At 39.2% G+C, this 57,671-nt stretch carries 55 protein-coding genes, 2 pseudogenes and 1 other annotated feature (2 of these 58 cut by a window edge); of the genes and pseudogenes, 11 read left to right on the top strand and 46 right to left on the bottom strand.

Features of this window, described 5'->3' with window-relative positions; translation table 11 throughout:
* The 5 genes in view from DOK79_RS09440 to opp3b are tightly spaced (at most 13 nt apart) and all read right to left on the bottom strand, a layout consistent with a single transcriptional unit that may run on beyond the window.
* Positions 1-503, bottom strand: the 5' portion of a protein-coding gene (locus tag DOK79_RS09440) for an RNA-guided endonuclease TnpB family protein (RefSeq protein WP_206853367.1). Its footprint begins 505 nt before the window's first position; only the first 503 of its 1,008 coding nucleotides appear in the window; its start codon is at positions 501-503; its stop codon lies beyond the left edge, outside the window.
* 13 nt (positions 504-516) lie between these two features.
* The gene (locus tag DOK79_RS09435) at positions 517-1,470 is read right to left on the bottom strand and encodes an ABC transporter ATP-binding protein (RefSeq protein ID WP_206853369.1); all 954 of its coding nucleotides are present in this window, start codon (positions 1,468-1,470) and stop codon (positions 517-519) included.
* Complete coding sequence (locus DOK79_RS09430; protein WP_206853371.1) at positions 1,445-2,527, bottom strand: ABC transporter ATP-binding protein; 1,083 nt, start codon at positions 2,525-2,527, stop codon at positions 1,445-1,447. The genes DOK79_RS09435 and DOK79_RS09430 overlap by 26 nt, the downstream gene beginning before the upstream one ends.
* A 5-nt stretch (positions 2,528-2,532) precedes the next feature.
* Positions 2,533-3,576 carry an ABC transporter permease gene (locus DOK79_RS09425; protein ID WP_206853373.1) on the bottom strand — a complete coding sequence of 348 codons (1,044 nt, stop codon included), beginning with the start codon at positions 3,574-3,576 and terminating at the stop codon, positions 2,533-2,535.
* The gene (gene opp3b, locus DOK79_RS09420; protein ID WP_019722500.1) at positions 3,577-4,518 is read right to left on the bottom strand and encodes an oligopeptide ABC transporter permease; all 942 of its coding nucleotides are present in this window, start codon (positions 4,516-4,518) and stop codon (positions 3,577-3,579) included. It lies immediately after the preceding gene.
* Positions 4,519-4,598: 80 nt separating this feature from the next.
* On the opposite strand from opp3b, the gene DOK79_RS09415 reads away from it, so the two are divergent.
* Positions 4,599-4,943 (top strand): DUF3899 domain-containing protein, encoded by a 345-nt coding sequence (locus tag DOK79_RS09415; RefSeq protein ID WP_206853375.1) that lies wholly within the window; start codon positions 4,599-4,601, stop codon positions 4,941-4,943.
* Positions 4,944-5,036: 93 nt separating this feature from the next.
* Here DOK79_RS09415 and DOK79_RS09410 read toward each other — a convergent pair whose 3' ends face one another.
* A complete protein-coding gene (locus DOK79_RS09410; protein ID WP_206853376.1) occupies positions 5,037-6,704 on the bottom strand; it encodes a peptide ABC transporter substrate-binding protein in 1,668 nt (555 codons plus the stop codon).
* Between the two features lie 439 nt (positions 6,705-7,143).
* On the opposite strand from DOK79_RS09410, the gene DOK79_RS09405 reads away from it, so the two are divergent.
* Positions 7,144-8,439 carry an ISL3 family transposase gene (locus DOK79_RS09405; RefSeq protein WP_207115953.1) on the top strand — a complete coding sequence of 432 codons (1,296 nt, stop codon included), beginning with the start codon at positions 7,144-7,146 and terminating at the stop codon, positions 8,437-8,439.
* A 123-nt stretch (positions 8,440-8,562) separates the two neighbouring features.
* Here the strand turns inward: DOK79_RS09405 and aac(6') are convergent, their stop codons facing one another.
* From aac(6') to DOK79_RS09360, 10 genes and pseudogenes are all read right to left on the bottom strand, one after another.
* A complete protein-coding gene (aac(6'), locus tag DOK79_RS09400) occupies positions 8,563-9,105 on the bottom strand; it encodes an aminoglycoside N-acetyltransferase AAC(6')-Ii (protein ID WP_206857046.1) in 543 nt (180 codons plus the stop codon).
* 85 nt (positions 9,106-9,190) lie between these two features.
* Positions 9,191-10,264, bottom strand: coding sequence for a 23S rRNA (adenine(2503)-C(2))-methyltransferase RlmN (gene rlmN / locus DOK79_RS09395; protein ID WP_206857045.1), 1,074 nt, complete (start codon positions 10,262-10,264; stop codon positions 9,191-9,193).
* A gap of 120 nt (positions 10,265-10,384) precedes the next feature.
* Complete coding sequence (locus tag DOK79_RS09390) at positions 10,385-10,798, bottom strand: hypothetical protein (RefSeq protein WP_206857043.1); 414 nt, start codon at positions 10,796-10,798, stop codon at positions 10,385-10,387.
* 16 nt (positions 10,799-10,814) lie between these two features.
* The gene (locus DOK79_RS09385; RefSeq protein WP_206857053.1) at positions 10,815-11,189 is read right to left on the bottom strand and encodes a ribonuclease G; all 375 of its coding nucleotides are present in this window, start codon (positions 11,187-11,189) and stop codon (positions 10,815-10,817) included.
* 623 nt (positions 11,190-11,812) lie between these two features.
* Positions 11,813-13,330: pseudogene (locus DOK79_RS15505) on the bottom strand (DNA translocase FtsK); the annotation flags it as partial.
* 74 nt (positions 13,331-13,404) lie between these two features.
* Positions 13,405-14,254 (bottom strand): annotated as a pseudogene (locus DOK79_RS15500) (cell division protein FtsK); the annotation flags it as partial.
* Positions 14,255-14,428: 174 nt separating this feature from the next.
* Entirely contained in the window at positions 14,429-15,871 is a 1,443-nt protein-coding gene (locus DOK79_RS09375; RefSeq protein ID WP_206857039.1) for a glycoside hydrolase family 1 protein, read from the bottom strand.
* A gap of 208 nt (positions 15,872-16,079) precedes the next feature.
* Entirely contained in the window at positions 16,080-16,892 is an 813-nt protein-coding gene (locus DOK79_RS09370) for an amino acid ABC transporter substrate-binding protein (RefSeq protein ID WP_206857037.1), read from the bottom strand.
* Between the two features lie 18 nt (positions 16,893-16,910).
* A complete protein-coding gene (locus DOK79_RS09365; RefSeq protein WP_206857036.1) occupies positions 16,911-17,546 on the bottom strand; it encodes an amino acid ABC transporter ATP-binding protein in 636 nt (211 codons plus the stop codon).
* A gap of 20 nt (positions 17,547-17,566) precedes the next feature.
* Positions 17,567-18,208, bottom strand: a complete 642-nt coding sequence (locus tag DOK79_RS09360) for an amino acid ABC transporter permease (RefSeq protein ID WP_206857035.1) — start codon at positions 18,206-18,208, stop codon at positions 17,567-17,569.
* A 90-nt stretch (positions 18,209-18,298) separates the two neighbouring features.
* Positions 18,299-18,529 (bottom strand) — a binding site (T-box leader).
* Between the two features lie 92 nt (positions 18,530-18,621).
* Between DOK79_RS09360 and DOK79_RS09355 the strand changes: the two genes are divergently transcribed.
* A complete protein-coding gene (locus DOK79_RS09355; protein ID WP_206857034.1) occupies positions 18,622-19,107 on the top strand; it encodes a prolyl-tRNA synthetase associated domain-containing protein in 486 nt (161 codons plus the stop codon).
* Position 19,108: 1 nt separating this feature from the next.
* On the opposite strand, the gene DOK79_RS09350 is transcribed toward DOK79_RS09355, so the two are convergent.
* The 3 genes from DOK79_RS09350 to DOK79_RS09340 form a co-directional block, all read right to left on the bottom strand.
* Complete coding sequence (locus DOK79_RS09350; protein ID WP_206857033.1) at positions 19,109-21,184, bottom strand: DNA topoisomerase III; 2,076 nt, start codon at positions 21,182-21,184, stop codon at positions 19,109-19,111.
* Positions 21,117-21,494 carry a DUF1033 family protein gene (locus DOK79_RS09345; protein WP_206857032.1) on the bottom strand — a complete coding sequence of 126 codons (378 nt, stop codon included), beginning with the start codon at positions 21,492-21,494 and terminating at the stop codon, positions 21,117-21,119. Before DOK79_RS09345 ends, DOK79_RS09350 begins: the two co-directional genes overlap by 68 nt.
* 124 nt (positions 21,495-21,618) lie before the next feature.
* Positions 21,619-22,185: a TetR/AcrR family transcriptional regulator gene (locus DOK79_RS09340; RefSeq protein WP_206857031.1), complete on the bottom strand. Its 567-nt coding sequence runs from the start codon at positions 22,183-22,185 to the stop codon at positions 21,619-21,621.
* Positions 22,186-22,331: 146 nt separating this feature from the next.
* On the opposite strand from DOK79_RS09340, the gene DOK79_RS09335 reads away from it, so the two are divergent.
* Positions 22,332-23,597, top strand: coding sequence for a multidrug efflux MFS transporter (locus DOK79_RS09335; protein ID WP_206857030.1), 1,266 nt, complete (start codon positions 22,332-22,334; stop codon positions 23,595-23,597).
* Between the two features lie 163 nt (positions 23,598-23,760).
* Here the strand turns inward: DOK79_RS09335 and mnmA are convergent, their stop codons facing one another.
* From mnmA to DOK79_RS09305, 6 genes are all read right to left on the bottom strand, one after another.
* Entirely contained in the window at positions 23,761-24,882 is a 1,122-nt protein-coding gene (gene mnmA, locus DOK79_RS09330; RefSeq protein ID WP_206857029.1) for a tRNA 2-thiouridine(34) synthase MnmA, read from the bottom strand.
* Between the two features lie 199 nt (positions 24,883-25,081).
* The gene (locus tag DOK79_RS09325) at positions 25,082-25,705 is read right to left on the bottom strand and encodes a hypothetical protein (RefSeq protein WP_206857027.1); all 624 of its coding nucleotides are present in this window, start codon (positions 25,703-25,705) and stop codon (positions 25,082-25,084) included.
* 93 nt (positions 25,706-25,798) lie between these two features.
* Positions 25,799-26,086 (bottom strand): hypothetical protein, encoded by a 288-nt coding sequence (locus DOK79_RS09320; RefSeq protein ID WP_206857026.1) that lies wholly within the window; start codon positions 26,084-26,086, stop codon positions 25,799-25,801.
* Positions 26,087-27,364: 1,278 nt separating this feature from the next.
* Entirely contained in the window at positions 27,365-27,631 is a 267-nt protein-coding gene (locus DOK79_RS09315) for a hypothetical protein (RefSeq protein WP_206857025.1), read from the bottom strand.
* A gap of 463 nt (positions 27,632-28,094) precedes the next feature.
* The gene (locus DOK79_RS09310) at positions 28,095-28,706 is read right to left on the bottom strand and encodes a metallophosphoesterase (protein ID WP_206857023.1); all 612 of its coding nucleotides are present in this window, start codon (positions 28,704-28,706) and stop codon (positions 28,095-28,097) included.
* Positions 28,707-28,790: 84 nt separating this feature from the next.
* A complete protein-coding gene (locus DOK79_RS09305; protein WP_206857020.1) occupies positions 28,791-30,023 on the bottom strand; it encodes an MFS transporter in 1,233 nt (410 codons plus the stop codon).
* Positions 30,024-30,157: 134 nt separating this feature from the next.
* Between DOK79_RS09305 and DOK79_RS09300 the strand changes: the two genes are divergently transcribed.
* The gene (locus DOK79_RS09300) at positions 30,158-30,937 is read left to right on the top strand and encodes a hypothetical protein (RefSeq protein ID WP_206857018.1); all 780 of its coding nucleotides are present in this window, start codon (positions 30,158-30,160) and stop codon (positions 30,935-30,937) included.
* A 137-nt stretch (positions 30,938-31,074) separates the two neighbouring features.
* Here the strand turns inward: DOK79_RS09300 and DOK79_RS09295 are convergent, their stop codons facing one another.
* From DOK79_RS09295 to DOK79_RS09275, 5 genes are all read right to left on the bottom strand, one after another.
* On the bottom strand, positions 31,075-31,422 hold the full coding sequence (locus DOK79_RS09295) for a DUF1831 domain-containing protein (RefSeq protein WP_206857016.1): 348 nt from the start codon (positions 31,420-31,422) through the stop codon (positions 31,075-31,077).
* Positions 31,423-31,497: 75 nt separating this feature from the next.
* A complete protein-coding gene (locus DOK79_RS09290) occupies positions 31,498-32,628 on the bottom strand; it encodes a cysteine desulfurase family protein (RefSeq protein ID WP_339091858.1) in 1,131 nt (376 codons plus the stop codon).
* A 168-nt stretch (positions 32,629-32,796) separates the two neighbouring features.
* Positions 32,797-33,777, bottom strand: a complete 981-nt coding sequence (locus DOK79_RS09285; RefSeq protein ID WP_206857014.1) for a ribose-phosphate diphosphokinase — start codon at positions 33,775-33,777, stop codon at positions 32,797-32,799.
* A gap of 77 nt (positions 33,778-33,854) precedes the next feature.
* Entirely contained in the window at positions 33,855-34,721 is an 867-nt protein-coding gene (locus DOK79_RS09280) for a dihydrolipoamide dehydrogenase (RefSeq protein ID WP_242543303.1), read from the bottom strand.
* 182 nt (positions 34,722-34,903) lie between these two features.
* Positions 34,904-36,139, bottom strand: a complete 1,236-nt coding sequence (locus tag DOK79_RS09275; RefSeq protein ID WP_242543302.1) for an RNA-guided endonuclease InsQ/TnpB family protein — start codon at positions 36,137-36,139, stop codon at positions 34,904-34,906.
* A gap of 332 nt (positions 36,140-36,471) precedes the next feature.
* Here DOK79_RS09275 and DOK79_RS09270 point away from each other — a divergent pair, with 332 nt between their 5' ends.
* Complete coding sequence (locus DOK79_RS09270) at positions 36,472-38,379, top strand: M13 family metallopeptidase (RefSeq protein ID WP_206857013.1); 1,908 nt, start codon at positions 36,472-36,474, stop codon at positions 38,377-38,379.
* A gap of 104 nt (positions 38,380-38,483) precedes the next feature.
* Here the strand turns inward: DOK79_RS09270 and DOK79_RS09265 are convergent, their stop codons facing one another.
* Genes DOK79_RS09265 through DOK79_RS09250 form a run of 4 tightly spaced genes read right to left on the bottom strand, consistent with a single transcriptional unit; the run spans position 38,484 to position 40,618 of the window.
* Positions 38,484-39,035, bottom strand: a complete 552-nt coding sequence (locus DOK79_RS09265) for a cysteine hydrolase family protein (RefSeq protein ID WP_206857012.1) — start codon at positions 39,033-39,035, stop codon at positions 38,484-38,486.
* Positions 39,036-39,047: 12 nt separating this feature from the next.
* A complete protein-coding gene (locus tag DOK79_RS09260; protein ID WP_206857010.1) occupies positions 39,048-39,740 on the bottom strand; it encodes a 5'-methylthioadenosine/adenosylhomocysteine nucleosidase in 693 nt (230 codons plus the stop codon).
* Between the two features lie 17 nt (positions 39,741-39,757).
* A complete protein-coding gene (macP, locus tag DOK79_RS09255; RefSeq protein WP_206857008.1) occupies positions 39,758-40,042 on the bottom strand; it encodes a cell wall synthase accessory phosphoprotein MacP in 285 nt (94 codons plus the stop codon).
* 12 nt (positions 40,043-40,054) lie between these two features.
* Positions 40,055-40,618, bottom strand: a complete 564-nt coding sequence (locus DOK79_RS09250) for an NUDIX hydrolase (protein ID WP_206857003.1) — start codon at positions 40,616-40,618, stop codon at positions 40,055-40,057.
* A gap of 217 nt (positions 40,619-40,835) precedes the next feature.
* Here DOK79_RS09250 and DOK79_RS09245 point away from each other — a divergent pair, with 217 nt between their 5' ends.
* Both DOK79_RS09245 and DOK79_RS09240 read left to right on the top strand, forming a co-directional pair.
* Complete coding sequence (locus DOK79_RS09245) at positions 40,836-41,492, top strand: 5-bromo-4-chloroindolyl phosphate hydrolysis family protein (RefSeq protein WP_206857002.1); 657 nt, start codon at positions 40,836-40,838, stop codon at positions 41,490-41,492.
* Between the two features lie 89 nt (positions 41,493-41,581).
* Positions 41,582-42,781: a toxic anion resistance protein gene (locus DOK79_RS09240; RefSeq protein WP_206857001.1), complete on the top strand. Its 1,200-nt coding sequence runs from the start codon at positions 41,582-41,584 to the stop codon at positions 42,779-42,781.
* Between the two features lie 51 nt (positions 42,782-42,832).
* Here the strand turns inward: DOK79_RS09240 and DOK79_RS09235 are convergent, their stop codons facing one another.
* The 4 genes from DOK79_RS09235 to sapR form a co-directional block, all read right to left on the bottom strand.
* Entirely contained in the window at positions 42,833-44,212 is a 1,380-nt protein-coding gene (locus DOK79_RS09235; protein ID WP_206856999.1) for an APC family permease, read from the bottom strand.
* A gap of 42 nt (positions 44,213-44,254) precedes the next feature.
* Complete coding sequence (locus DOK79_RS09230) at positions 44,255-45,121, bottom strand: GRP family sugar transporter (RefSeq protein ID WP_206856997.1); 867 nt, start codon at positions 45,119-45,121, stop codon at positions 44,255-44,257.
* Between the two features lie 348 nt (positions 45,122-45,469).
* Positions 45,470-46,495, bottom strand: coding sequence for a two-component system sensor histidine kinase SapS (sapS, locus tag DOK79_RS09225; RefSeq protein ID WP_206856995.1), 1,026 nt, complete (start codon positions 46,493-46,495; stop codon positions 45,470-45,472).
* Between the two features lie 17 nt (positions 46,496-46,512).
* Positions 46,513-47,187 carry a two-component system response regulator SapR gene (sapR, locus tag DOK79_RS09220; RefSeq protein WP_206856994.1) on the bottom strand — a complete coding sequence of 225 codons (675 nt, stop codon included), beginning with the start codon at positions 47,185-47,187 and terminating at the stop codon, positions 46,513-46,515.
* Positions 47,188-47,576: 389 nt separating this feature from the next.
* On the opposite strand from sapR, the gene DOK79_RS09215 reads away from it, so the two are divergent.
* Entirely contained in the window at positions 47,577-48,404 is an 828-nt protein-coding gene (locus DOK79_RS09215) for a manganese catalase family protein (RefSeq protein WP_206856993.1), read from the top strand.
* A gap of 54 nt (positions 48,405-48,458) precedes the next feature.
* On the opposite strand, the gene DOK79_RS09210 is transcribed toward DOK79_RS09215, so the two are convergent.
* From DOK79_RS09210 to DOK79_RS09200, 3 genes are all read right to left on the bottom strand, one after another.
* Positions 48,459-48,665 carry a hypothetical protein gene (locus DOK79_RS09210; protein ID WP_023519183.1) on the bottom strand — a complete coding sequence of 69 codons (207 nt, stop codon included), beginning with the start codon at positions 48,663-48,665 and terminating at the stop codon, positions 48,459-48,461.
* Positions 48,666-48,854: 189 nt separating this feature from the next.
* Positions 48,855-49,310, bottom strand: a complete 456-nt coding sequence (locus tag DOK79_RS09205; protein WP_206856992.1) for an arginine repressor — start codon at positions 49,308-49,310, stop codon at positions 48,855-48,857.
* A gap of 59 nt (positions 49,311-49,369) precedes the next feature.
* Positions 49,370-50,020: a GyrI-like domain-containing protein gene (locus tag DOK79_RS09200; RefSeq protein ID WP_206856991.1), complete on the bottom strand. Its 651-nt coding sequence runs from the start codon at positions 50,018-50,020 to the stop codon at positions 49,370-49,372.
* Positions 50,021-50,228: 208 nt separating this feature from the next.
* Between DOK79_RS09200 and DOK79_RS09195 the strand changes: the two genes are divergently transcribed.
* Together DOK79_RS09195 and DOK79_RS09190 are read left to right on the top strand one after the other, a co-directional pair.
* Positions 50,229-51,611, top strand: a complete 1,383-nt coding sequence (locus DOK79_RS09195; RefSeq protein ID WP_206856986.1) for an MFS transporter — start codon at positions 50,229-50,231, stop codon at positions 51,609-51,611.
* A 305-nt stretch (positions 51,612-51,916) separates the two neighbouring features.
* The gene (locus DOK79_RS09190) at positions 51,917-53,023 is read left to right on the top strand and encodes an NAD(P)/FAD-dependent oxidoreductase (protein WP_206856984.1); all 1,107 of its coding nucleotides are present in this window, start codon (positions 51,917-51,919) and stop codon (positions 53,021-53,023) included.
* Positions 53,024-53,088: 65 nt separating this feature from the next.
* On the opposite strand, the gene DOK79_RS09185 is transcribed toward DOK79_RS09190, so the two are convergent.
* From DOK79_RS09185 to DOK79_RS09165, 5 genes are all read right to left on the bottom strand, one after another.
* On the bottom strand, positions 53,089-53,697 hold the full coding sequence (locus tag DOK79_RS09185; RefSeq protein WP_206856982.1) for a LysM peptidoglycan-binding domain-containing protein: 609 nt from the start codon (positions 53,695-53,697) through the stop codon (positions 53,089-53,091).
* Positions 53,698-54,074: 377 nt separating this feature from the next.
* A complete protein-coding gene (gene queG, locus DOK79_RS09180; RefSeq protein ID WP_206856980.1) occupies positions 54,075-55,241 on the bottom strand; it encodes a tRNA epoxyqueuosine(34) reductase QueG in 1,167 nt (388 codons plus the stop codon).
* 15 nt (positions 55,242-55,256) lie between these two features.
* Positions 55,257-56,003: a hypothetical protein gene (locus tag DOK79_RS09175; protein WP_206856976.1), complete on the bottom strand. Its 747-nt coding sequence runs from the start codon at positions 56,001-56,003 to the stop codon at positions 55,257-55,259.
* Positions 56,004-56,169: 166 nt separating this feature from the next.
* Positions 56,170-57,105 (bottom strand): metal ABC transporter substrate-binding protein, encoded by a 936-nt coding sequence (locus tag DOK79_RS09170; protein WP_206856975.1) that lies wholly within the window; start codon positions 57,103-57,105, stop codon positions 56,170-56,172.
* A gap of 30 nt (positions 57,106-57,135) precedes the next feature.
* Positions 57,136-57,671, bottom strand: partial view of a metal ABC transporter permease gene (locus DOK79_RS09165; RefSeq protein ID WP_206856974.1) — the 3' portion only. Its footprint extends 322 nt past the window's final position; only the last 536 of its 858 coding nucleotides appear in the window; its start codon lies beyond the right edge, outside the window; the stop codon is at positions 57,136-57,138.

Below are 57,671 nucleotides of genomic sequence, written 5' to 3'. Positions count from 1 at the left end.
ATTGTTTTTTGGGGAACTTCACAAAGCAATGACACATAAAACAGCTCATTGTAACGAGAGGAGATCGTCGCTGAACGAATCGTTCCTTCGATCGGACGATGGGCATGGATGCGGATCTTCTCTTTTAACTTTGGCAGTTTGATGTATGTTTCTTCTAAATAGATCGTTCCCTTTTGGTTGTTCGTCGTATACGACTGCCAAATACTTTTTTTATTTTTCAGTTTGGGGAAGCTTGCGCGTCCTTTAAAATAATTACGAAATGCACGATCCAAGTTTAATTGGGCATTCGCTAAGGCTAAACTATCGACTTCCTTTAAAAAAGGATATTGTTTTTTTAAAGAAGCAGGTGTCAACGTATAATCGATTTCTTTTGTTTCCAAATAATACGCTTGTCTGGCTTTTAATAAATGATTGTAAGTGAAACGCACACAACCAAATGTTTGGATCAACCACTGTTTTTGTGAAGCAGTGGGATAAATTCGAAATTTAAAGGCTTTTAGCATCGGCTTCTCCCTCCTAGTTTGCGACTAGCAAGGCTTCCTTTTGCCGTTTTAATTTTTTTGCATAATAAGCAACTTCTTGCTCCGTTGCATAAACGAAATGCTCTGGTGCGATCTCTCGCAACGAACGAGCTTTTCCATCGTCTGGTTCAGGTTGATACTTGATTCGACGACGTTGACGTTCATGGTCTGGGTCAGGCAAAGGAATCGCTGAGAGTAAACTTTCTGTATAAGGATGTACCCCATGATTATAGATTTCTTCACTTGTTCCCATTTCTAGTAACAAGCCATTGTGCATCACACCGATACGGTCACTGATATGTTTCACCATAGATAAGTCATGGGCAATAAACAAGTAAGTCAAGCCTTGTTCTTTTTGCAAGTCTTGTAAAAGGTTGACTACTTGTGCTTGGATCGATACGTCTAAAGCGGAGATCGGTTCATCACAAATGATAAACTTAGGATTGACCGCTAATGCTCGGGCAATCCCGATCCGTTGACGCTGCCCACCTGAAAATTCATGTGGGTAACGTGTGCCGTGACTGGGATTCAAGCCAACAGTTTTTAGTAATTCATTGACTTTTGTTGCACGTTCTTCGGGTGATTTAGCTAATCCGTTGACATCGATGCCTTCTGCAATGATGTCACGGACTTTCATTCTTGGATTCAATGAAGCATAAGGGTCTTGGAAAATCATTTGCACTTCATGACGAAACTTGGTCATCGCTTCTTTTCCTTTTAGCTTCGTCACATCTTGACCGTCAAATAAAATCTCGCCACCCGTCGGTTCATTCAAACGGATGATCGTACGTCCAGTTGTTGATTTCCCACTACCAGACTCACCAACTAAACCAAATGTTTCTCCTTCATAAATGTGGAAACTGATGTCATTCACCGCATGAACTTCATTTTTCTTTCCGACATTGAAATACTGTTTTAAGCCTTTAACCTCGAGCAGTTTTTTGTTCATTGTTCAGTCCCCCTTGGCCATGTGCTTTTTGCTTTTCTTGAAAAATCGCCCAGCGCCGTTGGATTTCTTCCGGTGGCGTCACTTTAGGTGCTTGTGGGGCTAATAGCCAAGTAGCCGCTTGATGTGTTGGTGATAATTCGAAAAACGGTGGAGCTTGTTCGGCATCGATCTTCAATGCAAACTCATTCCGTGGATAGAACGCATCGCCTTTTGGCGGATTCAAAAGATCCGGTGGCGAACCTGGGATCGCATATAAGCGGTCATTGCCACTTTCCAACGTAGGCATGGAGCCAAGTAAGCCCCAAGTATATGGATGCTGTGGATTGTAGAAAATCTCTTCAGACGTACCGACTTCAATGATTTTCCCACCATACATCACGGCTACTCGATCGGCGACGTTTGCCACAACACCAAGGTCATGGGTGATAAAAATGATCGATGTATCGATCTTTGATTGGATTTTTTTCAACAATTCTAAAATCTGTGCTTGGATCGTCACATCTAGAGCAGTCGTTGGTTCATCTGCAATCAAGATCTCTGGATAACAAATCAACGCAATCGCAATGACGATCCGTTGACGCTGTCCTCCTGAAAATTGATGGGGATAGCTGTGGATACGTTTTTCAGCATCCGGTATCCCTACAAGATTCAATAAGTCTAAAGCGGCTTTTTGTCCTTCTTTTTTCGATACTTTATTGTGCTTACGTAAAGATTCTGCTACTTGTTTGCCGATCGTCATCGTTGGATCTAATGATGTCATCGGATCTTGGAAGATCATTGCGATTTCTTTTCCACGAATCTTTTGCATTTCTTTTTCTGTTTTATCAACAATATTTTGTCCTTTGAATAAAATCTCACCTGAATCGATCGATGCGTTACTTGAAAGTAAACGCATGATACTTCTAGTCGTTACGGATTTCCCACTACCGGATTCACCAACGATCGCCAATGTTTCACCTTTGTTCAAATGAAAATCGACGCCTCGGATTGCTTGGACTTTCCCAGCATAGGTATCAAAGGAGATTTGTAAGTTCTTTACTTCAAGAATTTTCGTCATCGTACTCACTCTTTCATTTTAGGATCAAAGGCATCACGTAAGCCATCTGCTAATAGGTTGAAACCAATCATGATCACCGATAAAGTTGCTGCCGGAATCCATAATAGATACGGCAAGTATAAGAATGTTTTATAGCCATCGCTCAACATCGTTCCCAATGAAGCAGAAGGAGGTGTCAAGCCTAGACCGATGAAGCTTAAGAAAGCTTCGAAGAAAATCGCTGATGGGATACTGAACATCATTTGGATGATGATCACGCTCGAGATGTTTGGCAAGATATGTTTAAAGGCGATCTTCCATTTGGATTCACCTAACGTCATCCCTGCTAATACATACTCTTGGTCTTTTAATTTCAATGTTTGCGCCCTGACGATCCGCGCCATTGGAATCCAGTTCGTGATCGCCATCGCTGCTACGATCGAGAAGATCCCTGGTTCAAAAACGACTAACATCAAGATCATTACGACTAAGTTAGGAATACCAGATAAGACTTCTAAGAAACGTTGCATCGCATTATCTACACGACCACCTAATAAACCAGAGATCAAACCATACGCCACACCGATCGTTACATCTAGTAAGGCCGCGATAAATGCAATCAACAAGGAGATCCGTGTTCCCATGAACAAACGACTTAACACATCACGTCCTAAACCATCTGTTCCTAAAAAGTAGTTCACGTCTGCTGGAACATTTGCTTGTGCATATTTATCGACTAACTCACCTGCAACCATTGCTTTCCCATTCAGGCCATCGATATCGATGCCAGGAATACGGGGTGGCAAGTTGATATAATCCACATTTTGAGCAGTTGGATCGTGAGGAGAAACAAAAATCGTGATGATCGAGATAAAGATGATCGTCAATAGTAGCCCCATGGAAATAACTGCCGCTTTGTTTTTCTTCAATCGACGCCAAGAATCTTGAATAAAATTCAGTGAAGGAGCTTCGATTTTTTCACGTTCTTCTTCTGTATTTTTTTGTAAGGGTAAAAATTCATCTGCAGGTATTTCTGCAATTGTTTCGTAACGTTTAGGTATCAATTCCATCTAGCTTCGGCTCCCTTCAGAAACTCGGATTCTCGGATCAACTAGTCCGTAGAGTAGATCCACGACTAAAATGACTAAGATCAACATAAATGAATACAAGATCGTCACAGCCATGATCGTTGGATAATCATTGGTTGTAATTGATTTAACGAATTGCTCACCGATCCCTGGAATCGCAAAAATATTTTCAACGACTAATGAACCAGTCATCAATGCTACTGCTAGTGGTCCTAACAACGTCATCAATGGGATCAAACTATTTCGTAAGCCATGCTTGAAGGCAATTTCCCAACGACTCAAACCTTTTGCTCGAGCGAGTTCAACATAATCACTATGCAACACTTCCACCATTTCTGTTCGGATGAATCGGGCAGAATCGGCTAATGGCGACATGGCTAATGCGATCGTTGGTAAGATCGTATACATGAACCCATCCCATTTGGCAATTGGTAATACGCGGAATTGGATAGCAAAAATATATTGCAACAGTACCGCAAACACAAAGTTAGGGATAGAACGACCTAAGATCGCGACTAATGTTGAAGACGTATCGACCCAAGTATTTTGTTTCATTGCCGAAATCGTTCCTAGGATCGTTCCAAAGAATGTTCCGAAAATGATTGCTTGTAGCCCAAGTTGTAACGAAGGTCCTACTCGTCCTGCTAATAAGTTAGCAACTGGTTGGTTTTTGAATTGGAATGAGATACCAAAATCTCCTTGGATCAAATTAGAAAGATAGATCCCATATTGAACGATCACTGGTTTGTCCAAACCGACTTGCTTATTCAACATCTCAATCGTTTCAGGACTTAAACGTTCTTGGTTCGTATAAGGTGTTCCAGGTAATAATTGCATCAAAAAGAATGTAATGGTTGCAATCAACCAAAGTGTGATGACCATAAAGAAGACGCGTTTTAATACATATTTTATATAACTATTCACGAATGTTTCCCCCTAGCTTTTGACTTCTGATCAATGTTTCGCTACATTATTTAATGAACCAATGATAAAGGAGCAAAATAATGAAAAAAAAATATCGTCCTTATTTGTTTGCCAGTCTAGTGATCGTCCTCGTATTTCTAAAAAATAGTGTGACTGATCAACTGACTCTTCTTCAATTATCCAATGATTTATTTTTATGTGCGTTGCCGTTTTTGATTATCGGCGGATTTTTATGGGTATTCTCCTCAGGTTTCTTTGATCACTTTCAGCGTTCGATCCATTTAGCACGAACAAGAAACCGGAAAGAAAAACCAGAATTTACTTCACTATCTTCTGTCAGCTACGGTATGTATACCTTTTGGCTGATCATCGCTGGAATTTTGCTTGTGTTTTCGATTGTCTTTGCGCTCATTTCACTTATCTAAATGAACAGCCAAAAGAATGACTAGGATCAGAAAATTGAGATGTCTGGGATCTTTGAACCATCCCAGACACTCTTTTTTCTTTTTTAGGACAGATTATTCTTCAATATATGTCCATTTGTAATCCCATGATGCACCAGCAGCATGATGAACGATACCTTTGACTTTTGGATTAACTAAATGACCTTCAGCTTTTTGATAAACTGGAACGACACCCATATCTTCAGCGATGATTTTATTCGCTTCTTGTAAGTCAGCCCAACGTGCTTGTTCGTCACCAGCATCTTTAGAAGCAGAAGCTTCAACAGCTTTGTCATAGTCAGCATTTGACCATTGACCACGGTTATAAGAGTTACCTGTTACAAATAAGTCAGTGAAACTACTTGGGTCAGCGTAGTCTGCGCCCCATCCACCTAATACTGTGTCAAAATCACCAGATGATGAACGGTCTAGACGAACAGAGAATGGTACTGGTGTAGGTTTCACTTTCACACCATCTAGATTTTCTTGGATAGAGTTTTGGATATATTCGATCACTTTTTTCGTTGAGTCATCATCTGATGCCATCAATTCAAATTCTAGAGAATCGATTCCTAACTCACTCTTCGCTTTTTCCCAATATTCTTTTGCTTTATCTTGATCATATGATACTAATTCGCCTGCTTCTGCTGCGAAATCTTCATTTGTTTCAGGGTTCTTAGTCATGTCCGCAGGAATCAATCCTGTTGAAACAACTGAGCCATCACCCATTACTTGTTTCACTAATGCTTCACGGTTGATTGAATAAGAAATCGCTTTTCTTAAGTTCACATTTTTGAATGGTGAATCGTCTTCTCTTTGATTGAACTCGATATAGCTTGTACGTGCTTCTTTTACTGAAGTGTAAGCTGGATCATTCGCATTTTGTTGTGCTAATTCACCTGACAAGATGACATCGTCTGCTTGTCCATCTTTGAATAGATTCAATGCAGTAGAAGATTCTTTAACAACACTTACTTTGATTTCTGATAATTGGACTGCATCTTTATCCCAATACTCTTCATTTTTCTTGTAAGTCCATTCAGTGTCAGTTCCTGGTCCATCAAAATCAGCTAATGTAAATGGTCCATTGTAAACTGCGTTGTCACTTGAAGATGCGTACGCGTCACCATGTTCCTCAACTACTGCTTGACTTTGTGGGAAGAATGAAGGGAAAGCAAGTAAGTATTGGAAGTATGGTGTTTGTTTTGCTAATGTGATTTCCAATTCATAATCGCCAACTGCTTTGATCCCTAGTTCTGATTTGTCTTTGTCGCCTGCTGTGATTGCTTCAGCATTTTCAACTGGTGCAAAAAGATACGCATATTCTGATGCCGTTGCTGGATCTACCGTACGTTGCCAACCGTAGACATAATCAGCTGCCGTGACAGGTTCACCGTTTGACCATTTTGCGTCTTCACGCAATTTGATTTTATAAGTCAGTCCATCTTCACTAACTTCAGCCATTTCACTTGCACCGGCTGGTTGAGGTTTACTATCTTCATCTAAACGATAAATTCCTTCATACACATTATTTAGTGCAGTAAAACTGATTGTATCTGTCGCGACCGATAAATCGGCTGACGGCATTTCTTGAGGTACTACTAAGTTGAAGACGCCTCCTCCATCTGCTGATCCACTACTTGCAGAACCACTACCATTTGTATCTGCACTGCCGCCACCATAACAACCGGCAAGTACTAGCCCACATAAGGCCACAACACCAAAAGTTAAATTCTTTTTCATCTTCCGTACCCCTTTATCGAAATTTTCAGAATAATTAGTATTTTCTGAGTTGTTTATGAGTTTAATGAATAATTATTAAAATTGCAACAGTTTTTTTTGCTTTTTCTAAAAAATAATGATTATTGAATGAACATTTTATTATTTTTTTCTGAAAAATTGAGATAAATCAAGGATTTTTATCTTATCCTCTCGAGAATAAAATAATCATAAAATAATTACCGTTATAAGAACGTTTCTTATTAATGTTCGGATTTTGCCCAAAAAAAGAGCCTCCACAGTATGGGAGACTCGCATGTTTTATTGGCTCTATAATAAAGTGGACTGATGAATCAATTCTGATTCGTCAGTCCACTTTTTCTTTTTGGGTATTAAAAAACATATCGTTCTCTAGTATGATTAAATCACCACAAAATAAACAACTGAGAGGACGATATGCTCTATGGAAAATTCTATCAAAAAAATGCTCCGATTAACAGATAAATATTTAACCATCCAAGATGTTTCTTACGAAACGTTCCATCAAACCAATACTTTAGTTATTGACGCAGTGTTAGCTCCTCCTACTTCTGCTTGTTTGACTTGTGGCTCTGCCGTGAGAGATTCGAAGGGGAAAACGGTCATTGTCAAAAATGGCAAGAAAATGACCTGCATTCGTTTCGATCAATTCAACCATTTACCGCTAATCATGCGGCTGAAGAAACAACGTTATCACTGTAGAAACTGCCATACCCATTGGACAGCCCAAAGCTATTTTGTTCGGCCAAATCATTCGATTGCCGAGCATGTAAAAATGAAAATCATTGCTTTACTCACCGAAAAGGTCTCCTTATCTTTTATCGCAAAGCATTGCCAGGTGTCTATTCCAACGGTGACGCGTATTTTGAAGTCGTTAAAAACCTATTTACCAAAACAAGCCAAGCGCCACCTGCCCAAAGTATTGATGGTCGATGAATTTCGTTCCCATGTATCCTCAGAAGATAAGATGAGTTTTATTTGTGCCGATGGGGAAACCGGGCAATTAGTTGATATCTTACCCACTCGAAAATTGTCTCGGTTGACCACTTATTTCCAGACATGTGTGAATCCATCTGACGTCGACTATTTAGTTACTGATATGAATGCGGCGTATTTTCAACTAACAAAAAAAGTATTTCCTCATGCCAAACTGGTCATTGATCGTTTTCATGTGGTCAAACACATGAATCAAGCGTTCCAAGATTTTCGTGTCCGTGAAATGAAACGCCTGATTGCTTCGGGCAATCGGACAATGCCAAGGAAATTAAAAAGCCATTGGCGCTTACTCACCAAAAATCGGAAGAATATCAACCACACAGAATATAAAACTTGGCGTAGCTTTCGTGCCCCAAAGTATCCTTACCTGACAGAAGCCATGGTGCTTGACCGTTTATTAAGTGCTTCAACTGCCTTGAAAGTCGCCTATCAAGCGTTCCATGAACTAGCGGATGCCTTTCGTGACAAAGACCACGAGTCATTTTTCACTCTCTTGCATCAGTTACCAGAAACATTAGATAAAGAATTTCGGCTAAAACTACAAAATCTTCTGAGCTATGAAGAAGGGATTCGTCATTCTTTGATTTATCCTTACTCTAATGGGAAAATTGAAGCAAAAAACACCCACATCAAAACACTCAAACGAGTGTCTTATGGCTTTAAATCATTTGAGAACATGCGCATCCGAATCTTTTTGACGAATCAAGTCATTCACGTCAAATAACGAAGAAAATCCGGAGAAGAAGTGTTCACTTCTTCTTCCGGATTTCACTTGATTGCACTCATCAGTCCTTATTGACAAAGAGCCTTTTATTCGATTGTTGTGAAATCATTTTTGGTTCTTCGTTCATTGATCGATTTCCCCAAGGCGTTTTGCCAGAATGATATCTGGTTGATTGATGCCATTTGCATCAGGAATCGCACCAACGATCTGATAGCCCAGCTTTTCATAAAATGTATAAGGATGTTTGTTGAAATTTTTGATTGCTTTCAGTTTATCCAATGGATGATCAAAAAGATCTGTGTGACTGAGACTTGTTGCTCCGTCCACATCATCTGTTCCTAAATAAACCATCACTCCACCTTTAGAGGCGATTTCTTTTTCTAAGTAATCCACTAAACGGCTACCGATATACTTCTTTCGATAAGAAGTTTCTACCACTAGAGGATGAAGTTCCCAGCCTGTCATCCCATATTGAGGGAGCGCACCAATAAAGCCGACTAACCGATCTTGTTCCACTGCTGAAACAGCGATCCGCTCCGTTGCCAGTAGTTCCTCGACTTCTTTCATTGGTTGCTCTCCGTAATCCGCAGGCCAAGTCAATCGCAAAAGGTCAGCAAGCTGATCCTTCAAGCCAATATTTTTACGATCAAATTCACTGATGATCATCTCATTTCCCTCCATTCCGATTTCAGCCTATTCTATCAGCCGAACGAAAAAAAGAGAAGGAAAGAAAACTTAACTTTAAAAATATTTATTTTGCGACAGTTTTTTCTTTTTTCATTTGTTTGCTGCGCAACTGCCCACAGGCAGCATCAATATCTGTACCATGCTCTTTACGAATCACACAATTGATACCATTCTTCTTCAAGACATCGTAAAACTTCAATACATCAGCTTTCGGACTTCTTGAATACTGATCATGTTCACTTACTGGATTGTATGGGATCAGATTGACATAGGTCAATTTTTTCTTATCTTTCAATAAGTCTGCAAGTTGTTGTGCATGCTCAGGTCGATCATTTACTTGGTTCAACATAATGTATTCGAACGTGATCCGGCGATTGGTCTTCTCCAAGTACTCATCGACAGCTTCCATCAATTTTTCAATTGGGAAACGGCGATTGATGCGCATCATGGATGTGCGGACTTCGTTATTTGGTGCATGTAATGAAATGGCTAAGTTTACTTGTAACCCATTTTCAGCAAATTCTTTGATTTTATTCGCCAAACCACTTGTTGACACGGTGATGTGACGTGCGCCGATCGCTAAACCTTTCGCATCATTGATAATATGCAAGAAATCCATCACATTGTCGTAATTGTCAAATGGTTCACCGATCCCCATCACGACGACATGCGACACGCGCTCGCCTAGTTGACGTTCATCGAAGTAATGTTGGACCATCATGATCTGCGCCACGATCTCACCGGCTGTTAAATCACGATTTTTCTTTAATAGCCCACTCGCACAGAAAGTACAGCCGATATTACAGCCAACTTGTGTAGTTACACACACAGACAAACCGTATTCCTGTCTCATCAAGACCGTTTCGATCATATTTTTATCTGGCAACTCAAATAAATATTTGACTGTCCCATCACTTGCCTCTTGCACGACCATTTGTTTCAATGGATTGATCACAAAATGCTCAGATAGCTTTTCAATCAAACTTTTAGACAGATTGGTCATCTCTTCAAAGCTGGTCACACGCTTTTGGTAAAGCCATTCCCATACTTGTGACGCACGGAATTTCTTTTCACCATGTTCTAAAAACCAAGCAGTCAATTCTTTATTCGTAAAACCGTAAATGGATTGTTTTTCCACGATTATTCCCTCTTTTTCTCAAAGTATCGCTACATACTATAACTGATTCCTTTTATTAATGCAATAGTTCACAAAAGAAACTAAATAATCGTTAAAAACTAGGACTACTTCTTATTCAGGTCAGGATTGAATATCATCCACCTCATCATATTCTTCTGTCAACTTTTCTGGATCTAAAATCAACCACTTGATAAAGATAAGACCAAGAATGAGTAAAGTCGCTGGGATGATCAAGAAGAAACTGAATAAAAGAGGTGACCCATACCCGACAGCAGAAATGATCAAGCCAACCACTTTTTTAGAGTCTACTGCTTTTGAAAGTAATAAGTACAAGGTTAAAGTAAAGCCGATCACACAAATCATACTCAGAATCGACCAAAAAATGATCCCATAAAAGTTGCCCCAAATACGTGTCACATAGATGAGCGGAACCAGACCTGACTGCTCTGCTACTCGGTTAAAGAAACCGAAAAGGTAAACCACTGTTTGAACGATATTCAAGATGAAAATCGTTTTGATCATTTTTTTATGCATGTTGTTTTCTCCTTTTCTAGTAGTAGAAGCCATCGTAGCGATAAGGCTCGTAATTATAAAAATCCTGGATGATCGAATGACGATAACTCAATAAACTATACAGAAAAAATACGATGATTCCAAGATGTAATACGATGATCCCAATTTGAATAATAAACATGGCTACTCCAGCACGACTCCAAGTTTTTTGAACTTTTTTAAATGTGGCTATATCTGTATAGTCGCCATCTCTCCATGCCCATTCGTTGCCTTTGAATCCGCAAATAAATACCCAAACAAGATTGAATACTGGAATCAAACATAATAGTGGCAGATAGGTTTTATTCCCGATTCCCCAAAGAATATTGAGAGAAAATGCTCCCCAGTTCCATTTTTTGATTTCTTCCGGCACTTCCTTGTTGCCCCCTTGAAGGACAGCATTTGCAAAGCCAACTTGAGGTTCATCAATAGGTGCTTTTTGGTTTTGACTGGTTGGTTGTAGCGGTTCTTTGATTGATTCTTCATTTGGTTCTTTAGCTGGTTCTTCGATGGGCGCTTTGATTAGTTCTTCATTCGGTTCTTTAGCTGATTCTTCGATTGGCGCTTTAATCGCTTCTTTAGTTGGTTCTTCGATGGGGGCTTCATTTGATGCTTCGATTGGCTCTTTGATCAGTTCCTCGTTCGGTTCTCCTGTTACTTCGTCTGTTTGTTCTTGCGTTCGTGCTTCACCTTGCTCGTTGACAGGCGTATCGACCACTTCCTCCGTCATTTCTGTGGGTTGTTCATTTGCCATTTCTTCGGCAGCTTCATTCGTTGCTTGATCGAGCTTTTTGGTTTTCTCATCGTTCATTCAGTGAATCTCCTTTCATCTAAAAAAACTATTGTGTCTTTAAGCTTATCATTTTTTTAGGAAGAATAATTTTATAATCATTGTTCTGTTACTACCTGTTTTTTTTAGTCTTAGATATTTTTTTAAACTACACACAAAAAAAAGCAAAAAATCAATTCAATAAGAAAAGATTTCTTGCTTTTAATTTATATCTCTTGATTGTCAGATAGTGGCTGATCCATGGATTCTTCCACCTGCTCAATAAAGACTTTACGTGGTTTACTTCCTTCTGAAGGACCTACGACTCCATGCGCTTCCAGCTCATCGACTAAACGGGCTGCCCGATTGTAACCGATTCTGAAACGTCGCTGCAATAAAGAAATACTTGCAGTTTGCATTTCGATGACTAACGCCTTTGCCTCTTCAAATAGTTCATCTTGTGGTTGCTCGTTTGAACCCGTTGATTCGACTTCATCGGTCGGCATCATTTTCTCTTCATAATTTGCTTCTTGTTGATCCGTTACAAAGCTTACCACCCGTTCGACTTCATGATCGGAGATGAATGCGCCTTGGACCCGGATCGGTTTGTTCTCACCCATTGGCAAGAAGAGCATATCCCCTCGTCCCAAGAGCTTTTCAGCACCATTGGAATCAATGATCGTCCGTGAATCGGTTCCGCTGGATACAGCAAACGCCATGCGGGAAGGAACGTTTGCTTTGATGATCCCAGTGATAACGTCCACACTTGGTCGTTGTGTCGCTAAGATCATATGGATTCCTGCGGCACGAGCCATTTGCGCTAAACGAATGATCGCATCTTCAACTTCGTTACTTGCGACCATCATCAGATCCGCCAATTCATCGACAATGACGACGATAAACGGCAAGGTTGGATGTTTCGTCCCATTTTCCAGATTTTTTTGTTGAACAAATTCATTGTACCCAGAGATATTTCTCACACCAGTTGCAGCAAATTTCTCGTAACGTTCTTCCATTTCCTGAACGACTTTTTGTAATGCTTGCGCCGCTTTTCTTGGGTTAGTTACGACCGGCGTCAATAAATGCGGGATGCCGTTATACATATTCAACTCAACCATTTTCGGATCGATCATCATCAATTTTACTTCATGCGGTTTTGCGCGCATCAAGATACTTGTGATGATCCCATTGATGGCGACCGACTTCCCACTACCAGTCGATCCGGCAACAAGCAAGTGAGGCATTTTAGATAAATCAGCCGTTTGGACACGACCAGAAACATCTCGTCCTAATGGTACTTCCAATAGTTTGTCTGGATGATCCGGCTGTGCTTCGATGATCTCTCTAAAGGAAACCATACTGATCTTGCTATTCGGTACTTCGATCCCAATCAATGATTTCCCAGGAATCGGCGCTTCCATCCGGACATCTTTTGCAGCTAAAGCTAACGCAATATCATCCGTCAAACTAACGATCTTACTTACTTTTACTCCGACAGCCGGTTGGATCTCAAACTTCGTCACAGAAGGTCCTAAACTCGCTTTGACGACTTTTGCATCGACACCAAAACTTTGGAAGGTTTGTTCTAGGACGCCAATGTTTTTCTCGATTTTCTTATACTCGTCACTTTGGTCTACCGTCTGTGCCGAATCTAATAAATCGATCGAAGGTAGTTCGTATGCTTGATTTTCTTCTTCTGCTTCGATCTCAAATTCTAGTGCAGTGCCATCATCTTCAAAGAGCTCTTCTTCTGATAGCTCCTGCGTTTCTGTCGGCTGTGCTGTTGCTTGTGTCGGACGTTCCATCACAGGAGACTGGACATTCCCTTGAAAACTATCGATGGGAACAAAACTCAATTGTTCTGGTTCCTTTTCTTCATAACTATTTGAAGCTTGTTCGTCAAAATTATTTTGACGAGTCGCTTGTTTTTGTTCCATTTCCGCCATTTCAGCTTCTGCTGCTTCTTTCGCAGCAAGTCGCTTGGCTTCTTTTGCTTCGGCGCGTTGCTTTTGTCGTTCTTCTTTCGCTGCTTGTTTACGTGCCTGTTTCTCTGGATCTCCTTCCAACAATTGTTGGAATTTCTCTCCCATGGTCTGCAAGCCATCCAGTAATTGATGTCCTTCGATATTACTGATCAAAGTTGCTCCGCCAATAATCAGTAAAACAGCAACAAAATAACTACCTGGTTGAGCAATCAAAAAGAACGTCAAATTATAAAGAAATGCACCTAACATCCCTCCACCGACATTTGCGGTGATTTGACTTTGGCGAATATCTGCCGATAGCAGGTCCCAAGTCGTTCCGATAATATTTGGTTCACCACTGTTCAATTTCCCAAAAAGGTTGGCATGTAAAAAGAGCAAGATACCTAAATAAAACAGTCCTACTCCCAACCAACGACGACTCTTGCCCATCGTAAATTCTCTATTTTTGACCATGATCCAAAATCCTAAAACTGCTAATACTACACAGAGGATCTGATACGTATTTCCAGCGACTATGCGAAAGCCGTTCGCCACTAAAATGCCTAAAAAGCCAAGTTTTAAAAAGCCAAAGACGGCAAATAGTATAAAAGCAAAGCCAACACCGATCGCAATCATTTGCTCCTGCTGCTGTTTTTGTTTTTTTGTTTTTCTCTTCTTCTTAGCAGGACGTTTTTTCTTTGCCATGATTTATCCCTCTTTTCATCAAGTTCCATTATACAAAAAAAAGCAAGCGAACAAAAGTTTTGTTTGTCCGATTGCTGATTTTCTTTCTTTATCAAAAAAAGAAGAGCCGGACCTACGTCCTCTCTTCCTTTTTTTCATATTCATTTTTTATGAAGAAATGGTTCAAATGACCAGCTACTCGCCAATATTCGCTCCATTTTCACGAATCACTTGTTGGTACCAATAGTAGCTATCTTTTTTGTAGCGATCAAGTGAACCTTCTTGTGTTTCATCTTGATCCACGTATACAAAACCATAACGTTTTTGGTAACCATTCAACCAGCTAAGCAGATCTGTATAAGACCAAGTGCAATAGCCCAAGACTTCTGCGCCATCTGAAATTGCTTCTTTGATTGCTTTTACATGGCTTTCCAAGTAGTTGATACGATAATCATCGTGGATTTTTTTATCTTCGGTCAATTTATCGTATTCACCTAAACCATTCTCAGTAATCAAAACAGGAATACGGTAACGGCTTGTGATCCGACGCAACGCAACACGTAACCCTTCCGGATCAATCTCCCAATCCCAATTCGTACGTTCGACAAATGGATTTTCGATCTTTTTATACATGCCAGGTACGCCTGTCTCCTCTGATGAGCCTTTTTTACCTGTCGTATTCATCTTACCAGCACCCACGCCATCCAATGGATTAAAGGCATTCGTTGCTGTTTGATAGTAGTTGATCCCTAAAAAGTCAGGTTTGGCTGAAGCTAATAGTTCCTCATCGCCCGCTTCGATCGTTGGTGCCCATCCTTGCTCTTCTAAGAATTTCATCGCAGCAATCGGATATTTGCCCCACATGTACACATCCATCCAATAATGAGCCATCAAATCTTCGGCATTTTCAGCCGCCAAAATGTTTTTTGGATCGCTGTCGATTGGATAGTTTGGCGTATACGCAAAACTTGGTCCGATCTTCCCAGGCATGTCCATTTCATGAAAGGCATTGATGACAGCTGCATTTGCCAAGTTTGCAATGTGGTTCACCTGATACATCCGTTTTGGATCAGTTACTCCAGGAGGATGTACAGCTAATAAATAACCTAGTGAAGTGAAAATATTTTGCTCGTTCAAACTCACCCAATAATGGACTTTGCCACGAAACGCTTCGAATAACGTTTTTGCATAGTTCGTAAAATCTTCGATGATCTGACGAGATTCCCATCCTTGGTATTCATCTTGTAATGCTTGTGGTAAATCCCAATGATACAATGTCAACATTGGTTCAATGTCGTTTTTGATCAATTCATCAATCAAGTCCATATAGAAAGCCAAACCTTCTTGATTGATCTCCCCGCGGCCATTTGGAAAAATACGTGTCCAAGCCACAGAGAAGCGATACGTTTTCAAACCTTGTTCTTTCATCAAGGCAATGTCTTCTTTATAACGATGGTAGTGATCTACTGCTAGGTCACCATTCGTTCCTTTAAATGTCTTACCTGGAATACGGACAAAGCGATCCCAAACTGACTCACCTTTTCCGCCTTCTTGCCATGCGCCTTCTACTTGATAGGCTGCTGAAGCAGATCCCCAAAGAAAATCATCAGGAAATGCCGTTAACTTTTGGTGTTCCATGAACATCTTCCTTTCCTAGTTCAATCTTTACCTCTTTAGAATAACACGAAACCCTTTTCATTACCAAGTAGATTTTCGACTTTTCATCACAAAAGTCTAGTCATTTAAAAAATAAGTCTGACATATAGCAAAAAAAGAGAGCACAGCAGATGCTGTCCCCCCTTTTTCGGATTTCACCATGATTTTGCGCCTCATGCCATCCTGTCACCTATTCTGGTGTGACATCCTCGCCAAACCATTTCTCTGAAATCTTTTTAAACTCTCCGTTTTCAACCAATTCAGCGATGCCATCATTGATTTTCTTCACGAGTAGTTCATCATTTTTTCGCGCACCGACAGCAAAATCTTCTCCGTCAAACTCCCCTTTGATCACGTTGAAATCATCTAATTCGTCGCGTACGGTCAAAAAGTATTCTGCGTAGACTTTATCGATCAAGACGCCATCTGTACGACCACTCTTCAAATCGATCAATGCTTCATTGAAACTTGCGTATAAGACCGCATCTTGATTTTTTACATAATCTTTCAAGATCTCTGGGTGTCTGACAAACATATCATAGCCAGAAGAGCCATTTTGTGCGCCTAATACTTTGTCTTTCATTTGTTCAAAGCTAGTGATGCCAGAATCTTTAGGTGTGATCAGTACTTGATCATTTTTCATATATGGTTTTGTGAACAACACTTTTTCTTCACGTTCCGGTGTTTTTGAATAACCATTCCAGATCAAATCGATCGTCCCATTATTCAATTCGAATTCTTTCATCGACCAATCGATGGGCTGGAATTCAACCGTGATGCCATATTCATCAAAGACAGCTTTTGCCAAATCAATATCAAAACCTGTCAGTTTGCCATCTTTATCACGAAAACCCATTGGTACAAAACTGTCGTCTAGTCCCACGATGATCTTTTTTTCTTGATTGATCCTTGTCCAACTTTCTGTCGCTGTCCGCTCGTTCGTGCAGCCAGTTAAAAAGAAAAAACCAATCAAAGATAGGATCAAAAAGCTGAATTTTTTCATTTTCTCCCCACCGCTTTCTTACTTACTTGGTACAACTTTGATCAATTGATCCCCAACATTTTCAGCAAATACTAAATCATGGGTCACGATGATTTGTGTCACACCTTCTTCTTTTAATGTAAGAATCAATTTTTCTACTTGTTGACGTAACTCTGGATCTAACGCACTCGTTGGTTCATCATACGCTAATACTCGCGGGTTCATTGCCAACGCACGGGCAATTGCCACCCGTTGTTTTTGTCCCCCAGATAACTGATAAGGATAATTTCCCAATAAATCACGAATACCTAAGGAATCAGCTAACTCTTCTGCTTTTTTCGTGTATTCTTCTTTGCTTTGTTTCAACACCATTTTAGGCGCCAAAGTAATATTGTCAAAAATACTCAAGTGTGGGAAAAGCTGAAAATCTTGAAACACGACTCCTATAACTTGTTCTTCTGTTTTCAATTCAAATGGGTCGAATTTTGAGCCATCAAGGAAAAACTCGCCACTGTCTGCTTTTTCCAATCCAGCTAAAATACGTAGCATCGTTGTTTTTCCGCCACCAGACGGTCCGCCGATCGCCAATGTTTGTCCTTCTGGGATTACTAAGTTAAAATCTTTGATCACTTGTTTGTCACCAAATGATTTACTAATATTTTTTAATTCAATCATCGCTGTTCCCTCCTCGATTCTTAGCGGTAATAATTTAATTTTTCTTCAATTTGTTTCAACACGATCGTCAAAATCCCTGTCAATGCTAGGTAGATCAACGCAACACCAAGTAGTGGAAGCAAGCTAGCATCTCGTTCCATCGCAATCTTCCCTGCGCGCATCACATCTCCTAGACCTAAGATATAAATCAAAGAAGAATCTTTCACTAGATTGATGACTTCATTCCCTACAGAAGGTAAAACGATTTTTGTTACTTGCGGAATAATGATTCTTGTCACTGTTTGGAAAGGACTCAACTGTAACACTTGCGCTGCTTCATATTGCCCTTTAGGAATTGACTGGATACCGCCACGGAAAATCTCTGCAAAGTATGCAGCATAATTTAAAATGAATGCGATCAAGGCAGCTTCGAAGCGGTCAAATACGATCCCAATCGTTGGTAAGCCATAAAATACGAAAATCAATTGTAATAATAGCGGTGTTCCTCGCATGATCCAGACATACGTCTGTAAGAAATAACGTATCGGTTTAAAATGCAACGACAATCCTAAAGCTAAAATAATTCCTAACGGCAAAGAACCAATCAAGGTAAAGGCAAATAATTTTAAGGTTGTCAGCGCCCCTACTAACAACTGTGGCATCACTTCTAATAAATCATTCATTTTTCTTCCTCCTCTTTTCTTTAAAGGGGTACATTGTTAGCTGTCCCTTCCAACCACATGAAAAACAAAAAAAGTCCTTTGATCCGAAGATCAAAGGACGTAAAATACGTGGTTCCACCTTTTTTTATTAGTTTTTCGCAAAACTAACCTTATCTGGTCGTCTAACAACGACCGCAGCTATAACGGGCTTCCCGGATTTCCTTACTGGTTGTTCAGAAAATCGACTCCAAGATGTGTTTCACAATCAGTTATTGTCTCTTCTCACCAACCAGAGACTCTCTTCAAACACTTAATCGCTACTCTTCTTTTCGATGTCTTTTATTTAACTTAATGAGTAATTTACCTGATTCATTTTTATTTGTCAATCTTTTTTGTGCTAAAATAAATAAAAAATGAATGGAGGTTTGTTTTTTATGTCTGATGCCACGAAACAAGAAGCTTATGATCTACTTGATCGATTAGCAATCAATTACCAAGAAGTGAGCCATCCGGCAATCACTTCCGTCAAAAATCTCACGTTCTCTTTGCCAGGACCACAAGTCAAAAATCTCTTAATCAAGTCAAAGAAAGGCAAACAAATTTATTTCGTCGTCTTGCCTGATGAAAAACAAGCCGATTTAAAGTTGTTGGCAGAACAGTTGAAAGAAAAACGATTATCATTTGTTTCAGAAGAACAAGTGAAACGTCTATTACATGTTCCACCAGGTACCGTCAATCCGTTTGCCTTAGTCAACGATTTAGAAAACGAGGTCCAAGTCGTCATTGATTCCTCAATCGACCGCAAAGATACCGTCGGCTTTCATCCAAACAGCAATACGAGTACTGTCATTTTTCCCTTTGCAGATTTTGAACGATTACTCGCTCATCTGAATCATCTGCCATGGTATGAAGTCTTGTAGCTTAATTCTCTTTCATTGCAGCTTTCAAGGCAGCAGCTAATGGGCTTTCTTCCGGTTCTTCTGCTTGAGAATATTTCTTCATCAAGCGACGTTCTTCATGTTTCGTCATTTTTTTCTTCTGCTCTTTTTTCCCTAGCATTTTCTCTGTCGTCCCATCAAATTTACAACGGAAGTAAGCCCCATTCTTGCCTTCAATGATTTCCATTTTGCGATGACATTGCGGGCAACGATGATTGGAGACTTTCGGATCTTTGCGACGGCGATAGTTACAATCTTGATTCGTACAAACATAGATTTTTCCATCTTTTGTGTTCTTCTCACGCAGATTCGAGCCACAATCTAGACATTTCTTTTGCGTAATCGAAAAATCTTGATACTGTTGCTTGCTTGTTTTGATTTCTTGAACAAGTCGCTTCGTTTCCTTCTCGATCGATTGCAAAAAGACATTCGCTTGTTTTTTCCCAAGAGCGATCGCTTCTAAATCTTTTTCCCAGCTTTCCGTTAAATCAGGTGTCACAAGCGATGGATTGACCAACTCTAACAATTGCTTGCCTTTTGGTGAGACTTGCAAGCCTTGCGGTGTGCGTTCCATCAGTTCGGATTTGATCAGCTTTTCAATGATCTCCGCACGAGTCGCCGGTGTTCCTAAACTGTGTTTTTCCATCAACCCTAACAGACTGGCTTCCGTCAAAGGTTTCGGCGGTGCCGACAATTCTTTCTTGATCGTAAAGTCAGGTTGGATGCGCATGTCTTTCTTCCAATCGAAAGAATCTACATGACTTTCCTCCGTGTTTTTCCAGCCTGCTTCCAACACACGATTTTGGCGGAAAACAAATTGTTCGTTCCCAAATACAACGGTGATTTTCGTTTGGCTGATTTTATGTGGCTCTGCAAACAAGCCTAAGAATCGTGTCACGATCATTTGATAAATCTTTTGTTCTTCATTGCTTAATTTTTCATAGCGTGGACGATTTTCCGTCGGTAACAAAGCATGGTGATCCGTTACTTTATTGTCTTGGAACACGCTTGTTTGGCGAACGACTGCCCCATTTTTTAAATAAGTTTTGACTTCTGGCGCAAAATCACTGATAGCTTGAAGGCGTTCTTTCATCGTGCTTTTCATGTCATTCGTCAAATATTTACTATCAGTTCGTGGATACGTCACGATCTTATGCGTTTCATATAAACTTTGAACGAGACCTAACGTTTTCTTTGCTGAATAGCCATAGCGCTGATTCGCTTCTCGTTGGATCTCCGTCAAATCATACGGCAACGGTGCTTTTTCTGTCTTAGTTTTTTCTTCAATACTCACCACTGTTCCCTTACTTTGACTCAGTGTTTTAACAAATGCTTGGGCTTCTTCGTGGGATTTCAAAGCAAACTGATTTTTTTGGACCATTTTTGCTTGTTCCTTGCCGACTGTCAATGAAATCGTAAAATACGTTTGTGGTCGGAACGATTCGATTTTCTTTTCCTGATTACGCACTAAAGCTAAGGTTGGGGTTTGCACCCGACCCGCTGATAAATTGTCTTGGTATTTCACAGTTAGCGCACGTGTCACATTCAAGCCGACTAACCAGTCCGCTTTCGCTCTAGCTAAAGCAGACTCATAGAGTGCGTCATAACTTTTAGCTGGTTTCAATTGGTTGAATCCTGTCTTGATCGCTTTGTCCGTTTGAGAAGAGATCCATAAACGTTTCACTGGCTTATTGAAGTGAACATATTCTAAGATCCAGCGAGCAACAAGTTCGCCCTCACGTCCGGCATCTGTAGCGATCACGGCCTCTGAGACATCCTTACGACTAGCTAACTGTTTGATTGCTTTCAATTGATGCCCTGTTTTTGGTAATGGCTTGATACCTAACTTTTTAGGAATCATCGGCAAAGTTTCCATTTGCCAGCTTTGCCATTCTTTGTTTAGATCCTCTGGCATCTTTAGACCTAATAAATGACCAAGGGCCCAAGTCACGATCACCTTGGGTCCTTCGTAATAATTTTTGTGTTTTTGATTAGCACCCAGCACCTTGCTTAGGTCTTTCGCAACGCTTGGCTTTTCCGCTAGAATTAGTTGTTTCATAAAAATCCTTTCTGCTTTCCATGGTGATCGGCTGATAATCCTTCAGCAGAGCAAGTCCTTTATATTGCTGCAAGTCATCATCACATTCCTCACACCAGCGCTCATCCCCATCATTCCAAAAAGCACTTAGAAAATTGGTTTTGGCATGGATATACTCATAATTGTTTTTAATGGCTAGCCATTTTTCTTCATAACTTTGTTGTGCTTCTTCAAAAGAGGCAAAAGATTCCTCCACTTGAATATCTTCTTGCCAATTTTCAAAGAACCACCAAGGCTCATTATCACCGAACATTGTAATTACTTGATACATACGTGCGCTCCTTTTCTCAGGTCATCTTAAAAACATATTAGTCACTTTCCAAGAAAGTTGCAAGAAATTTTGCTTAAAAGGGGCATTTTATGAATGTTCAGAAAATTAATTTAAATGATGCCTTTTATTTTATTGGTAAAGTTGCTATAAAGTCGTCGATCATCCAGACATAACTTGCTTCTGGAGAAACATTTGGTTCATTGGTAAAGTATCCTAAGAAACGCAACGAAAGATAACCATGGATCATGCTTCGTAATTCTCGACTACGGTGGACTTTTTCTTCTTTTGACAAGGAAAAAGCGTCAAATATTTGTAAAATGATTTGGTTCGTTTCATGTATTCCTTCTAATAAAATTTCTTCATTGGTATGTGGCACACTGATCAGAAGTTCATAGACTGCCTGATTTTCAAATGCAAAAGACTGATAGGTTTGCGCATACGCTTGTATTGCTTCTCCCTTACTTTTCCCTACCAACACTCGGCGCAATTGATCATTCAGCTCCGTTAAAAGTTTCGCAGTCAACGCCGTCTTTACTTCCCGAATATTTTTGAAGTGATTATAAAGCGAAGGTGATTTGATATTCAATGCTTTAGCTAAATGTTGAAAAGTGATTTGCTGTACAGCCATCTCTTCTGCTAATTCTCGAAAGCAGTCGATGATTTTTTCTTGTGACAGCGTTCGTTTTTTCATCTAATTTCCCCTCTTATGGAATAAACTCAATCTTATTCAGTTTACCACGAAAGACGAAGAGAAAAAAGACTTCTTCTTGATAAACTACACATTGTAGTTTATAATAAATGATTGTAGATGAAAATTTTCAGAAAGAAGGCTTTACTGTGGTTTCAAGATTAAAGGATTCTGTATTTAGAAAAAGAGAACCTTGGGAAAAAAATCTAGTGGTTTTGTGGTTTGGTACATTTATGGCCGGAATAGGTTTCAGTCTAGTGATGCCTTTTATGTCACTTTACATAGATACGTTAGGTAATTACAGTACAGCACAATTGAATTTCTGGAGTGGATTGACCTTCTCCTCCACTTTCCTTGTTACTACCTTGATTTCTCCATGGTGGGGACGCCTTGCCGATCAAAAAGGGCGGAAGTTGATGTTGTTGCGTGCCTCTTTAGGAATGGCGGTAGTGATTTCCTTGATGGGTTTAGTAACAAGCGTGTATCAATTAGTCGCTTTACGACTATTACAAGGCATTTTTTCCGGTTATATCAGTAATGCAACAGCTTTAGTCGCCACTGGTACCCCAAGAGAAAAAAGTGGACAAGTACTTGGCACTTTGGCTACTGGCTCTGTGACCGGAACATTACTTGGTCCTCTACTCGGTGGACTTTCTGCTTCTGCCTTTGGGTATCGTCCAACCTTCTTTATCACTGGGACGATCTTGTTCTTCGTTTTCTTGCTCAGCTTATTTTTCGTCCATGAAAAATTTGTCCCCGTAGAAAAAAGTGAATTGGTTTCTGCTAAACAAATTTTCCGTGACCTGAAATATCCACATGTCGTCATCGGTATGTTTATTACGACAATGATCATCCAAGCATCAAACAATTCGATCAGTCCGATCATTAGTTTATATATCCGTCAATTGTTACATGGACACGGCAACGTCACGTTGATCAGCGGGATCATTGCTTCTATTCCCGGGATTGCCACACTGATTGCCGCTCCTCGCTTCGGACGTTTAGGTGATAAGATCGGTAGTGAACGAATCTTAGCGATCGGTTTAGGCTTTGCCTTGATCGTTTACATCCCAATGGCTTTCGTAACGAATGTATGGCAACTTGCAGGACTACGATTTTTGATCGGAATCTCCGACGCTTGCCTCCTTCCAGCGGTGCAAGCCTTGATCACTAAATACTCTCCCGCACAAGCTGCCGGAAGAATCTTTAGTTACAATCAATCCTTCCAAGCAACAGGAAATGTCGTTGGTCCGTTGATTGGTTCAAGTGTTTCAAGCATGTTCGGCTATCGTGGTGTCTTCTTATCCACATCCTTACTTGTTCTTGCAAACTTTGTGCTTGTTCGCCATAATACGAAGGAGATTCATGAGCGGGAAGAGGATTCATCAGTGGCACAATTGACTACACATAAATAGAGGTTGTGACAGAAGTGTCCAGCTCCGAGAAATAAGCCAGCCAGTCCGAAAATTGTTCTTCAAATTTTTGGACTGGCTGGCTTATTTCCGAAGGAGCTACTTCTGGAACACCGTTTATTCAATTTTATAAGGCGTGAGAAAACAAATACCTCAGACTTTTATTTTAAACGTATTGCAAGACTTTCGTTTCTTGATACGCATGGTCGATCAATCCGCCACCTAGGCATTCCATTCCGTCATAAAAAACAACGGCTTGTCCTGGTGTGATTGCGCGTACGGGTTCGTCAAAGATGACTTCTACGCGATTATTTTCTAATAAGCGCACGGTTACCGGTACATCTTGTTGACGGTAACGAAATTTCGCTGTACATTTGAATTCTTTTGGCATTGGTTCATTCGTTGTAAAATGGATTTCACTTGCATCTAAACTTGTCGCATACAATGCAGGATGATGGAATCCTTGTCCAACATATAATGTGTTCGTCGCAAGATCTTTACCCACCACGAACCAAGGTTCTTGTGAATCGCCACCGCCGCCGATCCCTAAGCCTTGGCGTTGTCCGATCGTGTAGTACATCAAACCAGCGTGTTCGCCTTTGACTTCACCGTCAAGGGTCACCATGTTGCCTTTTTTAGCTGGTAAATAGTTACTTAAAAATTGCTTGAAATTCTTTTCGCCGATAAAACAGATGCCTGTTGAATCTTTTTTCTTCGCCGTTGCTAGACCAGCACGTTCTGCGATCGCACGTACTTCTGATTTTTCCATGCCACCTAACGGAAAAATCGTTTTTGCTAATTGTTCTTGTGACAATTGGCTAAGGAAATACGTTTGATCTTTGTTGTTATCGACGCCACGCAACATATGTGACACGCCATTTTCATCACGTGTAACTTGTGCATAATGGCCAGTAGCAACATATTCTGCTCCCAAGTCCATTGCATAGTCTAAGAATGCTTTGAATTTGATTTCCTTATTGCACATTACATCTGGGTTCGGGGTACGTCCCGCACGATATTCTGCTAAGAAATATTCAAACACACGGTCCCAATATTCCTTTTCAAAATTAACTGAGTAATAAGGAATCCCGATTTGGGCAGCGACTTTCGCTACATCCTTATAATCTTCCGTCGCCGTACAGACGCCATTTTCATCGGTATCATCCCAGTTTTTCATAAAGATCCCGATTACATCATAGCCTTGTTCCTTTAACAAAAGTGCTGTTACAGATGAGTCAACACCGCCACTCATCCCAACGACAACGCGTGTTTTGCTGTTGTCTGTCATGGTATCACCATCATTTCAATTAGATTCTGAAACATCTACGAGTTGAAGGTCGCAACTTTTCAGTATTTTACATTATACGTCATCTTTCTGAAAATTTCACCCCTAAATAATCAATTTAAAAAAGCGACGTTTTTTAGTTGGTCCATTCCATGCTTTTCAGATACCAAAACTTTGCTATGAGATGAGTTTTATTCATGATTCAGTTTCTTACTACATTCACCAAAAACAAAAGCAGTAACACAACATTGAAATATGTAGAGAACAAATAGTTGATAAACAATAAGTAAAACTTTCGCCGGCTAGTTTCCAGTTTTGTTGCAGCGTATAGTCCAATCAACCCAGAGATCACCATCAACAGAAGTAAAGGAATCAAATAATAACTCTCGAAGGAATGACTTCGAAAAATAATCAAATAATGAGCATAAATAAATGCGAGTGTAGAAATAGACATCGGGATGATCAAGCCCATGATAAAGAACACTTTCTTCTTCTCTAACTCATGAAGTGCCCCCACAATCAATACGTACGCAATAGGAAACAATAAATACTCCACATTACCAAAACTGGCAAAACCTAATAAAGTACCTAGTACAATACCATACATCAAAACAAGATGAATCCCAATGAGCCCCCTTTTTAAGAATGCTGAGGGGATTCTAGTTGAGTAAAACAAACTGATTCCACTGATGATCCACCAAGAATATTGGACTGTTGCAAATAACCAATAAAATTTAAAAACAAAAACTAAACTTCCTAATAGAAAACAAAGCGCCAATAGATAGAACGAAATGTATTTATTCGGCATACTTTTTTTTACAATCATTCCACTCACTCCTTCTTTCTTAAATCCACTCACAATCAGATAAAATTTCTATTAATTTTTAAATTGTTCAATTGATACATAAAATAAAATGTACTAACTTTTGAAAAACTCTATCCCGAAGACTTGTAACCAATAAATTACGATAATCAAGACAGTACTGTAAGTAGCGAAAAGGTAATTCAGCCCTAGCAGTAGCCATTTTAACTTCGTCTTTTTTATTTTTGTCGAACAATAAAAACCAATCAAACCCGGAAAACCCAAACCTAATGCAAAAAGAATACCTTCAATTTCTCCACTTAAATAAATATGTATATAAAACAGACCACTTACACATGCAAGCATTGACAAACATAAAACGAATACATTCAATGCACGTTTCATTCTTCTTTCTCCTCCTTATCAACATCAATATTTCTCACTAAAAACAGAAATAGCTTCAAAAATTTAAAGAAAATTGGAAAATCGTAAATAAAAAGACATAGCCAAATACAAAATTCAACGTAATCAATGTCTTTTTCAGGTATCTGTCTGCGATTCCTAACGCAAAAACGATACTCCCTCCATTGATGACCCAACAAATCGAAATTGTGACTATAAATAGATGCGATTGATATTTAAATGATTCAAACAATATGGGACTAGCAAAGATACACGTAATGAATACAAGAAAAATTGACAATATCAATAGAACTACTGATTTTTTTGTACGAGACTTATTTTTTAGAAAAGACATTTATACGCTCCTTTTTACTATTTTTAATTTTCTATTTTACAAGCACACATAGACTAACCAACCATAGATACAACAAAAATTCACTAATATAATTCCTCTTTTCAAATATGGATAAGTGATTTTTGTTGAAAAAAACAAACTTGCAGTGCTACATAACCAACAAACCGTCATGATGAATATTCTGATTTCATATTGCAATTTAGAATACGGATAGGCATAGAATAAAAATAAAAGAATAGAGATTGCCAATAAAACAATTGAAAGAATAAATTCTAAATAATTTTTCTTGGTTAACATTCCTATTCCTCCTCGTAATAGTCTTAACTCATTTGGATAAACTTTCTAATAAACCATTCAATGAATTGCCCAATAACAATATACGTAGCAAAAAAGTAATTCAAAGAAATAAGCAACCATTTATAATGTCGAAGTTCCGCTTTAGTGGAAAAATAAAGTCCTAGCAGACTTGGAAAAGTCATCATGAAAAACAAAATAATCCGTAGAGCACTCTCTCCGGAAATGATTCCTCCAACAAAGCAACTCATCGAAAAAACATTGCTATAGATAATATGAATTGGTTATTCGTCATCTTATTCTCCTTTTTAATTTATGAATATCTGTATTTTCAAAAATCATATATAAACCACCAACCATAAATACAGAAAATGTTGATGCTAATGACAATACGTTTCAGAAATTTATTACTGATCGCCCGACAAAAAAATAAACTAAATCCGCTTAGTATCCAACAACCGTAGACAATAATCCTTTGATATACAAGTGGATATAGTCTATAGGATAAAAAATAATGTCTAGCAAGTAGACATGAAAGTATCAATAATACAAACGACAAAATCCAATATTTTTTATTTTGAATCATTTTTTTCTCCTTCTTTCAATATCTTTCTTGATACGCCTGTTCCTTTTTATTTATAAAAAAATTGTAAGAAAACATAGACCAAATCCCATATGGTGAGCGTAGTCGCAAATAAATAATTCACGACTAACAGAGACCATTTCAAGTACCTTCTCATAGTGATTTTTGTGGTAAAATGGATTCCCGCAAGTCCTGGGATAATGATCACAAACACCAAGATGAAGCCGATATATCCTCCATAATCTATGATTGCTCCCAATAAACACAAGATCGATAAAATCATAGAAACAACTAAACCGATTTTATAACCGTTCATAAGTATCTCCTTTCTTCGCTTCTTTTAAAAATAATCGAAGCTATTTTTCTATATTGACCGCTAAACATAAAACCCCACTACAATTAATTTTAATTCGTTATTTTAATTGTAAAATAAAATAACGAATAACAATTTAAATGATTGGTCTAATATAAATTTCTTATTTATATAAAAAGGGGGAAATAGCTAACGTCAAAAAACTAATTAATATATATTATATGTACAAAAAAATATAATTATTAGTTATTATTTTACCATATAAAAACTTATAATAGATTAATCCTCAAACTTTTTTTCGTTATTTTTTTATTTATTGTTACACTTCAATTTTCGAGTAAACAGGCATAACCAGAAATATTCTACCAACAACAAAAAGCATCCAAGTACTACTCGTAATAGTAGCACTTGGATGCTTTTCAACTATCTTTCAACTAAATACTTCCGTCCCGATTGAGCCTCTTCTTTACCTTTTTTTCAGTCGTTCCAGTTCTGCTTGTTTTTTCTGATAGATTTCCTCTATATTGTTTTCTGATAAAGGTGTGCCAAAGGGTAATTTTTTTTCCAATAGTTCTCGTTCTGGTGCATCTACACCTACATTGACGTCGTTGCCGATCGGTACGCTGTAGTGATGGATATGTCCGTGAAGGTTGCGGATTTTATCATTGTTTCCTATCAATAACGGATAATGTGTCAGATAGTATTGTTGATGATTGAATTTTATGATGACGCCCACATCGTAAAAGTAAAATTTTTGTTTTCCTTCACTTTTCCATGGATCATGTTGTTCCAAGTATTTGAAAAAGGCTCGACTGTCATGATTTCCTTTAATAAAGTGGATCGTGCCATTCAATTGTTTGACTAAGGAAAGAATTTCTTCGCTGCCTTTTTCATATTTGGGATGCATCGCAAGGTCACCTAGATGATAGACATGGTCAGATTCCTTTACTACTGCATTCCAACTAGTAATCAACTGATAATTCATGCGGGCAACATTTTTAAATGGTCGTGGTGAAAAATCACTATTCCTAAGCAACCGTTCATGAAAAAAATGGATATCACTGATAAAATAATTCATCCAAGCTCACCGTCCTTTATAAATATCGTATGTGAAAACAAAAAAATAGGCAATCAATGCCTATCTTCAAAAAGAAAGTTTTTCTTAGCTATGTTTACTTTGTAATTCTATATCGTAGTTTCTTGCTGAAGGAACCATGTACAGCGCAACCGCACATAGTAATGTACCGATTCCAGCAATCACAAATAGTTTTTCTACGCCAAGGGCATCTGCTAATGGGCCGGCAAAGATCAAACCAACTGGACCGGGTAGAGACATCAGAGAATTGAACACGCCCAATACTCTTCCTAAAATACTTGGCTCAAAACTTTGCTGGATCATCGCCATCACTAATGTATTGTAGTAAGGTGTGGCCAAACCGGCAATCGCATTGAGAATGACAAAATAAATAAATCCTTGTGAGGTCGCTGGCAATAAACCACTCGCTCCAACTGATACACCTAAGACGATGTAAGAGATGATCACTAATAACATGCGATTCTTAAAGTGTCCAGAAAACCCAATGATCGCTCCCCCTACTAACATTCCAACAGCGTATATCACTTCGATCAAACCAGCTTGTCCGACGGTGCCATTGAAATAGCCCATAGTCATTAAAGGGTATAAGCTTGCAGCTGGCATGAATAACAGCATGAAAACTGCGCCATTGATCATGATATGCCATAATCCCCGTTTCTCGTACAGCTTTTTAACTCCAAATTTAGTATCCGCTAATAAATGAACCTTTTCCCCTTGTCTGTCAATCTTAGGGATCATAACAAATATCAACAGACCGACACCAAGAATGGCTCCTAACACATCTAAAAGGATCAAACCATTCATTGGCACCGCAGCAAATAAAAAAGCACCTAATCCAGGAGCAATGATATAATTCGCTGATTGGACCATTCCCAACCGTCCATTGATCCTTGTCAATTCCGTTTCAGGAACCATCGTTGGTAAGATCGATTGGATCGTTGGCATTTGAAAGGTCTGTGCGACTGAACGAATAAATAGAGAGACAAAGACTAACCATAACGGAAAGGTCGACATCACTGTTCCTACAATGGATAAAATAAGAGCAAAGATTGCAACAATGATATCCGTGTAAATCAATAACTTTTTCTTATCCCAACGATCAATCAGCGGTCCAACAAACGGACTTAAAAGAACCATCGGAAGCATCCCTAATAATGTGGCAAAACTTAAAATAGTCGCCGATCCTGTTTCTTGTGTTAAATACCAAATGATGGCATACTGCACGACCATACTTGTGATCCCTGATAAAAATTGACCTATAAGAAATAGGTTGATATTCTTTTTCCAATGTTTTTCCATAAATCCCTCCTGTTTTTTGTATCGTTTTATTCTACCATTATTAATCCAGCGATTGCTACAAAACAAAGTCCACATTATTTCTTCCTGATTGAAAAAATGGTAAACTGAATAAAACGTTTTTAGGAGGTACCACCATGGAAACAGTCAGTTTTCACACGACGATCAGCCGTTCAGAAATAAACATTGATTTTGAAGAAGAACAAATCCATTTCAGTATACTTAATAAAAAAACTAAGCTGTTGGAGAATTCCTTTTTTCTTTATTATGAAAAAAACAAATGCATTGCTATTGGAAAAGACGATCAGCCTAAAAGTTTTGACAAAGTGATTCTCGTCAAATTACCTTGGGATCTTGAAGCAGATTATTTTATGTACCTTTTGAATGATCAAGCAGCTGAGGCCGGATTAACCTTAGAAAAAGACCAAGATTTCAAAGAAAAGATCCCAGCAGAAGCCGCCAAAAAATTAGCACCAAGCATCGAAAAGGTAACGACTGTGTTGACGACTTTCGGCTATGGCTTCGCTCCGCTTCCTGAGACGAAAAAGAAACCTGCCAAAGCACGTCATCGCTGGACGAAACAAATCAGTGAGATTCCTTTTACAGTGGAATTTCGCGGCAGTAAAGCAACGCTTTATTGGATCAGTCGCAACGAGATGTTGATCAAAGCAGGTGCTACTTTATTACCTGATGCTCCATTGAATAAAGACGGTTCAGTCAGTTATGCAGCTAAATACGGTGATAAAATGCGCGACGACTATCAAGCGCAGATCAAAGATAACAAGATCGTGGAGGATGTTATCGTCAAAAGTGTGAATGAAGCTAGTTTACTATTGTATTATGGTGGAACAAATAGTTGGTTAGAATTAAAAGATCCCCAAGGAAAAACATTAGATGAATGGTCAAAAGTCGAATGATCGTTGACTACTAAAAAAATACCTGAGCGCTAGAAAGAACAGCTTGGCCTACTTATCGTCATATAAAGACGATAGACGTGCCTGATTCCCTAGCGCTTAGGTATTTTTAGTTTTTCTTTGCTATCTCACACGATTGATTAGCCTTCAACTTTTTCAAATAGTCCACGACTGATCATGCTATCCATCAAGAAATAAAACTTATCTTGACTCATTTTTTGCTTTGGATCTTTAAAAATATCGACTGCACGCAACCCATTGGCTGTCGTGATCGACATCTTCAATGACTTGATGTCTTTAGCAACTGTGATTTTTAATTTAAAGCCTTCTTTGCTTTGTGGGGTTGCATCAAGCGGACGAATCAATTGATAGTTGCCGCCGTTCGTTTCTGTAAAACCATTATCACGTAATGTGTATCTTTTTGCATCAGGATGTAAACGGTAAGTGACCGGAGAACCGAGTACGGACGCTGTTTGTTCAAATGCCATATTTTTCACCTCAGTAAATTTAGTTTCCTCTTTATTATAAAAGTTTCTGACTCGTTTTACTAGGCTTTTTCATGCTTAGATCGCCTTTACTAGGCTATCCGCAAATCGTTGGACTTCTTCTTCTATGTTGCCATAACCAAAACTGATACGGATCGATTCTTTCAAGAAAGGTGTTCCTTTTCCATACATCGCTTCTAGCACATGAGAAGGCTCGATATTTCCAGCAGTACATGCCGAACCGATCGAGATCGCAAAGCCTTGCAGATCTAATTTCATCAATAAGAGGTCATTGACAATGCCCGGAATACGTAAATTCAGGACATGCGGTAATTTATTCGATAAATCACCATTGATTGCATATTCAATGCCATTTTCTGCTAATTTATCTAAAATCAATTGCTGGAAGCCAACGTACTTTTTATTACGTGCTTCTCTTTCTTCAAGGGTCAATATCTCGACAGCTTTGGCTAGTCCGCAGATACCTGCCAAGTTTTCTGTACCAGCACGACGTTTTTCTTCTTGTTCGCCACCTAAAAGCAAAGGTGGGATGTTTACGCCATCTCTTTTATATAAAAAGCCGATTCCTTTAGGCCCATTGATCTTATGCCCTGATATGCTCAAAAGATCGACCCCTAATTCTTGAGGATGAATGGTTTGATTGCCATAAGCCTGAACAGCATCCGTATGAAAATAGGCTGGATGTTCTCGCAAGATTTCACCGATTTCTTTGATTGGTAATAAATTGCCGATTTCATTATTTCCGTACATGATCGATACTAAAATGGTTTCTTCTTTTAATGCAGAACGAAAATCATCGATGGAGATATTCCCTTTTTGGTCAACTGGTAGATATGTAACCTCAAACCCCTTTTTTTCTAGATACTTCATCGTATTCAAGACAGCTGGATGCTCTATAACTGTAGTAATCAGATGTTTCCCTTCATTTTGGCGTGAAAATGCTGTTTCAAGAATTGCGGTATTATCGCCTTCAGTTCCGCCACTGTTAAAAATGATCTCATGCGGGCGGACTTGTAAACTATCTGCCACAATTTGTCTGGCATTTTCTAATTTTTCATGAGCCATCCGACCAAATCCATGAATGCTCGAAGGATTGCCAAATGTCCCTTCCATGATATCCATCATTTCTTTGATTACTAACGGATGCATCGGCGTCGTCGCTGCATGATCTAAATAAATATTGCCCAATGTATTCATCCCTTTCAAATAGAACTAGGCACATTCTAGCATAGAAATAGCAAGTTACCAAAAATAAACTGTGCTAAAGGCGTTTTTTTAGTCGCTCGGACACAGTAGATGAAAAAAACACCATAAAAATGAACCGTGTTCCGCCATTTTATGGTGTTTCGACCTTCTTTATCTAAAGCTCTTCTCTTCCAAACGGAACAATGGGCTCATCGGTGTATTTTCGTGGATACGTTTCACCGCTTCTCCCATCAAGTTTGAACAAGTCACGATCGTCAAGTTTTCAGGATGACGTTCTTCTGTTGTATAGACAGAATCAGTAATACAAATGTCTTTGATCGGTGCTTCGTCCAAGATTTGTTTCGCAGGATCTGACAACAAGCCGTGTGAAGCACAAACGTAGATATCTTTTGCGCCATTTTCTTTCAGGACTTTGGCTGCTCGAGCGAACGTCAAACCAGTATTTAAAATATCATCAACCAGTATGCACGTTTTCCCTTGAACATTCCCGATGACATAGCTTTCTGCTGTTCCTTCAACTTCTTCGTCTGCATGATCAACGATCGCTAACGTACTATTTAGGTACTCTGACAAGCTGCGTGCACGTTGGACACCGCTATTCTTTGGTGACACAACGACAATGTCATCGCCAACTAATCCAAGCTCACGATAATAATGAGCAAACAATGGCATTGTAAATAAGTTATCTACAGGAATATCAAAGAATCCTTGCACTTGAACTGTATGCAGATCTAACGTCAATACACGTGTCGCTCCTGCTTCTTCAAGCATATTCGCAATCAGTTTTGCTGTAATTGGTTCATGAGGTTTCGCTGTACGGTCTTGTCTCGCATAGCCATAATACGGCAACACCACATTGATCGTTTTGGCACTTGCACGTTTCATCGCATCGATCATGATCAATAATTCCATGTAGTAATCATTGACTGGCTCATTCGTGGACTGAACGATGTAGACATGGTCGCCACGGATACTTTCTTCGATGTTGATCGAAATTTCTCCATCGCTGAATTGTTTGACTACACATTTCCCTAACTCTGTTCCAAATACTTTGGCGATTTTTTCTGCTAACGGTTGATTCCCATTCAAACTAAAGATTTTCAACGTGTCGTCCTGATACTTTTTACTCATGACATCCTCCCAAACTTCTCTATTCTTGGATAGTTTAACATATTTCTACGAGTATTTCTGGTGTTTTCTGAAAATAATCAAGGAAGTGAGACTGTGCCATTCGCCCACTTAGCAGGAATGACTTTATTCGTGTTTCCCCAATTATCATGGACTTTATAATAACGTTCACCAGAAGCTGATTCATAGTAAGCATAAGCTGTGACCCAATGATTACCGTAAGTACTGCCTAGTAGTTTTAAAATGCCGATCATTACCGGTTTTCCTTGGCGAATTCTCTTTGTTGCTCGTTGCCAAGACCCCACTACTGTACTTCTGGCGTAAATGGGTTCTTGTTGTGTTTTAAAAAAGGCGGATATCCCTGAGCTTACTTGAATCGGTATGGTGGGAAAGCCTAAAGGTTGGATCGTGTGACGTAGCTTTTGGATCAATTCTTTTGCATCGCGAGAATCTTTTTGGCGAATATCTGATGGAATCAGATCCGACACACAATAATCTTGATAGTAGGCAAGCAGCACTGCTGCCGCATAAGTACCACAAAGATAACCAGATGGCGTTCGCCACTTTTTATAAGTCAAGAAACGTTGCTCAGGCAAGCCTACCCAACAATCCACTAAATGTGTGGTTGACTGTTGTTGCGCCCACTTTGTTAGAAACGTGTCGATCATTTCATCGTCACTAGTTGCTGCATCTATACTTGTTTCTTGCCAAGTAATGGATGTTGCGATACTTTTTGAATAGCCATCCACCGCCGTAATAACTTCGATAGACTGACCTTGACGATCAACGATCAAATAGCTTTCATTTTCAAAAATCACTGCTAAATAGTGTTCGTTCTCCCGTCTTCTTTTTAGCAGACGAAACTCTCTGATTCGCTCTGTTTTTCCGTCGAGCGTGACTTCTTGCCATTTCCCACTTGCATTTTTCAGAACGATCACCGTTGCCAAAAATCTATAAATAGTTCTAACCAACTATAAAAGTTGTCAGATTAATGTTTATTTCCTGTTTCACCGTGCCCGATTTTGCCACTTGCTCGCTACTGTCGTTTGTTCTAACACTCCACAGGCGTCAATTCGGATACAACGAATCCTATATATCTACGTTTTTCTTTTGATTAGAAACTCGTAGATCAAGCACTGTAATTAGCTAAATTCAGACTGGCATTATGATCCCTATCTGTTGTATAACCGCATTTCTCACAATGGTAAATACGTTCACTCAGTTTTAAGTTCACTTTCCTATGCCCGCATTCGTAACACAATTTAGAACTTGGATAGAATCGATCTGCTTCGACGAATTCAATGCCGTACTCTTCACATTTGTATTGAAGTTGACGTTTGAACTCATAAAATTTTTGTTGTGCGACTGATTTAGCTAAGTGCTTGTTCTTCATCATGCCCTTTACATTCAATGTTTCAACAACGATTTTCGATGGTTTGGTTTTCACGATCTCAGTCGTTGTTTGATGGATGTGGTTCTGACGAATATTTGCTAATTTTCGATGTATGTGCCGAATGTTCTTTTCTAATTTATAGATGTTACATGTTTTGACAAATCGGTTTCCCTCCTTGTTCATCTCGTATTTTCGAGAGACGTTACGTTGTAACCGACGTAATCGTTTCTCGATTTTTCTTACTTTGTTTGTCTGGTTGATATTTTTATAAACTTTGCCATTTGAAACAACGGCTAAATTTTTGATACCTAAATCAATACCCAACACTTCAGTGGTTAATTCTTGTTTGTGACATTCTTTTTCAATGCCAACAGAAAGATACCAATACTTGCCATCGAAAGAGATTCGTGGATTGAGATATTTCGTCTTCATTGGCACTTGTTCACTAGTTTTTATCCAACCAATTTTTTCAAGTAGAACGGATTTCGCTTTTACTTTTAATTTGACATTGTCATTATAAAAAGCAGGTTTTGTCTTCTTTCTGGACTTAAAACGTGGCTTCTCTGCTTTCACTCGACTTTTTCCGCTACAGCCATCAAACCATTTTTTATATGCATCACAAGCATCTTTAACTGCCTGCTTTGCAACATTATTTGACACTCGGTTCAACCAAGCATACTTTGGACGTTTTTTTATTTGAGTAATATGCTTTCGCAACTCATTGTTGGTGATAAATTTCCCACCAAATCGATGATTCATTTCCCACATGTGCAATACCCAGTTAAACACCCAGCGAGCCGTTCCAGCTGATTGCCAAAGTTGTTCTTCTTGTTCTTTCGTCGGCCGTAGTCTTATCTTCTTGGCTCGTATGACTTTTTGTACTAGTTTTGATCCCTTTTTTGTCTCCTGTTTCTTAAAAGTTTGTAGACTTCCTTCGTAATGTTTTGCCCATTTTCCGGCTGGATAGTTCATATTTGTTCTCACCTCAATAGTAAGATACGCCCTATCTAGCCATTCAAACGATTTTTTTACTATTTCTAAATTCTATCCTACTGCCCTTGACCTCCACCTACATTATAAGGGATAGACCTAAAAAAATAAATCAGAGTGACTAATAGATGATTGGTTGTTTTTAACATTTTTCTTGATTTGTATGGACAGAAATTGAACTTCTTATCCGTCAAAGAAGCTGATTATGCCTCCAATCACTTGTGCTTCTTTGGAGTAGATTTTACGTTCCATTTGTTTATTCTGCTTTTTTGTTAGATAATGGGCACACGGAACTAAAAAGGAGCGATGATTCAATGAACCAAGAACGTTTGAAACAAGATTTTTTTGAAGCAGTAAATGAAGAATGGTTAAAAACAGCAACAATTCCTGCCGATAAACCAGCGACTGGCGGGTTTCAGGATTTAGTTGATGGCATTGATCAACTAATGATGCAAGAGACAGATAAGATGTTAGCTGATCCGTCATCTGTTACGTCTGACAAGATGCGTCAATTCCTTGCGTATTACCAATTGGCAAATGATTATGCCTATAGAGATCAATTAGGTGCGACACCTTTACAACCAATCCTTGAACGGATCGAAAAACTTACTTCTTTTGATGAACTAAATCAGCAATTTCCAGACTGGACATTGGATAGCTTACCGCTACCTGTTGTTTTAGATGTGGATGCAGATATGAAAAATGCACAAGTCAATGCCTTTTTCGCCTCACCACCGTCTTTATTTTTACCAGATAAAACTTATTACGAAGCAGAACATCCAAATGGTGCTCAGTTATTGTCCGTCTTTTTTGATATGATGGTCCAACTTCTAGAAATGACAGGCAAAGAAAGAAGTCAGGCTGAAGCAATCGTTGAACAAGCGATCCAATTTGATAAATTGATTGCGCCTCATGTCAAAAGCGCAGAAGAAAATGCGGACTACAGCCAAATGTATAATCCAAGAGCCTTTACTGAATTTACGGCATATACAGATGCACTTGACTTAACTGCCTTGAGTACTGGCTTGATTGGCACACACCCAGATCAAGTGATCGTTACAGATCCTGTCTACTTTGAACATTTAGCTGAACTGTTGACAACGCCTCATTTTCGACTACTTAAAAGCTGGATGATCGTAAAAACTGTGCGTTCATTAAGCAGTTACTTGTCTGAAGAGTTCCGTCAAGTCAGTGGGATCTTCTCTCGAACTTTATCGGGAACTGATGAAGCAATGCCGCAAAAGAAAGCAGCATATTACCTTGCTTCAGGGCAATTTGATCATGTACTTGGAGATTACTATGGCAACAAATACTTTGGTGAAGCGGCGAAAAAAGATGTCGAGCAAATGGTCAAAAAAATGATCAACGTTTATCAAAAACGACTTGAAACAAATGAATGGTTAAGTGATGCGACACGAGAAAAAGCAATCGTCAAATTGAACAAATTAGGCATCCAAGTCGGTTATCCTGACAAAATCCCTGCTTTGTTCGATGCATTCCAAACAGTTCCCGCAGATGAAGGTGGAACCCTTCTTTCAAATGCATTGAACTTTAGTCATCTGACGTTAAAGGATCGTTTCAGTAAATGGAACAAACCTGTCGATCGTAGTGAGTGGGAAATGAGTGCAGACACAGTCAATGCGTACTATCACCCATTCCGCAACGTCATCGTTTTCCCAGCTGCGATTTTACAAGCGCCATTTTATAGTTTGGAACAATCTAGTTCAGCAAACTTCGGCGGAATCGGTGCAGTTATTGCGCATGAGATCTCTCATGCTTTTGACAACAACGGCGCAAAATTTGATGAATTCGGTAATTTGAATAACTGGTGGACAGAAGAAGACTTTTCTCATTTCCAAGAAAAAGCACAAGCTATGATCGAACAGTTTGATGGTGTACCTTTTGCAGATGGCACAGTCAATGGCAAACTGACTGTTTCTGAGAACATTGCCGATGCTGGTGGGCTAAGTTGCGCACTAGAAGCCGCAAGGACAGAAGACGATTACTCAGCAGCCGATTTCTTCATGAATTGGGCAACGATCTGGCGCACAAAAGCGAAAAAAGAATACCAACAATTACTTTTACAAATCGATGTTCATGCACCTGCAAAACTACGTGCAAATATCCAACCTCAGAACTTAGAAGAGTTTTATGAGGCATTCGAGATCACTGAAGAAGATCCGATGTATCTAGCACCTGAAAAACGTGTGCATATTTGGTAATTTTTGTGATCCAGCTACGAAAATCATGGAATAGTAACTAGTAATAACCAAAATAAAGCGACCCCAAAAGTTAGATGAATGATCTAATCTTTGGAGTCGCTTTTTTATCCCTTAATAATCTCAGCACCAAGCGCTGTTTGAAAATGCTTCAACGCCCAGTCATGTCCGATTGGATCAAAACTAGCAACTGCATCTTCATAAATAAATAATTGATAGCCTAAGTTATACGCATCGACCGCTGTATGCAAGACACAAATGTCTGTACAAACGCCTGTTAAATATAGCTCAGTAATCCCACGTTCACGCAAACGAATATCGAGATCTGTACCGCTGAATGCTGAATAGTGGCGCTTATCGATCCAATACACGTTGGCTTGCGTTTGGTGTTCCTTATAAATCTCTTGCAAGGAACCATATAGATCACGACCATTCGTTCCGATCACATTATGTGGCGGAAACAAGTTGTTTTCTGGATGAAAGTCATCCGTTGGGTCATGGGCATCAATAGCAAAGACGACATAGTCATTTGCTTCAATGAAAGATTTTGTGTGGTCTGTCAATGCTGTTTCAATCGCTTGCCCGGCTTCTCCAGTAGTCAATTTCCCGTCATCTGCAACAAAATCATAGGTGTAATCAATCGAAATCAATGCTTTCATACGGTTCACTCCTTATACAAGATGTTTGACAAACTCAATCACCATTTCAGCTGAACGTTTTCCTGCTTCTTCAATGAATTCGTCAAAGCTTTGTGTTGCTGAATGGTCTGCTGTATCACTCATTGCTCGCACGATCAAGAAAGGAATGTTGAATTGTTGCGCTGTTTGACCAACCGCAGCTCCTTCCATTTCACAAGCAAGTGCTTCAGGGAAATTCCCTAAGATCTCTTGGACTTTTGTTGGAGAATCAACAAATGTATCCCCTGTAACGATCAAGCCTTCTTTGGCATTTAAGTTGGTTGCTTCTGCGGCTCTTTTCATTTCTGAACGTAAATACGTACTTGCTTCATAGTAAAGAGGCATCCCTGGTAATTGTCCTGGTTTATAGCCAAAACCTGTCACGTCTGCGTCAAAATAGGCAACTTTGTCAGAAATCACGACATCCCCTACACGTAGCCCTTCACCAATACCGCCAGCTGATCCTGTATTGATGACCATGTTGACACCATATTGTTGGATCAGCAAGCTTGTTGTGATCGATGCCAAGACTTTTCCGATGCCTGAACGTACAACGATGACTTCATGATTTCCTAAAGAGCCTGAAATAAACAAAGCCCCCGCTCTTTCCCATGATAACGGTTCGCCTAATTGCTCTCTTAAAATTTTTACTTCTTCTTCCATAGCGCCAATGATTCCAATTTTCATCTACTAGTTCCTTCTTTCTATAAAAATGCGACTGCTAGAAAAACGATGGCTAACAATAAAATGACGATAACCAAGCCTTTCATTAAAATAGCATTCCATTTGCGTGTTTTTTCTCGTTCGCCGGCTCTTGTTTTTGTGATCGGCTTGTTTTTCTTTTGTTCTTTGCGATAAAAGCTCGCGATCTTTTTTTCTTCTTGTTTGTACGTGGCTTCCGCTTTTCTTTGTTTTTTCAATGATTCTTGTGCTTGTTCTTGCTGTCGCTTGCGGATTTCACTACGTGTGACTAGCGGTCCTTTGACCATCCATCGATCCCTCTACTTTCCTTTGTTCATTGATTCCCAGTATTGAATCGCATAAATCGTTTTGGCATCGCAAATGACTTGATCTGCCATCGCTTGTTTTGCTTCTGGTAAAGTCAGCGCATAAAGCTCCAATACCTCGTCCTCGTCTTGTGCTAGAGGCTGTTCTACTTTTTTGATATTTAATGCATGATAGATATGCAAAAGTTCATTTGCAAATCCTGGTGACAAATACATGGAAGTCAAATGTTCCAATCGCTCTGCGCGGTAGCCCGTTTCTTCTTCTAGTTCTCTGGCCGCAGTGATCTCAGGCGCTTGTTTCTCTCCTGGATCGATTTTACCTGCGGGTATTTCCAGAATCACTTTTTCTAAAGGTTTACGGAATTGTTTGACTAATAATAGACGTTCCTGTTCATCAAAAGCAATGATCCCCACACCACCCGGGTGAAAGACCAGCTCACGTTTTCCGACATTGCCATCTGGTAAACGAACATCATCGACAGCTACATCAATGATCGCGCCATGATAGATTTCTTTTCGTTGGATCGTTTTTTCTTCAAACTGTTCGTATTCAAGCATCATTTCCCCTGCTTTCTTTTGTCCTATAATAACTACTTTTTTTGATTTTTTCAATTTTCTTTTTGATTTCTTACTTAGTTTAACATATCCAAACCTTAGAAATTCTATAAACTCGTAAAATCCACCTTTAGTCCGATACTAATTATTAAGTAGGGTGTGCTAAAATGAAGGAGTAGATGAATCGAATGGTCAACGAATATACTTGGAGGTTTTTATAATGATCAAAAAAAATTGGAAATGGATCTTAGGTTTACTCTTAGTGATACTGTTCTTTAGTTATAATGATGTATCGATCACATCAATGATCTTGCTGATTGGCGCTGTTTTGGTGATTTGGGGACTTTTCGGTTTTCGTAGCAAACCTAAAGATAAAACCGCATTACCCGATCTTTCAGACAAATTAGCATCCCATTATAGCGAAAATGGTATGACACCTAGCGAAATCTCTTATTTTAGAGAAACGATGAATCAAACAAAAAATGAAATTGAACAGCTAGAAAAAAATATGCACGAAACAGCGAAGTTAAAAGCAATCGATCTTCGTCACGAACCTGTAAAAGCAGCAAAAGGGTTGTTCAAAGAACTTGTAAAAGAACCTACTCGCCTGCACGATGCGAGTCAATTTCTTTACACCCACTTGCCAAATTTAGTGGATTTGACAAATAAATACATCGAGATCAATGCACACGAGATCAAGAATAAACAGACTTACCAGAAATTGGAAGAAAGCAATCAGATCATTGATCAACTCGCTTTATTAGTTGCTAAAGACTATCAAGATTTCGTATCCGAAGATCTGGAAGATATCGATGTAGAGATATCTGTTGCGAAACAAAGCTTAAAGCGTGATAATAAAGAAGAACAAGAAGAATAAGCAACTCGTCTCTAAGACTCGGAACAGTTAGACATCGTCTGCCTGTTTCGGGTACTTTTTCTAGCTTCATTCGATAAGGAGGAAATTATATGGAAAATAAGCCAAATTTACCAAAACAAGAAGTAACCCCAGTTAATGATACTTTAGAAGACTTACTGAATAATCCATTTTCGACACCTGTCGATAAATTGACCCAAACACAGCAAAACGAAATCAATGCTTTGCAAGAGCAACAAACAGCTGCCCGTTTGATTGATAAGTTACCTGCCGAAAGACAAGAACAAGCAAAACAATTAGCAGAAAAAATCGATGTGACTGATTCTCAGTCTGTCATCAGCTATGGTTCCGCTGCCCAAACAAAATTAGGTGAATTCTCACAGTCAATGTTGAATCACGTACAAGCGCAAGATATCGGACCAGTCGGCGATTCATTGACTGAACTGATGTATCGCTTGCAAGAAGCGAATCCTGATGAATTACGTGCCGGCGAAGGAAATATTTTCCAACGCGTATTCGGCAAAGTCAAACAATCGATTTATGAAGTGACTGCAAAATATCAAAAAATCGGTGCGCAAATCGATAAGATCTCAGTCAAATTAGACAAAGAAAAAGATGGTCTATTAAAAGACAATTTGATGTTAGAACAACTTTATCAAAAGAATAAAGATTATTTTGATGCGTTGAATATTTATATCGCTGCTGGCGAGTTAAAAATGGAAGAACTACAAACAACGATCATCCCAGAAGCGATGCGAAAAGCAGAACAAACAGGCGATCAAATGGATGTACAGATCGCCAATGATTATACACAGTTTCTTGATCGCTTAGACAAACGTACCCACGATCTACGTTTAGCAAGACAGATCACGATCCAACAAGCACCACAGATCCGTTTGATCCAAAACACAAACCAAGCGTTAGCAGAAAAGATCCAAGCATCGATTGCTACAGCGATCCCATTGTGGAAAAACCAAGTGGTTATCGCGTTGACTTTACTTCGTCAAAAAGATGCTGTTACTGCACAACGTCAAGTTTCTGAAACAACCAACGATCTGTTGAAGAAAAACTCAGAAATGTTGAAAATCTCTGCGATCGAAACAGCGAAAGAAAACGAACGTGGTATCGTGGATATTGAAACATTACAAACGACACAAAATGATTTGATCGAAACGATCCAAGAAACACTCCGTATCCAACAAGAAGGAAAAGAAAAACGTCGCCATGCAGAAGTCGAGCTTGGCCATATGGAAGAAGATTTGAAACAAAAATTACTAGATTTAACACAATAAATAAAAAAACCTTGTACGAAGCAATCTGCTTGATACAAGGTTTTTTGTTTCCTATTTTTCGGTATTCATCTTACTGTGTTTATAACCATAACCAAAATAAATCACTAGTCCGATGACCATCGTAATCGCAAAGACTAACCAAGTCACCGCTTGTAGACGTGACATCAAAACGAGACAAGATAAAATCGAAATGATTGGTAAAATCGGCACCAACGGCACTTTGAACTCGCCAGCTTTTGGTTTACCAAACATTTTACGCAATTTCAATAATCCTAGACTTACTAACATCAGATAAGCTAATGCCATGATGTTCGTCAACTCTGCCAAAATATTCAACGGGAAGAATCCGGCGAAGAATAATGCGGCGATTCCTGCTGCATAAGTCGCTTTCTTTGGCGTACGGTGTTTCTTATCGATTTCTGTCATGAATTGTGGCAACAAGCCATCTTTACTTACTGCAAACAATAAACGAGCTAATGAATACATCATTGAGATCGTAACCGTCAATAAGGTCAAAATCGCCCCAACAGCGATGATTGCACCTACTGTACCATGACCGACATAACGCATTGCGAATGCCACAGGATCATTTACCCCTAATTCTGTATAAGGAACGATTCCTGTTAAAATCAATGTCACAATGATATATAAAACTGTTGCGATCAAGATCGAACCGATGATTCCACGAGGTACATCTTTTTGCGGATTTTTTACTTCCTCTGCCGCCATCGCTACCGCATCAAATCCTAAGAATGCGAAGAAAACTAATGCTGCGCCATCCAGTACTCCTTCGAAGCCGAACGGTGTAAATGGTTGCCAATTCTCTGGCTTAACAAAAAAGATTCCTACAATAATAAATAATGCAATGATTCCAAATTTCACATAAACCATCATGTTGTTCAATCGTAACGCTTTCTTTGCCTCCAAAGAAACAACGTATGTGACGAAAATCACAACAAGCACCGCAATTAAGTCGATGTATGTACCATTGGCTGGGTTATATCCACCTGTTAGAGCAGTTGGCAAGCCAAAGCCAAGACTTTCAATAAACCCTTGTACATAACCGGACCAACCAGACGCGACAGATGAAACGGCTAATAAAAACTCACCGATCAATAGCCATCCAGTCAACCATGCAGCAAATTCTCCAAATACGACATAGAGATACGCATAAGGTCCACCGATCACTGGTACGCGTGACGCAAATTCTGCAAAGCTTAGACCAGATAAAATCACAACGATCGCTGCTAAGACAAACGATAATGATAGTGCTGGGCCTGCATTTTGGTTTGCTGCCACTCCTGTTACGACAAATATTCCTGTACCGATGATCGCGCCAATACCAAGCATGATCAGATCGGATGTTTTTAGTTCTTTCTTCATCTCACTCGTATGATTGAGATTGATTTCTTTCTTACGAAACAAATCCATTTAATTTCCTCCCCCTGATTTTGAGTATATAAAAAAACAGCTTTACGCTGTTTTCATATACCCTAAAAGAATACCACCAAAAATAACTAAAAGGCAACCTACAATTACAAATATAAGCTCTTTTTTTGTCTTTTTCTCACCTAAGATAAAAATACCACCTAGAGTTGAAATGATGATTCCCATTTGTGAAAGAGAGAAACCTACTGCTAGTCCTAATGACTTCACAGTCAATAGCATACATACGTTACCGATTCCCCATAACAATCCGCTTGCCATGTTTTTCCAAACATATTGATCGACTTTAACTTTTCGGAATGCAAAAAAGCTTGCTCCTAAAATCATCCCGATACTTTGCGGTAAAATAATCGACATCGCATCTAAGTTTGCCCAGTTAACGATGATCGTATACACACCATAACCTAACGTAGAATAGATCAATGCTCTGAATCCCTTACCAAAATCAAGCATTGTATTCTCTGTATCAACTTTTCCTTCATCATCTTGTCTAGCCGTCAAATACGCACCGCTTACAAGAAGAATCAATGCTAAAATACCGTAAACATAATCTTTTGTTTGCGTCCATTCATGGAAAAACACAGCACCCGCAATCGTATTCAAAATCAATTGAAAACCAGTCGATAACGGTAACCCTACAGATACACCCATGAATTTCATCCCATGGAACTGACCGTTTTGACCAACGCTCCATGCTAGACCAGATAGAAAACCAATCAATGCGATCCACGGTGTGATTGTTGGACTAACGATGAAAAAGGCAACGAGTGAAAAAAGAAATGCGCCGATCGTCATCCCTAATGTTTGTTGATTGGCATCGCCACCGATCTTTCCACTGACTAAACCAATACTCCCCCATGCTACCATTGGGACTAATGCGATTAATAATTCCATAACCATTCTCCTTCTTTTCAATGTCACATGTTATAGAACATATCAACGAAAACGTTAACAACACAAGAGTTATTTTTTATTTCTCACTTTTTTCTAACTTAACTTCATCAACAGTTCTCTGAAGTGTGAGCAGACACTAAGAAACCAATAAGCAAAAATCAGCCACTGCTCCGAAAATCAGCCGATTTTCGAGCAATGGCAAATACATTCGACATTAAAATTTTTTAAATCATTCGCTTATTGTAAGTAGAGTCGCTATGATCTCCATGGGCAAAAGAAGTCTATCTTTCGTCGCTAAAAATGTTTCATAGACTGACTTCAGAAACAAGTATGAAAATCTCCTTGATTTTAACGCTCTTCTTGGTAAAAACTCAAGATAGGGAAAAATAAAGTCATCGTCGTTCCTTCTCCCTCGATCGAATCAACAGTGAGCGTGATCCCGAGTTTTTCAGCCAGATTTTTAGCAAGGTACAAGCCTAAGCCAGTAGAATGTGTTTTGCTCAGACGACCATTCGCCCCCGTAAATCCTTTGTCGAAAATCCGTCCAACATCTTCTTTTGGGATACCGATCCCTGAATCTTTGACAGAAAAGTTTACGCCTTTTGGGGTTTTCTCGATCAACAATTTGATCTCACCTTCATCTGGCGTATACTTGATAGCATTGCTAAGAATTTGTTTAAAAATAAACGCTACCCATTTCGAATCCGTTAAAATCGTTTGGTCTTCACCGATTACTTCATAGCGTATCTTCTTTTGGATAAAATAATTTGCTTGGCTACGAATGACCGGTTGGATGATGCTCTTGATACTGTATTCTTGAATCAAATAGTCCCTTGAAAAACTATCCAAGCGAGCATAATACAATACTTGTTCGACATACTCATCGATTTTAGACAACTCGTTTTCTAACAGCGTATACTTTTGATCGTCAATATCAAACTCAATCGAGCGTAACAGTAATTCTGAAGCTGCTACGGGAACTTTGATTTCGTGGACCCATGAGTCGATATAATCTTTTTGATCTTGTTGATTCGTGATGGCTTCTTGCATCACTTCCTGATGTTCACGTATCAGCTGATTGATATAAGCCTCCACCAATTTTTCTTCTTCCGTATGTCCACCATCCAAATAATTTTGTAAAGGGGAAATTTTTTGCAGATTCGACAATTTCGCCCACCATCTACGTTTACTTAAATAACTGACAAGCAAGAAAAAGAGTAAAAAGACACCTTCGATCAAAGCTAGGTATGCAATCGTAGCCCAGTCTACTGTGATATTAGGGGCTAACCACATGACAAAAATCGTCAACAAAATGAAAAATACCCAGCCAACGATCAGCGACCATTGATCTTTCAAATACTTAAAAAAATTCATAGTTATCTTTCATCCTTTCAGGGAACGATATACCCCTGGCCGACTTTTGTTTCGATATAGCCGGTGATACCTGCTTGTTCGATCTTACGACGCAAACGATTGATGTTGACCGTCAATGTATTGTCATCAACAAACCGTTCATCATCCCATAATGCACGCAATAATTTTTCGCGAGTCAAAATCTTGCCGTGTTGCTTCATTAGAATGAATAACAGGCGATACTCATTTTTACTCAAATCGATCATTTCGCCATTGATCTCCATACTGCCGTTATCAACATTCAATGTGATGCCATTATGTGTCATCATCTCACTCGACAACTCACCATAATTGTATGAACGACGTAACAAAGCATTGATTTTAGCAATCAAGACATCGATTTGGAACGGCTTCGTCACAAAATCATCCGCCCCCATATTCATTGCCATGATCATATCCATATTGGTATTACGACTTGAAATAAAAATGATCGGTACTTTAGAGATCTCACGAATTTTTTGACACCAATAATAACCATCAAAAACGGGTAGATTGATATCTAACAGAACAAGCTGCGGTTCTTCTTTTTCAAAATCAGCAAAAACCTGATTGAAATCTGATGTTCCATACGTTTCAAATTGCCATTTCTCCAACTCTTCCATAATCAGCTGACGAATGATCTCTTCATCTTCTACTACCATAATTTTAGCCATGATATACCTCCGATGTTTTTCTTGTACTAACCATATCAAAGAAGCAAACATTCTACAAGTAACAATAGGTCGTGAGAAAAGCGTTCTGACCTGAGCAGTAAGATTATAAAAACAGAAAGTAGTACCTCGTGACGAAAATCCCCTTACTTACTTTCCGTCAATAAAATGAGAATACAATTGGAAACAAACATTCTTTTTCATTTTTGGACAAAAGCTATTTCGTCGATTTGCTTCATTCTTTTTCTTTTGACCGACTCAAGCTCACAGAATAAAACATTGTTAAATCAACGTTTATAAATTATTTTTGATAATCAGAGCGTTTCCTTTGAATTTTTTTCTATTCCATATAACAATAGTAATGTATTAAAAAATGATTAGGAGGAGATTTGATGTTTAGACACCAAAAAGAATTACAGTTTGAGGCAAAACCAGATCGTCCGAATCCATTAATCGCAAAATATTTACAAGAATTGATTGGCGGACAATATGGTGAAATGAGTGTAGCGATGCAATACCTTTTCCAAGGTTGGAGTTGTCGTGGGGAAGAAAAATATAAAGATATGTTAATGGACATTGCGACAGAAGAACTTGGACACGTTGAAATGTTAGCGACGATGGTTGCTCGCTTACTCGAAGATGCACCTGTTGAAGATCAAGAAGAAGCAATGAAAAAAGACCCAACGATCGGTGCGATCATTTCCGGTATGAATCCTCAACATGCTATCGTAGCTGGCTTAGGACCACGTCCTGCGGATAGTGTAGGTAATCCTTGGAGTGGTGGCTATATTATTGCTAGTGGGAACTTACTTGCTGATTTCCGTGCCAACTTGAATGCTGAATCTCAAGGAAGACTACAAGTCGCTCGTATTTACGAAATGATCGATGATCGTGGCGTAAAAGACTTACTTTCAGTTTTATTAGCTAGAGACAGCTATCACCAAAATCTTTGGGCAGCTGCTGTAAAAGAATTAGAAGAAACTGAAGGCGGTATCCTTGTTCCTACAACCTTCCCAAGAGAAGAAGAACGTAAAGACATTGCCTATGATTTCTATAACCTTTCAGAAGGTGACGAAAGTAGCGAAGGCTCTTGGGCAAAAGGCAAAGCGCTAGATGGTGAAGGAGAATATCAATGGTTGAAAGAACCTAAAATTGAAGGCGAAGCACCTAAATTAAAACCAGTAACGCCTAAAATGTACGGTACACCTCCAAAAAAATAAACGAAAAGCAAAAACTGATGCCTCCAACGTAGTGGGCATCAGTTTTTTTGTGGATCACTCGATCAACAGGATTCCGTCTTCGACGATCTTCCCGAAAAATAAGAAAATACTACTTGTGAATAACAACGTCATATTCACACCAAAATAGATGGCTATTTTTTCTAAATAATTTTTGATTTCTTTTATTTTAATATACATAAACGCCAAGAAATTGACGCCGTAAACTAAAATGGTCAAGAAAATGATCATGTTTGTCATCACTGGCTCGTTCGCCTCTCTTTCACTGTCTAGTTGTTCAAATTGATTGGCACTTTGGGATGCTACGACTTATTCCGAGATCGTTCGATCAAATTACCTACCATTAAGTCCAGCACTCCTACCGTTTCGTAGTATCTAAACAACTACCTGTTTGTTTAGCGCTTCCATTGATGACTAGATAAAAAAGCGAACCTATTCCCTCATTTGCTCTAATTTTTCGGCAAAAGACTGAGCTTCTTCTTCTGTTCGACAAATAATAATGAACGTATCGACCCCAGCAATCGTTGCAGCGACTTCTGGATAATTTACTTCATCTAACCAATTCGTCACGACGTCCGCACCATCTTTTTCAGTCAAGACCACGATCATGAATTGGATGGGTTGGATACGTAAGACTTCACGTTTGACCGCATTTCGTAAGCGATCTTCCATTAAAGAATCGGCTTGTTGATTGAATAACGCATACCTTATCTGTTTATTCTCATCTTGGACCTTAACGAGCTTCAATTCGCGGATATCTCGTGAGATCGTTGCTTGAGTTGCATTGACACCATTCATCTGTAAATGATTCAATAATTCCTCTTGCGTACCGATCGCATGTTCCGTGATCAATTGGCGAATCAATGATTGTCGTTGATTTTTTTTCATACAAAAAACACCTCTTCGTATCTAATTATAGCAAAAAACAAGTAATCTATCGGTTGCATTTATTTGATTTCTGACACTTCGTCTGGTTTGTCTTGTTCTACGGTCACTCGTAAAATCGTTTTTAATTTTTCTGGTGCAACCCTTCTTGGATCACTCATATAGATTTCTTTATGCTCTTTTGATGTTCGGTGATAGCCTTTTTCTTTAAGAAATACATCCAGCTTTTCAAATGTTTCTGGTTCATCATCGTATGGACCAACGTGTAAGATTTGCGCAACCATGCCTTCTTCGATCGACGTGAAGAAAAGTTGACTCACTAAATCTTCTGGGATTTTACTTGCGGCTCGCGTTAACGCCTCTGAAGCCACTTGAGAGGTAACAAAATCCGGTTGCTGGATCATCAACTGATAAGAAAAATGTTCCTTTAACATCACTGGTTCATTCAAAAATTTTTCTTGTAGCCCCCAATGACCTTCTAAAGGATAAACGGTGTAAGGTGCATAATCAGGAATCAACCAGCCACTTTTTTGTGCCATTCGGATCGTATAACTTACAGCATATAAACAGCCTATACGACGCTTGAATTCTTCCCCGTTTGGATCACCTACTCCATTGATACAAAAAAAGTTTTTAGCACGGAGTTTCAGTAGCTGTGGTTTCTTTGACATACGATAACTAGGGTCGTTTTTTCGCCATTCGATTTTTTCCATAAGCCCTCCTTGTTTTGTTCTTCACTACTATCATAACTCTTTTACATTCGCTTGGCTAATCTGGTTGACACTATTTTTAGACTTATGCTAGAATAAGCCGAATGATAAATCGTACAGATAACACGCCTAGCGTGTCGAGAGAGAGGCGGTTTCTATTTTAGAATAGAAATCTGTCTCTTTTTTTACGAGAAAATTAGAGGTGAAAATCATGCAAAAAGAAAAACAACTACAGTTAGTTCCGGCAGTACTTGCCACAGGGATCATGTCATTTTCTGGGGTTTTGATTGAAACCGCAATGAACGTGACTTTCCCTACACTTATCCAAGAATTTCAAATCAGTACGTCTCAGGTACAATGGGTTACGACCATCTATTTGTTGATGATTGCGATCATCGTACCCCTTTCGACCTATCTGACAAAAAACTTTAGTATCCGAACACTTTTCTTGAGTTCTAATTTACTATTTATTGCTGGTTTGTTGGTCGATTACTTTTCTCCTACCTTCTTGTTATTGCTCTTAGGTCGTGTGCTCCAAGGGGCTGCGACAGGGATCGCCTTGCCTTTGATGTTTCATATCATTTTGACTTTTGCCCCTATGGGAAAAAGAGGCACGATGATGGGACTCGGTACTTTGACAACTGCGATTGCTCCAGCGATCGGTCCAACATATGGTGGGATTTTGACTGCTAACTTCTCATGGAGTCATATTTTCCTCTTTCTATTGCCAGTATTGCTCCTTTCACTTGGGATCGGCTTATATGCGATTCCAAAATTTGCGGTTGAGAAAACTGGTCGCCTAGATTTACTTAGTGTCTTCGGTGTTTGTCTGATGTTTAGTGGAAGCCTTACGTTTTTAAGTATGTTTAAAGACTGGATTGGCTGGGTGTCCTTGGTCATCGCTATTTTAGGCTTCTTGCTTTTCTATCAACGAACAAAAAAAGCCACACACCCTTTGATCCGACTAGAGATTTTTAAAAATCGCACGTTCCGCTTATTTTTATTTAGTTTTTTAGTTTATCAATTTTTACTGCTTGGTGTTTCCTTTGTCCTACCGAACTTTGTCCAAATCGTTCAAGGAAACAATGCGTTTGTCGCAGGTTTAGCGATGCTTCCAGGGGCAGCGATTGGTGCTCTCTTATCTCCTTTCTCAGGGAAATTACTCGACCAACACGGACCTAAAAAACCGATTTTTATTGGTCTCTTGTTTTCATTGGTGGGTTGGAGTGTCCTTGTCGTGATACTAGGCCACGCATCACTAGGCTTCTTGATTGCTTGTCACTTCTTCTATATGATCGGTATCGGCCTTTCTTATAGTAATATGATGACAACTGGGATGAATGCTTTATCAATGGAATTACAATCAGACGGTAATGCTGTATTCAATACGTTACAACAATTTTCCGGAGCTGTCGCTACTACGCTAGTTGCTGTGATCATCAACTTTTTCCAAGACCATCGTTCGAATAGTTATGAAGCCGCAACTACACTCGGTTCAAAAGTGGCTTTAGGTGTCCTACTTTGCTTATTGATCATCAGCTTGCTCCTATTTATCCGTTACATGATGCAAAAGCCTAAGCAAGAACAAAATTAGAACGATACTCCGAATGAGGTTGTGACAGAAGTGTTCAGCTCCGAGAAATAAGCCGAGAAACCCGAAAATCGTTCTTCAAATTTTTGGGTTTCTCGGCTTATTTCCGAAGGAGTTGCTTCTGGAACACCGTTTATTCGGTTTTAATGTTAGAAACAAAAATGAATTTTATTTTTGTCTCACTCTCATTTTTTTCAACGATTAGCTTTCAACACAAAATTTTGTATTCAAGCGAATAAAATCCTCGGATAAAATATTGTATCTTCTAACATTCTATGAGATGGTAGATACGTAAAGGAGGTTTTTTTATGGAAAAAATCGCTGTTATCGGTGGTGGTATCATCGGTATGACATTAGCAAATTATTTAGATACCTCTAAATTTGAGGTTACCTTGTTCGATGCAAAAGAAGGACAAGCAACTCGGGCAAGTGCTGGGATCATCTCGCCTTGGCTTTCCAAAAGACGAAATAAACAGTGGTATCAGTTAGCAAAAGATGGCGCTGCTTTCTTCCCAAAGCTCATCCAAGATCTAGCACTTGATGATTCTATCTATAAACAATCAGGTACATTGATCTTTCGCACAAAAGAAGCTTTGGAGGACCTTGCCGCACTTGCGGAAGAACGAAAGAAGGAAGCACCAGAAATTGGTGATATTTCACTATTGAGTGCTGAGGAAACAGCGAAGGCTCTTCCCTTGCTAAAACCAACTCCTTCCTTGTTTGTCAGTGGCGGAGGCCGTTTAGATGGTCACGCTTATCTGTCTCACCTTGCCGCACGGTTAGAACAGAAAAGGGTCCAAGTTGTCTCTGAACGTGTCCAATTACGCAAAAAAGCCACCCAATGGCTCGTGTCTGGTACTTTTGGGCACAAGTCATTTGACCGAGTGATCTTAGCCCCTGGACCTTCATTGAAACCGTTGCTTGAAGAGATCGGAATCTGTGCAGATATTCGCCCCCAAAAAGGGCAACTGATCGTTTTTCAAACGCCTTATTTACACAGTCAAGAATGGCCTGTCGCTATGTTAGAAGGTGAAGCCGATTTTATCCCATTCAATAATGGGACAATACTAGTTGGTGCCACCCATGAAAATGATGCAAGATGGGACCTCGCGCCAACTGAAGCGGCTTATCAACAACTGATCCAAAATACCGCACCATTTTTGACTGATTCTGATCAGCTTGCTACATGGACACACACGATGCGTGTCGGCACACGTGCGTACACTTCTGATTTTGCGCCATTCTTTGCGCCTGTGCCTGAAGAACCAACGTTGATTGCTGCAAGCGGCTTAGGCTCTTCTGGTTTGACTACCGGACCTTATATCGGCTATTTGATCGCAGACTATCTCAATACAGGAACTTGGCGAGGCGAGCATTATCAAAAACCGATTGGCACGTATCTTTCACGAATATAAAAGAAAAGCAAAAAAAAGAGACCTACTTGCGTAGTCCTCTTTTTGATTTCATACTTGGTTTTATCTTAGTACCAACCGTTTGCTAACCAGAATGCTTTTGCAGCATCCCATGAACCGTAGCGTCCAGCAACGTATTCTTCTACAACACGTTCTTGGTTCGCTGGTGAGTAGTCACCGTTCAAATATGCTGAATCTAATTGGTAACGTCCGATGTAGCGGCCGTTTGTTGCAGTGTATGAACCACCTGATTCTTTTTGTGCAATCCATTCTTTCGCAGAGTTGCTGTTTGTTGTTACAGTAGCTGTAGCAGGTGCTACTTCAACTGTTTCAACAGGCGCAACGTATGTATATTCTTGCGCTGGTGTTTCTGTAACTACAGGAGTTTCTACTTTTTCTGTTGTTGGTGCTACTTCTGTTGTTTTTACTGATGAAGCGTCAGCTGGAATTGTTAATTCTTCCCCAACAAAAATACGGTTGATATCGTCAATCGAATTTTGTTCAGCAATTGCTTTGATCAGTGAATTGTCACCTGCAAATTTTTGTGAGATTTTAGATAATGAGTCTCCAGCTTTCACTGTATAAACTTCATCTGCATGAGCAGTAGTTCCTACAAACATTGCAGTTGCTCCAGCGGCAACAGTTGTCCCCAAAACGATCTTTTTAATTGAATTCATAGTAAGCTCCTTTTTTCTCTTTGATTTGTTTCAACGTCACTAACTTTATCATTTAGAAATATTTCATAGGTGAAAGAATTATGACAATTCATGACAAAATCGTCATATTTTTAATATTTGTAATATTTGTTTTTTGGAAAAACTAGGACTAAAGTCGTAGAAAGCTTATAAATCAATGTTGTAATCGTTTTTCGTCACTTTGTTAGAATTTTTGATAAAACACGTGTTCTGTAATATTCAGAAAATATTTTTTTTAATTTATTGGATTTTTTTGCGAAATTCTTCTCATTTTTCGAAAAATAGATGCAATTAACACAAAAAAACCAGTAATTGTTACAACAATTACTGGAGAAAATGATTCATTTGAAATAAAAAAGTCATTTTTTAGCGTTTTTTTTCTTTTGTAACAATTGGATTGCTTGATCCATTTCATGGATTGCTTCTTCTTCTGTTTCTTTTTCCAACGCATTCGTCAACACTTCTTGCCATTTTTCAGGGTCTTTGATTCCTAATTTACCGATTGCCCACGCTGCCGTCCCGCGGATCACCGGACGGACATCACTGAGACATTCTTCAATATGAGGCAAAGCAGCACGTTCGCCTAAATTGGCTAAAGCAATCAGCGCATTTCGTTGAAGTGGTTTTCTACCACGCCATGAGCCAGCCAGATGCCCGTATTGTTGCTTGAATTCTTTATTGGAGATCGTTAGCATAGGCGTGAGTTTTGGATAGACTTCTTCCACTTGCGGTTCCATTTCTGGATGGAAATGAAAATCTTTTCCTCTATTATATGGACAAACTAACTGACAGATGTCACAACCATAAATGACGTTACTCATCTTTTTCCGATACTCTTCTGGCATCATGCCTTTTGTTTGTGTCTGATAAGACAGACAACGTTGTGCGTTCATCCTGCCATCACCTAAAAGCGCCCCTGTTGGACAAGCAGTGACACAACGCGTACATTCACCACACCCGAAGACACCAGGAGTATCTGGCTCTAAGTCGATGTTTGTCACGATCTCTCCTAGATAGACGAACGAACCAAACTCCTCTGTGATCAATAGCCCGTTTCGACCAATAAACCCTAATCCGGCACGTTGCGCAACAGCGACATCGATCAACTCTCCTGTATCCACTTGCGGAGCCAAGCGCCATTCTTCTTCTTTTTGCCAGTGAGTTGCTCGTGACTCGATAAATGAAATCAATTGTTGCAAACGGTCACGTAAGATATCATGGTAATCGATTCCCCAGGAGGCTCGGGCAAATTGTCCACGCTTCTCATCTCTAGGCATTTTTTCATGGATCTTTGTAGGATACGCTAAAGCAATTGCAATGATCGATTTTGGCCGATCAAACGTCATTTCTGGATATAAACGCTCATCAATATTTGGATGTTCAAATCCTGATGTATGCCCAGCAGCTTTTTGTTCCTCCAACGATTCTTTCAAGTGATCAAAAGGCTCTGCGGTGGTAAACCCGATTTTATCGATCCCAATACGCTTGCTTTCTTGAATGATTTCTTCTTTTAATGTTAATGCCATTCTTTCCACCCTCGATCAGACACGACTATATAAACCATAATATAATCGTTCTCTTTTCAATTGAACGAATTGGATTTGTTGATCTGGGATTTTTCTTTCCTCCATCCAACGATTTCTAGCCGCAAACACTTCCCAGAAATTCACGGACACCCATTTCCGGCGTTGATCTAACGCATTGAAAAAGTTCAATGAAACTGGTTTGGTATGAAGTAATTCATGTAAACGGAGTTGTTCTCTTGGCGAAAACTCAGATAGATCCCTTGAATAAACAACGTCTTCGTATAGATTCTTTTGTTGCCCGTAAGTGAACGTTTGCGGAATCTCTCCAGGACGAGCGATTTCTACTAAACGATTATAATACGTATTCATTAGTTTGCTATTTGCGATAAATGCACTCTTGAAAAATGCGGATTGGATTTTGGGAATGACCCCTTCTGTTCCTATCAGAGAAAACAGCGCAGGCCATGCTTGGACCTTGAGTTCATTCTTTTGTTTGACTAATACGCCAGGCGTAAAACCGACAGATGAAAGAAAAACAAAATAGCCGATACCAGTTTCTTCATCTAATGGCTGAAAATCGTCAAACAACCATTTTCCAGGATATGTCTCCTCTTCCAATTCTTCTGGGCTTGCTATGAACGCTTTAGCCATTTCTGCTTCAAGAAATTGGAGATCTTGGTCTTTCTCCTTATTTTCTAGTTGCTTGATCTTTTTTGTTATTTCTTCTGCAATCAAAAGTTTATCTTTGCTAGTAAAATTCATAGCTTCACCTTCCTTTCCTCTCTTTTAACTATAACGGAATTTCACTAAAATTGGTATCTATAAAACAATAAACGAACGAATTTCTCTTGATAGAAAAACAGAGAAAAGACAAGGGACCGTCTTTTCTCTGTTTTTTAACTTTTTTATTAAGACTTTTGATGATTACTTAGTTCTTTTCTTGCGACAGACCTTCGTGGATTCTTTCGATATTCCACTTCATCATGTCATAATAAGAGTCACCATCTTCGCCTTCTTTAGCGATCGAATCAGTGAATAGCTCGTCAAAGATCTCAAGACCTGTTTCATTTGCCACACGCTCCATGCTTCTTGGGTCAACACTTGTTTCTACAAATAAGACTGGGACATCTGATGCACGAACTTGACTGACGATCGATTGCATTTGTTCAGGTGTTCCTTGGCTTTCCGTGTTGATTTCCCAAATATAGCCCGCTGGTAGATCGTACGCTTGTGAGAAGTATTTAAACGCACCTTCACTTGTCACTAACAACTTTTGATTTTCTGGGATCGAATTAAAGCTTTCTTTTGCTTGTTGATCTAATTCTTTTAATTTTTCAATATACGCATTGGCATTTTCTTCATATTGTGCCGCATGATCCGGATCTTTTTCAGCAAAGATACGTGCGATTTCTTCCACATATTTGATGCCGTTTGAAAGATCTAACCAAGCATGTGGATCTGCTTCTGTCTCTGACTCTCCTCCTGATAAATACAGAGGTTCGACTTCTTTACTTACTGCAAAATAATCTTCATTTTCTGTTTTATTTGCTGTATCCATCAAGTTGTCAAACCAGCCATTACCAGTTTCTAAGTTTAACCCGTTGTATAAGATCACATCGGCATCACTTGCATTTTTGATATCTTCTGGCAATACTTCATATTCATGGGGGTCTGTTCCAACTGGGACGATACTATGGACAGTAGTTAAATCTTTTCCGACTTCTTTTGCCATATCGGCAATGATCGAATTCGTTGCTACAACTGTCAGTTTTTCCTCGTTCTCTTCTGCTGCCGAACTGCCGCAACCTGCAAAAATAAATAAAGCAGCTCCGATCAACCATAAGATGTTCATTTTGTTTTTCATGTATATACTCCATTTCTATCGTTAGTTTTTTTACGACTCGGCATTCTTTTTTCGTTTATTTCTTGAAAAAACAATTCCTTTAGTCGGTGAAAATAAAAAGGCCAACGTAAAGAATACTGCACTGGTCAACACGATTGTTGCTCCTGATGGCCAATTGTAACTATAACTGTAAAACACACCGATGATGGCACTCAATACACCGACTGTCGCCGAGATAAAAATCATTTTTGCCAATCGATCGGTCAATAGATACGCGGTTGCTGCTGGTGTGATCAACATGGAGATGACTAAAATCGTCCCAACTGTCTGTAAACTCACAACGGCAACCAGTGTTAAGAAGAACATCAATAAATAGTGGATAAGCGTCGTATTCAAGCCATAAGCTTTTGCCATCATCGGATCAAACGAAGTGATTTTCAATTCTTTATAGAAAATCAACACGAACAGCAACACGATTCCACTGACGATCGCAGTCATCAACATATCACTTTCTCTGACTGCTAAGACATTCCCAAATAAGATATGGTAAAGATTCGTCGCACTTTGAGCAAAAGAAATCAAGATGA

The organism is Enterococcus sp. DIV1094 (genome assembly GCF_017316305.2).
GTDB classification, from domain to species: domain Bacteria; phylum Bacillota; class Bacilli; order Lactobacillales; family Enterococcaceae; genus Enterococcus_B; species Enterococcus_B mangumiae.
The sequence above is the reverse complement of the archived record's forward strand: the minus strand, read 5'-3'. Positions and strand labels throughout refer to the sequence as shown.

Bases quoted from the DNA above. Each gene is read 5' to 3' on its own strand.
- queG (WP_206856980.1), bottom strand. From the start codon at position 55,241: ATGGCATTAACATTAAAAGAAGAAATCATTCAAGAAAGCAAGCGTATT.
- DOK79_RS09250 (WP_206857003.1), bottom strand. From the start codon at position 40,618: ATGCTTGAATACGAACAGTTTGAAGAAAAAACGATCCAACGAAAAGAA.
- DOK79_RS09205 (WP_206856992.1), bottom strand. From the start codon at position 49,310: ATGAAAAAAAATCAACGACAATCATTGATTCGCCAATTGATCACGGAA.
- DOK79_RS09390 (WP_206857043.1), bottom strand. From the start codon at position 10,798: ATGCATAAAAAAATGATCAAAACGATTTTCATCTTGAATATCGTTCAA.
- DOK79_RS09360 (WP_206857035.1), bottom strand. From the start codon at position 18,208: ATGAATGATTTATTAGAAGTGATGCCACAGTTGTTAGTAGGGGCGCTG.
- DOK79_RS09410 (WP_206853376.1), bottom strand. From the start codon at position 6,704: ATGAAAAAGAATTTAACTTTTGGTGTTGTGGCCTTATGTGGGCTAGTA.
- DOK79_RS09315 (WP_206857025.1), bottom strand. From the start codon at position 27,631: ATGAACGGTTATAAAATCGGTTTAGTTGTTTCTATGATTTTATCGATC.
- DOK79_RS09320 (WP_206857026.1), bottom strand. From the start codon at position 26,086: ATGAAACGTGCATTGAATGTATTCGTTTTATGTTTGTCAATGCTTGCA.
- DOK79_RS09430 (WP_206853371.1), bottom strand. From the start codon at position 2,527: ATGACGAAAATTCTTGAAGTAAAGAACTTACAAATCTCCTTTGATACC.
- DOK79_RS09370 (WP_206857037.1), bottom strand. From the start codon at position 16,892: ATGAAAAAATTCAGCTTTTTGATCCTATCTTTGATTGGTTTTTTCTTT.
- DOK79_RS09200 (WP_206856991.1), bottom strand. From the start codon at position 50,020: ATGGAAAAAATCGAATGGCGAAAAAACGACCCTAGTTATCGTATGTCA.
- DOK79_RS09375 (WP_206857039.1), bottom strand. From the start codon at position 15,871: ATGGAACACCAAAAGTTAACGGCATTTCCTGATGATTTTCTTTGGGGA.
- DOK79_RS09295 (WP_206857016.1), bottom strand. From the start codon at position 31,422: ATGGCATTTGAACAAACAGCGTCCGTACTCGGTTCTCCGGTCACTTAC.
- DOK79_RS09195 (WP_206856986.1), top strand. From the start codon at position 50,229: ATGCAAAAAGAAAAACAACTACAGTTAGTTCCGGCAGTACTTGCCACA.
- DOK79_RS09350 (WP_206857033.1), bottom strand. From the start codon at position 21,184: ATGAAACAACTAATTCTAGCGGAAAAGCCAAGCGTTGCGAAAGACCTA.
- DOK79_RS09425 (WP_206853373.1), bottom strand. From the start codon at position 3,576: ATGGAATTGATACCTAAACGTTACGAAACAATTGCAGAAATACCTGCA.
- DOK79_RS09275 (WP_242543302.1), bottom strand. From the start codon at position 36,139: ATGAACTATCCAGCCGGAAAATGGGCAAAACATTACGAAGGAAGTCTA.
- DOK79_RS09405 (WP_207115953.1), top strand. From the start codon at position 7,144: ATGGAAAATTCTATCAAAAAAATGCTCCGATTAACAGATAAATATTTA.
- DOK79_RS09365 (WP_206857036.1), bottom strand. From the start codon at position 17,546: ATGATTGAATTAAAAAATATTAGTAAATCATTTGGTGACAAACAAGTG.
- DOK79_RS09285 (WP_206857014.1), bottom strand. From the start codon at position 33,777: ATGAGTAAAAAGTATCAGGACGACACGTTGAAAATCTTTAGTTTGAAT.
- DOK79_RS09305 (WP_206857020.1), bottom strand. From the start codon at position 30,023: ATGGAAAAACATTGGAAAAAGAATATCAACCTATTTCTTATAGGTCAA.
- DOK79_RS09230 (WP_206856997.1), bottom strand. From the start codon at position 45,121: ATGGAATTATTAATCGCATTAGTCCCAATGGTAGCATGGGGGAGTATT.
- DOK79_RS09300 (WP_206857018.1), top strand. From the start codon at position 30,158: ATGGAAACAGTCAGTTTTCACACGACGATCAGCCGTTCAGAAATAAAC.
- DOK79_RS09355 (WP_206857034.1), top strand. From the start codon at position 18,622: ATGTCTGATGCCACGAAACAAGAAGCTTATGATCTACTTGATCGATTA.
- DOK79_RS09345 (WP_206857032.1), bottom strand. From the start codon at position 21,494: ATGTATCAAGTAATTACAATGTTCGGTGATAATGAGCCTTGGTGGTTC.
- DOK79_RS09185 (WP_206856982.1), bottom strand. From the start codon at position 53,697: ATGAATTCAATTAAAAAGATCGTTTTGGGGACAACTGTTGCCGCTGGA.
- DOK79_RS09340 (WP_206857031.1), bottom strand. From the start codon at position 22,185: ATGAAAAAACGAACGCTGTCACAAGAAAAAATCATCGACTGCTTTCGA.
- macP (WP_206857008.1), bottom strand. From the start codon at position 40,042: ATGGTCAAAGGACCGCTAGTCACACGTAGTGAAATCCGCAAGCGACAG.
- DOK79_RS09265 (WP_206857012.1), bottom strand. From the start codon at position 39,035: ATGAAAGCATTGATTTCGATTGATTACACCTATGATTTTGTTGCAGAT.
- DOK79_RS09175 (WP_206856976.1), bottom strand. From the start codon at position 56,003: ATGAATTTTACTAGCAAAGATAAACTTTTGATTGCAGAAGAAATAACA.
- DOK79_RS09190 (WP_206856984.1), top strand. From the start codon at position 51,917: ATGGAAAAAATCGCTGTTATCGGTGGTGGTATCATCGGTATGACATTA.
- DOK79_RS09240 (WP_206857001.1), top strand. From the start codon at position 41,582: ATGGAAAATAAGCCAAATTTACCAAAACAAGAAGTAACCCCAGTTAAT.
- DOK79_RS09215 (WP_206856993.1), top strand. From the start codon at position 47,577: ATGTTTAGACACCAAAAAGAATTACAGTTTGAGGCAAAACCAGATCGT.
- DOK79_RS09415 (WP_206853375.1), top strand. From the start codon at position 4,599: ATGAAAAAAAAATATCGTCCTTATTTGTTTGCCAGTCTAGTGATCGTC.
- DOK79_RS09170 (WP_206856975.1), bottom strand. From the start codon at position 57,105: ATGAAAAACAAAATGAACATCTTATGGTTGATCGGAGCTGCTTTATTT.
- DOK79_RS09435 (WP_206853369.1), bottom strand. From the start codon at position 1,470: ATGAACAAAAAACTGCTCGAGGTTAAAGGCTTAAAACAGTATTTCAAT.
- DOK79_RS09310 (WP_206857023.1), bottom strand. From the start codon at position 28,706: ATGAATTATTTTATCAGTGATATCCATTTTTTTCATGAACGGTTGCTT.
- sapR (WP_206856994.1), bottom strand. From the start codon at position 47,187: ATGGCTAAAATTATGGTAGTAGAAGATGAAGAGATCATTCGTCAGCTG.
- DOK79_RS09245 (WP_206857002.1), top strand. From the start codon at position 40,836: ATGATCAAAAAAAATTGGAAATGGATCTTAGGTTTACTCTTAGTGATA.
- sapS (WP_206856995.1), bottom strand. From the start codon at position 46,495: ATGAATTTTTTTAAGTATTTGAAAGATCAATGGTCGCTGATCGTTGGC.
- DOK79_RS09260 (WP_206857010.1), bottom strand. From the start codon at position 39,740: ATGAAAATTGGAATCATTGGCGCTATGGAAGAAGAAGTAAAAATTTTA.
- DOK79_RS09270 (WP_206857013.1), top strand. From the start codon at position 36,472: ATGAACCAAGAACGTTTGAAACAAGATTTTTTTGAAGCAGTAAATGAA.
- DOK79_RS09325 (WP_206857027.1), bottom strand. From the start codon at position 25,705: ATGATTGTAAAAAAAAGTATGCCGAATAAATACATTTCGTTCTATCTA.
- mnmA (WP_206857029.1), bottom strand. From the start codon at position 24,882: ATGACAGACAACAGCAAAACACGCGTTGTCGTTGGGATGAGTGGCGGT.
- DOK79_RS09235 (WP_206856999.1), bottom strand. From the start codon at position 44,212: ATGGATTTGTTTCGTAAGAAAGAAATCAATCTCAATCATACGAGTGAG.